This window comes from Acutalibacter sp. 1XD8-36, assembly GCF_009917525.1.
In the GTDB taxonomy this organism is placed as follows: domain Bacteria; phylum Bacillota; class Clostridia; order Oscillospirales; family Acutalibacteraceae; genus Acutalibacter.
Map to the genome: position 1 here is coordinate 173,015 of NZ_QZDU01000005.1, position 54,709 is coordinate 227,723.

Consider the following 54,709-nt stretch of genomic DNA (forward strand, 5'->3'; position numbering starts at 1 on the left):
CCCTGGGCATTGGCGGCGCCCGCGCCGGAGTCCTTGAGACCACCTTCCGCACGGAGACCGAGACCGATTTGTTCGGCGAGCAGGCTGTGCTCTGCGGCGGCGTATGCGCCCTTATGCAGGCTGGCTTCGAGACTTTGGTGGAGGCCGGGTATGACCCCCGCAACGCCTATTTTGAGTGCATCCACGAGATGAAGCTTATTGTTGACCTTATCTATCAGAGCGGCTTTGCAGGCATGCGCTACTCCATCAGCAATACAGCCGAGTACGGCGACTATATCACCGGCCCCAAGCTCATCACCGAGGAGACCAAGAAGACCATGAAGAAGATACTCTCCGACATCCAGGACGGCACCTTTGCCAAGGACTTCCTGCTGGATATGTCCGACGCCGGGTCCCAGGTGCATTTCAATGCCATGAGGAAGCTGGCGAGCGAGCACCCCGCCGAAATAGTGGGCGAGGATATCCGCAAGCTCTATAGCTGGAGCGATGAGGACAAGCTTATAAATAACTAATGACTGAGTTTAACATTTTATGCGGCATACTGTTTAATCACCGGGAATTCGCCCCCGGGAAGCATGAGGGCTTCACCTATGATTTCTCCTGCCCGGAGTATAGGGAGCTTATTGAGAGGTACGGTATTGACGGCATAGCCGGTAACGGTACGGACTTTGAGAGAGCCGTGCGGCTTATGCACTGGATGTCCCCAAGGCTCAGGCATAAACCCGACTACGATAACCATGTGCCCATGAACTCCCTTGAGCTGCTGGGCTATAGCCTGGATAAGCCAGGGCACGGCATAAACTGCCGGAATAAGTCGGTGATACTTACCGAATGCTGTCTGGCCCTGGGAATTTATGCCAGGCGGGTATATATTATGCCATACTCGCCCTACGACGTGGATAACCACGTGGTAACGGAGATATTTGACCGGGAGAGTGCCAAGTGGATAATGCTTGACCCCACCACGGACGGATGGTTTGAGGACCGCGGCTTCCCCCTTTCCCTGCTGGAGCTTAGAGGGCTCTTTGCCGGGAATAAACCCGCCGCTTTCACAGGCAGGGACCAGGATATGAACAGGGATTATTTCTGCAAAAACCTGTTTAGGTTCATTGCCGACGGCGACAACGGCTTCGGCCTTGCGGACAGGCGGCAGCTCTACTTCACCCCCACCGGCTACCGGGTGCAGGAAAACCGGCTGAAGTCCATGGAGTATACCCTTGCCTCTATCCCGCCGGACGCCATGCGTATGCGAAAGCAGTTTACTGCAATGCTGGATAGGGCCAGAAATGACCCGGAGCCAGGGACCTCTGATATAAGCGTTATGGAGATGAAGCCATGAAAAAATTTTTATGCCTAGTTCTGGCCTTATGCCTTGTGCTGGGGCTTTGCGGGTGCCAGTTCATTACAAAGAAGATAGTCGAAACAGAGGCTGTCTCCGCTGGCGGCGCCGCCCTTTATGGGCACAGCATAGAGCTGGCAGAGCTTTTGGAGGAAATGCTGAAAACCCCTGAATATTTTCAGCTTATGACATCCTCGGACAGCGTTAGTGAGATTATCATGCCATATATGCGCTCAGACCTCTCTGAGCCCGAGAGCGCCTATATGCTGGTCCTGCCGGAGGAGGCCCTGCCCGCGCTGATGAATACGGCTGAAATTGATATGAGCGGGTTTTCCGAGCCTCTGAGGGAGTTTATGCTGCGCCGCATGCAGAACTCCGTGCCCACCATGCTCAACTCCCAGGCGGGGGCCGAGACATTGGCGGCCTCCAGCATACTCACCGTGTCAGACTCCTGGCCCGGGGAAACTCTGGAGATGGGCTGCTATGTGCTGCTCATGTACCCCTATTCCTGCCCGGTGATGGTGTCCTTCTACGGCAAGGAGGGGCTTATTGAGGGTACGGCTACAATGCTTCTTAGCGAGCCCATTGACGGCAGCTCCTTGGACGCGGTAAATGAGCTGTTCAGCTATCTGGACATAGAGGGCATGTATATAAAGGAACTTGATATTGACAACGACTGACCTATCAGGGCAAGGCTCCTACAGCCCTGCCCTGTACTTTTTGAAACAAAGTATAAAAAGTATAATTTTTATTTAAGGAGAGAACGCAAATGGTAAGCGACAACATAAAGCTGACCCCTCAGAACGCCCCCCACCGGGCGCTCTACCACGCGCTTGGGCTCACCGAGGAGGAGATAGCCCGCCCGCTGGTGGGCATTGTCAGCTCCTATAATGAAATAGTCCCCGGGCATATGAACATCGACAAGATAGTGGACGCCGTAAAGCTGGGCGTTGCGATGGCTGGCGGCACACCTATTGTGTTCCCGGCTATCGCGGTCTGCGACGGTATCGCCATGGGCCATGTGGGTATGAAGTATTCGCTGGTCACAAGGGACCTGATTGCGGACTCCACCGAGGCCATGGCCCTGGCCCACGGCTTTGACGCCCTTGTGATGGTGCCCAACTGTGACAAGAACGTGCCGGGGCTCTTGATGGCAGCGGCAAGGCTCAACCTGCCCACGGTGTTCGTCAGTGGCGGGCCAATGCTTGCCGGACATGTGGACGGCTGCAAGACCAGCTTCTCGTCTATCAGCGAGGCTGTGGGCGAGTTCAACGCGGGGAAAATTACCGAGGAGAAGCTAAAGGAGTACGAGCTGAAGACCTGCCCCAGCTGCGGGTCCTGCTCGGGGATGTACACCGCCAACTCCATGAACTGCCTTACCGAGGTGCTTGGCATGGGGCTGAGGGGCAACGGCACCATCCCCGCCGTGTACTCCGCCAGGATAGAGCTTGCAAAGCACGCGGGCATGGCTGTGATGGACATGATAAAACGGGATATACGCCCTAGGGACATCATGACCGGGGAGGCCTTTGAGAATGCCCTCACAGTGGACATGGCCCTGGGCTGCTCCACAAACTCCATGCTGCACCTGCCGGCTATCGCCCACGAGTGCGGCATAGAGATAGATTTGGACATTGCCAACTCCATAAGCGAAAAGACCCCCAACCTCTGCCATCTGGCCCCAGCCGGGCGCACCTATGTGGAGGACCTGGACGAGGCCGGGGGCGTGTATGCCATAATGCACGAGCTGAACAGGAAGGGGCTGCTGAATACCGGCTGCATGACCGTCACCGGGAAGACCGTAGGCGAGAATATCGCCAATACGCCGAATCTTGACCCTGAGGTCATAAGGCCCATTGAGAACCCCTACAGCGAAACCGGCGGCATTGCCGTGCTCAAAGGGAACCTGGCCCCGGAGGGCTCTGTGGTGAAGCGCTCTGCGGTGCTGCCGGAAATGCTCCGTCATGAGGGCCCGGCCAGGGTGTTTGAGTGCGAGGAGGACGCCCAGGCAGCTATAAACGCCGGGAAGATTAACCCCGGGGATGTGGTGGTAATCCGCTACGAGGGGCCCAAGGGCGGGCCGGGAATGCGCGAAATGCTAAACCCCACCTCCGCTATCATGGGTATGGGGCTCGGCAGCTCCGTGGCCCTTATTACAGACGGGCGCTTCTCAGGGGCAACAAGGGGCGCCTGCATAGGCCACGTGTCTCCTGAGGCGGCAAGCGGCGGGCCTATAGGAATAGTGCAGGAGGGGGACATTATCTCAATCGATATCCCCGGGAATAAGCTGGAGCTGAAGATAGACGGTGAGGAGTACAATAGGCGCATGAGTGAGTTTGTGCCCAAGGTAAAGCCCCTGTCGGGCTACCTCAAGAGATATGCCGCCCTGGTGTCCAGCGGCGCGAAAGGTGCGGTGCTTAACTGATGGCGAAGAAATTATCAAAGCTGGCCCTAAGGCTGCGGTCCATGACGGTTTTCAGGGATATGCTGGACGACCCGGTGATAGGGGCGCTGGTGCGGTGCCTGGAACGGCTGGGCAGCGCCAGATTTGTCCCGGCCTATTCGGAGTTTGTGTCCAGGCTGTACAGGGCCGGGTATGTGAGCATTTCCGAGTATATAAAGGACAGGGTCTTTGACAGCGACAATGTGTATATCAGGCTGATGGGCGCGGGGACTCTGCCAGATAAAGTGCTCCTAGACAGCACGGCCCTGGACCTGGACGCCCTGAGCTGTGTGGCGGGGCTGGACTCCTCGAAGCTTCTGGAGGAGGCAGGCTGCAGCATGGACCTTGCCAGGTTTGAGGGAAAAAAGCTGAACCTTACAAACGAGTACGCCCAGAGAGCAAGGGACATTGAGAAGTTCGGCTACGGGGTGTATGCAAGGCACAGGATGTTCCACTGGGACCACGGCAAGGTGGTGCCGGTGCGCACGCCGGACCCCATAAAGCTCAGCGAGCTGATAGACTATCAGCGAGAGAAGCAGCTTATCCTTGACAATACCCATGCGCTGCTAAAGGGCAGGCCCGCGGCAAATATCCTGCTCACCGGGGACGCGGGGACCGGTAAATCCTCCACTGTGAAGGCTGTGGTAAACGAGCTCTGGCGAGAGGGACTTCGGGTCCTGGAGATACGCAAGGAGCAGCTTCACGAAATCCCCGGCATACTTGACGAGCTGAATATGAACCCCCTGAAGTTCATACTCTTTATAGACGACCTCAGCTTCCAGAAAAACGACGACAACTTCAGCGCCTTAAAGGCAATGCTTGAGGGCTCTGTCTCGGCCAAGGCCCGCAACGTGGTAATATACGCCACCAGCAACCGCAGGCACCTGGTGAAGGAGACTGCCGCCGACCGGGAGGGCGAGGATATCCACCGCCAGGACGCCATGCAGGAGGCCGCCTCCCTCTCCGAGCGCTTCGGCCTGCGGGTCACCTTCCAGCGCCCCACCAAGGAGACCTACCTGAACATCGTCCGGGAGCTGGCAAAGCGGGACGGCCTCCAGCTTCCCGACGACGAGCTCTGCGCGGGAGCCGAGCGCTTCGCCCTGCAGCGCAGCTCCCGCAGCGCCCGGGCCGCAAGGCAGTATGTAGACAGCCTAATCTCCGCCCAGCCGGAGAAATAACAGAATTTCCAGAAATTGGCGGCGGCTCCAGGCGGGGCCAGCCGCCCTTTTTGCGCCCATAGGCCTTGACTTTTTTCCAGCTACGGAATATAATGGTTTTAATTATTTACTTATGGAAAATGGAGGGTACATATATGAGCAAAAAGTTGATTAGCCTGCTGCTGAGCTTGGTGCTGATAGTCGGGACTGTGGCGGTGCCGGGGAGGGCGGCAGACCCACCTACCACTCTTGTTCTTACACTTGATTCAAATGGTGGAAGGTTCAACACAACGCCTGGAGCGTCTGATTCTAACCAATTTAGATTCATTAATATATCATTCACAGGCCCCAGTGGTAAGTACACAGGTTTACCTGTTGCCAAAGATTTAACCCACGATGACACTACCGTTAAATTTGATGGGTGGTATGAAAATCAAAGCGGCTCAGGTAATAGGATTGTTGAAAATGATGCACTGCGTAAAACCTCAGACCATACCATATATGCAAAATGGGTTAAGAAAACTCAGACGGTGACCCTGACTGCTAATAACGGTACAATAGACGGTGGCAAGACCACTACTACCGTTGACATACCCGTTGGGACAAAATACAGCACTATATTATCGCAGTCCAAATATAGGCCCACCCGAGCCGGCTATATTTTTGCTGGATGGAAAAATGGAACTGCTTCGTTCGATACAGATAAAGCTGTAGAAAATGAAACTCCGCTCACTCTTACTGCTGATTGGAAAGAACAGTTTACTGTCACTTTCGACCCCAACGGCGGAAACGGGTCCCCCACGACAAAAACTTATGCGCAGGGAGATGAATACGGCACCCTGCCTACACCATCTCGGACAATGTATGAGTTTACCGGTTGGTTTGACGCTCAGACTGGTGGCAATAAAATAGCAGAGACCAGCACAGTTTCTGCGAACACTACACTATACGCCCAGTGGAAACCGGCAGAGCGCAAGGTCATATTCGAGCCTGGCGAAGGCACATTGGCCGATGCCGACAAAGAGAAGGTTTTAAGCCAGAAAGAGGAGAACGGAAAAATCATTTACAACTATCCTTCCCCATTACCCACCCCTTCACTAACCTACCATGATTTTAAAGGATGGTTTACTTCTGCGACTGGTTCAACTAAAATCAACGGTGGAGAGGTCGTTACTTCTACCGACCTGAATGTCCAGCTTTATGCGCAATGGACTAGAAGGACAAAGACTTTCAAAGTATTTACGGTTCCTGGTGGCACAAACGGTGAATACACATCAAGCGATAAATTTGAGGAACTTACTGTAGATTGCGGTACAACATATGCTGATATTAAGGAACCCAAAAGAGATGGATATACATTTGGTGGCTGGTGTTCAGACATTGGGTGTGCGGATACAAGCATAATTGATAACAGCCAGATTGTCACCCTGGTAAGTCCTACGCCGGATAATCTTTATGCCAAATGGGAGCCCAAGACTTATACTGTAACCCTCGACCCTAACGGAGGAGAGTTTGCCAAAGATACAGATGATAAAATTGAGGTTACGTATAATGAACAGTATGGCAATTTGCCTGGTAAGGATGAAGTAACCAAAATCGGCTACGAGCTAGAAAATTGGTATAAAACTAAGGAGCCTGTCACTGGTGAAAAGCCTGTTAAGACGGATAGTGTTGTTGATGAGGTTGACACTCACACCCTTTACGCTCGTTGGAAGCCCAGAACGTATACGGTCAACTTGAATTATGCGCTTCCTGATGATATAGAATCCGATTATAATGACACTAACAATCCCAAAAAAGTAATTCCTAACATAGCCATCGACTCCCCCCTAGCTGGCTTGCCATTAAAATCTCAAGTCCTCGGCTATGAATACAACGACACCAAATTCACTTTCTACAACTGGTACACTGAGAGCGGGGCCATGGTAAACAGCCAGACCCCACTTACGCCGGATATGCTTAATGATAAGAAGGATGGCGTTAATCTTAATGCCCGCTGGGAGTATGGTATCAAGTTCTACTATAACACCGGCACCAGCTCATCCGCGAGCAGACCAAATGAAACTGTCAATTTTATTACTGATACTCCGTATGGCAATAAGCTCCCCACTCCTACCAACACCGGAAAGACGCTGCTAGGGTGGTTTACTGCGGCAGACAATACAGGCAAACAGGTAAGTGCCTCTGATACTGCAAAGGGTGATATCACAGAACTTTACGCCCACTGGACCACCAGCGAATATGTAGTTACTCTCGACGATAACGGCGGTAAATTTAGGGATGACCAGAAAATCCGGTCACATCCTTATCAGTACGGCGACACCTATGGGGATTTTGTGACTAATACCGACTACATCCCCGACCCGCCTGCCGGCCACACCTTCATCGGCTGGTATACCGAGAAGGAGGGAGGCACTATGCTCACATCCAGCACCAGGGTCACTGAGAGCTGCACCATCTTCGCACACTGGAAGGCCGACCAGTTTAAGGTCACCCTTGACCTGGGCTATGACTCCAATACTACTGTCCATACTGTGGACTATGATACCGAGCTCTCGAAGGTGCTGCCCAGCCCTGAGCCGGACCGTACCGGGTATGCCTTTGAGGGATGGTTCGAGGATAAGGCGTTCACGAAGCCTGCCGACACGAAGCTGAAAATACAGGCGGATATCACCCTATACGCTAAGTGGAAAGAGGCCAAGCGGGTGAGTCTGGATGTAGGCGGCGGCAAGCTGCCTGAAAACACACCTGCATACATCAATGTTTATGAGGGCGGCACCTACGCGAAGCTGCCCACTCCCACCTGGCCCGGCAGCATATTCAAGGGATGGTGGACTACCCCAAAGACCGGCGGCAAGCAGGTAAAGCCCAGCGATACTGTGCCCGCGCCCAGCTCCATTCCCGAGACCCTCTATGCCCGCTGGGAGTCAAAGAAGATAACCGTATATCTGGACTATAACGGCGCTCCCGGTGAAGCCGGCAGGACCATAACCTGCAGTGTCGGCGATACCTATAAGAGCCTGCCCACGTACCTCTCCTGGGCCGGGCACGAGTTCATGGGCTGGTACACCAAGGAAACCGGCGGCGAGAAGGTTGAGAAGACTACCATCGTATCCGTGCCCTCTGACGATGTAGAGGAGCTGACGCTCTTTGCCCACTGGGGCTATACCGTGGTGTTTGAGCCCGGCGACGGCAGCGGGACTATGGATAAGGTTGCCGCGGAGATGGACCAGCCATACACCCTGCCCGAGTGCACCTTCACCGCGCCTGACGGTATGCGCTTCGGCGGCTGGGCAATAGGCTCCCCTGACGCCCCCACCCAGCCCGCAGGCTCACAGTACACTGTGGTGCGCAATCTGGCGCTGTATGCAACCTGGACCGACAAGCCCATTACCATCACTGTCACCTGCACCTCAGGCGGCTCCTTAGCCACTGACGACGGCAAGACCAACACGGTCACGGCGGAGCGCGGCACAGACGTCACCTTTATCGCCCGGCCCAACGCCGGTTACGAGCTCAAGGACCTGCAGGTTGACGGCGTGAGCTATAACTACACTGTAGAGTACACCTTCAGAAGGATTGAGGAGGACCATAAAATACACGCGGTCTTCGGGCGCATTGATGCCCCCTCATACTCCAGCTGCGACCACGGCACTAACTGTCCCCTTTCCGGCTACAGGGACTTGAACTCCAACGCCTGGTACCATGACGCGGTGCATTTCTGCATGGACAACGTGATAATGGGCGGCAGCAACAATAGCTTTAAGCCCAACGCCAAGGCTACCCGCGCAGAGGTCGCCACCTCCCTGTGGAGCGCGGGGGGCCGGGAGCCGGTGTCCGGCAATGGGCCGCTGTCAAAGACCTATCCTGACGTAGCGGTGTCCGACTGGTATTATCAGCCCATCGAGTGGGCTACCCGTAGGGGTATCTTAGCTGGGTACAGCAACGGAAGGTTTGGGCCCAACGATTCTATTACACGCGAACAGCTGGTATCGGTGCTCTGGCGCCATGCCGGGAGCCCCAAGCCCAGGAGCACGGTGCTGAGATTTAACGACGCGTCTAAGGTCAGCGGGTTTGCCTGGGACGCCATGCTCTGGGCCACTGAGAAGGGTATTATCTCCGGCAGGCCCGGCGGGTATCTGGCCCCTAAGGGGAATGCTACGCGGGCGGATGTTGCTCAGGTTTTGAAGAATTATCTTAACTGAAAGTAAATATAAAATGGGCTTTCCTTTTGGAAAGCCCTCTCTTTTTTTTGGACAGCGCCTCTTGGCCCCAATATCAATTCAGGAATACCGCTGTCATTACCAGGGAGCCGTCGATATATTCCGCAATCAACTCCCCGCCCATGCGCTCAGCCAGGGCCCGGGCTATGGACAGTCCCAGGCCAGTGGACTTGCGGGCGGCCTCTACCGTGTAGAAACGGTCGAATAGCTTCTCCACCTCTACCCCGCTCAGCGCCCGGCAGGTATTGGCAAAGCTCAGCCTTCCTTCAACCGTCAGCTCCACCCGCAGGTCCCCGTCGCTGTATTTGGCGGCGTTGCTCAAAAGGTTTGAGAACACCCTGGAGAGCGCCGCCTTGTCCAGTCTGCGCATTACCCTCTCCTCAGGCATAATTATCTCCGGCGTGATTCCCTTTTCGGTGAATACTGCATAGAAGGACGCAAGGCTTGTCTCCAGCGCCGCCCCCAGGTCCACCGGCTCCACGCTGAGTCCGCCCGGGTCTGAGAGCACCACACAGTATCTAAAAAGCTCCTCTGTAAGCGTTCGCAGCAGCTCCGTCCGGCCCTTTATTATGCCTGTATACTCCTCGGCCTTCTCTGTAAGCTCCTCCCCCTGCAGCAGCTCAAGATAGCCGCAGATAGCCGTCAGGGGCGTCCTCAGGTCGTGGGAGATATTTGTCACCGCCGCCTTCAGCTCCAGGTCTCCCTGCTGGTATCTCAGCCGCTCCCGCCGCAGGCGCCTTAGCTCGGCGTTTATTTCGGAGGCCAGCTCACGCATGGCCTTATCCCGGCTGGAGATATCTATAAGCGTGTTGGTGTCCCCACGAAGCTTCTCCTGAAAGCCCCTGGCTATCTCTCCCGCAGCACGGCGTATAAGGTGGAGCTTTATTGAGAGGCCGGCAACCGCCGTCACCAGCGCCGCCAGGAGCAGCCATAGAAACGGTCCCATTCTCATCCCCTCCTGTTCACTTAATATCCTTCCTCAGAAACCCGGCCAAACCGCATATCACAGCCAAAAACGCCACCCCCAGGGCGCTCACCCACAGCACCCACAGCTCCGGCTGCCTAAAGCCCGTGCCCATGAGCTGTATGGCCTCCCCCGCCGGGGTCACGTCCAGTATTAGCCCATAGAGCCTCCGAATGGGCTCCCTTACATAGGCCGGGGCAGTTTCAGGAATGGCAAGCCCATAGTCAAGGCGGGTACAGAGCCTCAGCAGCAGGAATACCCCCACAAAGCTGCCCACCCTTATCCAGTTCCCGGAAATCAGCAGGCTTATAAGTGTATAGATGGCTGTAAAGGAGAGGAGCACGGCGGTATAACAGCCTAACCTTGCCAGTAGCCCCGCCGCCTGCAAAGCGGTCCCTCCAAGGAGCAGCTGCCCCAGAAGCAGTGCCGGCAGAATGTACAGCCCGGCATATATCAGCCCCGCAAGATACTGCACCAGCAGGTGGCTCATGTACACCGTGCCACGGCTATGGCCCACAGCGAGCTTGTTTTTCAGCCCGCCGCTGCTGTGGTCCTCATGTATAAAGCCCACGGCTATTATGGCCTGAACATATGCCAACATGATGATAAAGTCAAGGGCCAGGCCTTCAAGCCCCTCCTCACCAAAATAGAAGTGGGCCAGGGAGTTACAAATCCCATACACAGCCATGAAGGCCCCTCCCAGCCGGAAGGGCCCCCACTGCCAGAGCCTTGATAAGTCTGCGGATATGAGCCGCCTCATTTCAGGTCCTTTCGCTTGAAGAGCAGCAGCCCCAGAACCGTGAAGCCTGCCGTCACCACAACCGAGTAGAGTGCAAGCTGCCAGACCGGGGTGGCGAGCTCTACTCTCTCCTGCTTCTCCTTGTCCCACTCCACGTGGCCCCCGCGTATTATCTCCCAGAGCTGTCCGCCGGGGGATACGTCGTTATACTTTCGCATTATACTGCGAAGGGGCTCCCTGACATAGCCTGGGTTTGGTACCATAGGCAGGTCGTCGGGGTCGGTATACTTGTTTCCCTCGTGGTCATAGAATTCATACTGCATATTGCCGTCCTCGTCGGTTACCATCAGCACCTGCTCGTAGTCGGCCGTCATATCAGGATTTGCCAGCATATCGTTCATCATCTGTGAACCGAACATCAGCCCGATGGCAAGCAGCGCACAGAGCACCAGTGCATAGCGCCCGGTTACTATGGTGGCAATAAAGGCAGCTACTGCCGCCAGCGCCGCTATGGTGAGCAGCAGAAGCCCGCTGCGGAAAACCACATCCGAGAGATCGTCGAACTTAATGCCAATGCCGCCTACAAGCACTACCACAACATGGACCACAGTGTAAAAAATCTCCACCAGCCAGACTATCAGCAGGTTTGCAATATACACCGAGCCGCGGCTGCGGCCCACGGTTATCTTGTTCCTGATGGTGCCGTCATGGTAGTCGGTGTTGATAAACAGCCCGCATACTATCGGCAGAAGTATAAAGAGCATGGGCGCGAAGGAAAGTATACATTCGTCAAGGGCAGCGTCAGCGAAGCCCTGGCTCATGTACCGCCGCTTTGCATATATCTCTATCCCCGCAAGTCCCGCCATGAACGCGGCCCCCAGCCAAAGGCGCTTGGTGTGCAGCATTGAATAAAAGTTAGCGGATAACAGCTTCATCATCTGCGCTCGCCCCCCTTCCCGGTACCCACAAGGCTCAAAAAGTAGCTCTCAAGGCTCTCGTCATGGTTCTGCACGGAGAAGACCTCACAGCCCTTTTCGCTGAGCGCGGAAATCAGCTTGCTCATATTCACCGCGTCGTAGATGTCCACCTGCTTATTGTCGAGAATCTTATACTCAAGCTGCATTTCGTCCAGCACCAGGGCCGTGGCCTGGGTGTCGGACACGTCGGCCCGTATACATTTGCGGCAGGTGGCCTCCAGCTCCTCGGCACTTATCTCCCGTATCATGCAGCCGCCGTCTATAAATCCATAGTGGGTGGCAAGCTTGTGCATTTCCTCAAGTATATGGCTGGAAATCAGCACGGTGATGTCCCGCTCCCGGTTTAGCTTTAATATGAGCTCGCGAATCTCCACTATCCCCTGAGGGTCCAGGCCGTTTACCGGCTCGTCCAGGACTAAAAAGTCCGGCTCCCCACAGAGGGCCACGGCTATGCCGAGGCGCTGGCGCATACCGAGGGAGAAGTTCTTGGCCTTTTTCCTGCCCGTATCCGAGAGGCCGACCAGCTCCAGGAGCTCCGGCACACAGGAGAAGTCCGGAAGGCCAAGCACCCGGCACTGCTGCCGAAGGTTATCCGTGGCGGTCATGTCCAGGTAGATGGAGGGGGTCTCCACCACCGCGCCCATCCTGCGCCGGGCCTTTACTATGTCCGGGCTGCCGTCGTTTATGCCGTAGAGTGAGTAGGTGCCGTAGGTGGGCATTTGAAGGCCGCAGATGAGCCGTAAGAGCGTGGTCTTGCCCGCGCCGTTTTTGCCTACGATACCGTAGATTGAGCCCTTTGGCACCGAGATGTTGAAATTGTCCAGAGCCTTGAAGCTTCGGTATGTCTTGCCCAGGGCGCTGGTCTGAAGTACATATTCCATAGGTTTACCTCCTTTTGGTGATGGGTATATAGTAAGCGCACTTGAACTGCGTTGACTACAGCATACACCGAAAAGGTTAAGAAAGCGGTTAAGAAAAGGGTTAAGATTTGGTTAAGATTTATTCCTTGCCCGCCAGCTTGAAGCCGATTCCCCAGACGGATTCTATATACTCCCGCCCGGTCACGGTCCTCAGCTTCTTCCTCAGGTTGCTCACATGGGTTTTCAGTGAGCTCTCGGTACAGTCCGGCGTGTCAAGGGAGATACGCTCCAGCAGCTGACTCTTTGTCACCACCTGGCTTGGGTTGCGCATTAACTGCCTGAGTATCGCGTACTCCGTGGGGGTGAGCCTTATCTCCTCCCCATCGTAGAAAGCACAGTGCATATTCGTGTGCAGGCCGAGCTTCCCATAGGCCAGCCGGTCATGCTCCCGCCTTGCCCCGTCCCGCAGCTGCACGGCTATCCGGGCCAGCAGCTCCTTTGTGTCAAAGGGCTTGGTCACATAGTCGGCGGCGCCTCCCAGGAGCATGTCAACCTTGCTGTCCACACCTGCCTTGGCGCTGAGCACTATAACCGGCACCCCATCCAGCCTGGGCAGCAGCTCCTCGCCGGACAGCCCCGGCAGCATCAAATCCAGGAGCACCAAATCCGGCTGTGCTTCCTCAGAGAGCAGCAGCGCCTCTGTGCCCGAGTATGCCCGCACTACCCCATACCCCGCCTGGGTCAGTATCTCCTCCAGAAGGTTGCCGATGTGCAGGTCGTCGTCCACCACAAGTATCCTGTCCATTATGCCAGAGCCTCCAGCAGCTCTCTCCTTGACATGGGGCGTATCACGCTCTCCCCTATCCTTGGGATGAGGATAAAGCGCAGGGTATCGCCGTCGCTCTTCTTGTCAAGGGCCGTGGCCTCCACTATCTCAGCCATGCCGAATCCCGGCTCAGCGGGCATACCATACCTTTCCAGCACGCCTGCAATACGCTCCCCGGTCCCTGGCTCAGTGACCCCCAGCCTCTCGCCCGCCCTGCAGGCCAGCACCATTCCTATGCCCACCGCCTCGCCGTGGGAGAGACCCTTGAAGCCGTTGAGCTTCTCCAGGGCGTGCCCGCAGGTGTGCCCGAAGTTCAGTATCATGCGCCGCCCGGTGTCCTTTGTATCGGCCTCCACAAAGTCCCGCTTAATTGAGACAGAGCGGCCTATGACCTGCTCCAAATCCTTTAGGGCCGCGCCCTGCTCCAGCCTCTCAAAGAGCTCCCTGTCGGCGATGGCGCCGTGCTTTATCACCTCCCCCAGGCCGTCGTTAAAGTAATGGCCCGGGAGGGTGCTGAGGGCGTCGGGGTCGGTTATAACAGCTATGGGCTGGTGGAACGCCCCCACAAGGTTCTTGCCGAAGGGCAGGTCTACTCCGGTCTTTCCGCCCACGCTGGCGTCAGCCTGTGAGACCACTGTAGTTGGCACCTGGGCGAAGTCCATGCCCCTTAGGAATGTTGCCGCCGCAAAGCCGCCCATATCGCCGGTGACCCCGCCCCCAAGGGTTACCACTAAATCCGTGCGGGTAAAGCCTCCCTCGCTGAGAGCCCTATACATATCGCAGACCGTGCTCATCAGCTTATACTCCTCCCCCGCCGGGAATATAAACTCGCTCACCGGGAATCCCGCGCCCTCAAGTGAGGCCCGAAGCTTATGCCCATAGAGCGGCGCAACATTGCTGTCGCTTATGAGCATTACCCGGGTCCCGGGCTTCTTTAGCGGGCGCAGTAGCTCCCCGGCCCTGCTCAACGCCCCCCTCTCCACTGTGACGGTGTAGGGCTTATCTGTCCTTACTTCTATTTTCATTTTGCTATCTCCTCTCTCAGCCTGCCTGCCGCTTGATGTCCCCGGCCTTTCTCAAAAGCTCCCGGAGCTCTGCCTCCTCACCCTTATCCACCGCGTCCCTTATGGCCTTGAGGTTGCCGATAAGCTCGTCCAGCTCTACCGTCAGAGCCTTCTTATTGTCCAGGAACAGCCTGCTCCAGAGCACGTGGTTTATGTTGGCAACCCTGGAGACGTCCCTATAGCTTCCTGCCGAGAACCCCTGATGGTCCTTGCACCTGGGGCTCGTCACATAGGCGCAGGCCAGTGCGTGAGGCACCTGGGAGGTAAAAGCTATAAGCTGGTCGTGGCGCTTTGGGTCCGTGCGGACTATCCTGCCGAAGCCCATAGAGAGTGCCTGCTGCTCCACCAGGTCCACCGCCCACTGTGGGGCCTTTCCCGGCACTATGATGTACGAGGCCCCCACAAAGATACTGGGGTCGCTGGCCGAAAAGCCGCTGCGCTCCTTACCCGCCATGGGGTGGCCCCCCACGAAGACGTACCCGCCCGCCAGCTCCTCCATCCCCGCACAGACCGCAGTTTTAACGCCGCAGGTGTCCGTCAGCACACAGCCCTCCTTTAGCTTCGGGCCGTGCTCCCTGGCAAAGTCCAGGGCCCCGCCGGGGTATACGCAGAGGTATACCATGTCCGCGCTTTTCAGGTCCTCTAAAGAGGCCTTGCCGTCTATAGCCCCGCAGGAGCAGGCGTCTAAAAGGGAGTCCTGGTCCGTATCCATACCCAGCACCTGGTGGGAGGTGTTTTGCTTCAGGGCCTTCGCTATGGAGCCGCCGATAAGCCCCAGGCCGACTATAACTATCTTCATAGGCTGTGCACCGTGCCGAAGACCGTGTTGACCTTCTTTACCAGGCTGTCAAACTGTGCGGGGGTGATGGACTGGGCCCCGTCGCATAGGGCGTGGCTTGGGTCGTTATGCACCTCTATAATGAGGCCGTCCGCGCCCACGGCAGCCGACGCAATGGCTAAAGGCTCTATTAGCCAGCTTATCCCGCTGGCGTGGCTGGGGTCCACTATTACCGGCAGGTGGGATAGCCGCTTGAGCACCGGCACCGCCGAGATGTCCAGGGTGTTGCGGGTCATGGTCTCATAGGTGCGGATACCCCGCTCACAGAGTATCACCTGCTCGTTGCCCTCGGCCATTATATATTCTGCGCTCATTAAAAGCTCCTCAATGGTGTTTGCAAGGCCGCGCTTTAGCAGGATAGGCTTGCTCAGTTTCCCCAGGCGCTTTAGCAGCTCGAAGTTCTGCATATTCCTCGCCCCCACCTGTATGACATCTACATCCTCAAACAGGGGCAGATGGTCAATGCTCATTATCTCCGTTACAATGGGCAGCCCGGTCTTCGCCTTGGCCTTTGACAAAAGCTCCAGGCCCTCGGCCTTCATGCCCTGGAATGCGTATGGCGAGGTGCGGGGCTTAAAGGCGCCTCCCCGTAGGAAAGCCGCCCCCGATTTCTTCACGCTTTCGGCAACCCCGCAAATCTGCTCCTCGCTCTCCACAGAGCAGGGCCCGGCGATTAGGGCCAGTGAGCCGCCGCCTATTTTCTGCCCGCCGGGGAGGGTTATAACGGTGTCCTCAGGGTGGAACTTGCGGTTGGCCTTTTTATAGGGCTCCTGGACCCGGCGCACATTTTCCACAACATCCTGCGCGGCTATATACTCCTCGTCCACAGCGGTGGTGTCGCCGATAAGGCCCAGCACGGTGCTGTGGGCGCCCACCCAGGTGTTTACCTGCACGTCATAGGAGTCGGTTAGCTTCTCTATGAAGCTGTCCACCTTTGCCTGGGGCTGGTCTGCTTTCAGTACGATAATCATGATTTTTACTTCCCTTCATGTAAATTTTGCAAAAGAAAAAGGAGCCGCAGCTCCTCGGTAGGAGTCTGCCCGGCTCCGCAGCCTGCGGGTATTCCCGCGTAAAACCTATCCTCCCCGCCGCTTGCACAGAGCGGCGTTAAGAGGCAGCGCAGCCGTATGTAACTCTCCACGCGGAAAAAGCCCGCGCGGTAAATCGCAGGCTGATAAAATAGTAAAATCGTTTTGCGTAAGATGTAATCATCCGGCTTGCTCCTATATCTTGGTCTTTTGATATTTTAACCCATATCTCTTGGGTTGTCAAGATTTTTTTCTAATTTGGCAACCCGCCTGGCAACGGTCAGCGGAGGCGCGCCGGCGTCGATTATCACGTCCGCCGCCGCCCAATAGAGTGGTATGCGCTTCTCAAAAAGCTCCCTTATCACCCTTCTGCGGTCAGGCACCTGCAGGAGGGGCCTGCGCTTATCGTTTTTTAGGCGCTCCTGCAGCGCTGCCAGGGGAGCGTCCAGAAAGACTATCAGCCCGTTCCTGCTGTGAAAAGCCTGCACATTAGCATCGCTGAGCACCGTCCCCCCGCCGCTGGCGATTATCAGCCCCGGTGTGCCGGCGACCTCCTGGACGGCCTGCCGCTCCCGCTCCCTAAAGCCCTCCTCGCCGTACTCTGCGAAAATCTCGCTGACGGACATACCGGCCTTCTCCTCTATATAGCTGTCAAGGTCACATAGCTCCCGACCCATGAGCTCTGCCGCCCTGCGGCCCACGCTGCTCTTGCCGCAGCCCATGAAGCCGCAGAGGATAATATTCCCCCTCATGCTCCCCCTCCGAATCTCACAGCCAGCTCAGTCTGGGCGTCGGCAATGAGCTGTAGTATATCCTCGTTCCTAAACTCAGTATCGTACCATATCTTGTGGGAGTATGCCGCCTGGCAGACCAGCATACCCATGCCCGGCACAGTCTTCCTGTGAAGCTCACCCGCCAGCTTCAGGAGCCTTGTCTCCCCAGGATTGAACACCGCGTCAAACACCGCCTCACAGCGCTCCACCACCTTGCCGCTCACCGGGCAGGCATCGGGGTTTGGGTACATGCCCACGCTGGTGGTATTCACCAGCAGTCCGTAGTTCTTATCAGGCTCAGCCTCCAGCTCCCGGTAGCTCATGACGGTTATGAGGAACTTCCTGTCCCCCCGAGTCCGGGCGAAGCCTGCAAGCTCCTGGGCCAGGGCACTGGCCCTGTCGTATGAGCCGTCCCGGTGGACTATGGTGATATCAAAGTCACGCTGCTGTATCGCCGCCTGAAAAGCTATCGCCCGGGCCGCGCCGCCGTTGCCAAGGATAAGCACCCTCCTGCGGAAGTCCAGGCCGTGTATGGAAAGGGATACCGCCGCCCCGGGCCCGTCGGTGGTGGAGCCGTAGAGCCTGCCGTCCGTCACCTTCACCGTGTTCACTGAGCCGCAGAGCCTTGCGCTCTCGTCCATATCCTCAAGATATGGTATAATGCCGCTCTTATGGGGAATGGTGATGTTAAAGCAGTCTAGCTTACGGAGCGCGGGCAGGGCCTGCTCTATATCCGGCACGTCTATGACCTGATATTCCATTGGGATATTTGATAATTCAAATAGGCGTTTCTGAATAAACGGGGACATTGTATGGCCGATTGGGTGCCCAATCACCGCCGCTTTTTGGGGTTTCAAGGGATATCTCTCCTTTTTTTATGCTTTCAGTCGAAATTTTTTCAAATTCATAGTTGACAAAGCACGTCTCAATTTATACAATTATAGGGACGAAAGACTGCCGGCCCGAATGTGATTATATCATACCCTTTGCCGGTCTGTCTACCCCGGGAGCGGGGAAAGCCCCTTTATTGGGACGCCAAAGATAAAAATTATAGGAGGCAGTAAAATGGTACTGGAAAAGATTAAGGCCATACTCAGTGAGCAGTTCAGCGTAGAGGAGAAGGAAATCACCGCGGACACCCTGTTGGAGGACGACCTGGGCGCGGACTCCCTGGACGTGGTGGACCTGCTGATGACCATCGAGGACGACTTCGAGGTTGAGATTCCCGACGAAGAGGTCGAGAACATCAAGACCGTCGGCGCCCTGGTAGAGTACATCGAGAGCCACTCTCAGGATTGACCTTACTTTGACGTTACCCAAAAATGCCTGGACGGTCTGTCCGGGCTATTTTATTATGGCGTATGCCGCATGAGATATAAAGGAGCATATAGAATGATAAAGAATTTTCAGTGTGTGAATATCAGCTCCAAGGACCCAAAGGCCCTGGCGGACTTCTACACGGCTATTGGCGCGCCCGTATCCGTAGAGGACGGCTGCTATGACGGATGGAACATCGGTTCCCCGGATAAGGGCGGCTATGTCTGTTGCTGGGACGAAAACAGGTGGGGAAAATCCACAGCCGGGTTCGTCACCATCGTCCTCAACTGCGACGACGTACAGCGGACTTACGAGGAGATAAGGGCAAAGGGCTTTGATATCGACCCGCCCAGGACCGCCGAATGGGGCGGCAAGGAGCTGACCTTCAAGGACCCGGACGGCAATATCGTGATGATACTGTGATGGAGGTAAATTTATGCAGATGAAGCTGGGGCACGTCAAACTGGGGGTCAGCGATATAAAGCGCTCGGTGGAGTGGTACACCCAGGTGCTGGGCTTTGAGGTGGACAGCTTCACCCCGAAGGACGAGCCCACTTACTATGATTTTAAAGGCACCGGGGCCACTTTCTCCATCGGTCAGGCGGAGCACAGCGGGATATACCACGGCGGCCGCACCAACTTCGAGGTGGAGGACGTAGACGGCCTGTGGGAGAGTCTGAAGGGCAATGCCACGGTGGTGGAGTCCATCTGGGACACACCCTGGGGGACCAGGAAGTTCACCATCGCCGACCCCGACGGGAATGAGCTGGGGTTCTCGAAGCAGGTGTGAAATGTACTTGTAACGCTTGACAATCCGGCATATGCGGGGTATAATAATAACAGAAAAGGATACTGCCTGCGCTTTCATGCGACTACCGGCGGTTAGCCTTGTTGACTAAGAGTTTTTTAAACAGTTAGCCGTTTCGGGTGCCATCCGGACGGCTAACACGCTTTTGGGGCTAGGTACATGATTACCGCTAAAGCAATCAGTACACATATTGCAATGCGCAATATTTTCCGTCCCATACACGCGCCACCTCCCTTCGTGTAAACCCCGGGAAATGAATCACCCCCTTTCGGGTGAAGTGGCTAACCGCCTTTATTGCATATTCACGCAGACAGTATCCTTGTGTAAGCCCCGATTACCGGGGCTTCTTCTATTTTACTGTCCCTTTCGCGGCTTGTCAACAAAAATCCCTTGCAAATCCCCCGCCGACCCGCTATAATAGTCCCAAAGCGAAAAAGAGAGGACGGTTAAATAATGGCACAACAAAAGAAGATGGTGGAGGACATCACCTCCATGGAAGTGGACTTTGCCAAGTGGTATACCGACGTGGTGAAAAAGGCGGAGCTGGCGGACTACTCCAGCGTCAAGGGCTGCATCGTCTATGAACCATATGGCTACGCCATATGGGAGAATATACAGCGGGAGATGGATACCCGCTTCAAGAAGCTGGGGGTGCAAAACGTCAGTATGCCCATGCTCATACCCGAGAGCCTGCTCCAGAAGGAAAAGGACCATATCGACGGCTTCGCCCCCGAGTGCGCTGTAGTCACCCAGGGCGGCGGCGAGGCGCTCTCTGAGAAGCTCTATATCCGGCCCACCAGCGAGGTGCTGTTCTGCGAGCACTACCAGAAGAAGATACATTCCTATAGGGATTTGCCTAAGCTCTACAACCAGTGGTGCTCGGTGGTGCGCTGGGAGAAGACCACCCGGCCCTTCCTGCGTGGCATGGAATTTCTGTGGCAGGAGGGCCACACCATGCACGAGACCGCCGAGGAAGCAGAGGAGTTCACGCTGAAGATGCTCCGGGTCTATGAGGAGGTATATAGGGACGCCCTGGCTATTCCCCCTGTAGTTGGCAGGAAGACCGAGAAGGAGAAATTCGCCGGCGCCGAGGCCACCTATACACTGGAGCCCATGATGCACAACGGTGTGGCATTGCAGGGCGGCACCACCCACTACTTCGGGGACGGCTTCTCCAAGGCCTTCGGCATAACCTTCACCGGCAGGGACAACCAGCTCCACGCCCCCTTCCAGACCTCCTGGGGCATGAGCACCCGCTTAGTGGGCGCGGTAATAATGGTCCACGGGGACGATAACGGCCTGGTGCTGCCCCCCAGGATAGCGCCCATACAGGTGGTGATAGTGCCCATCGCCCAGCATAAGCCCGGGGTGCTGGAGAAGGCCCGGGAGCTTTGCGACAGGCTCAGTGAGAAATTCCGGGTTAAGCTGGATGACTCCGACAACTCCCCCGGTTGGAAGTTTGCCCAGTATGAGATGCAGGGGGTGCCCCTGCGCATAGAGATAGGCCCCAGGGACATTGAAAACGGCCAATGCATGTTTGTGCGCCGGGACACCGGGGAGAAGTTTACCCGCAACTTAGATACCCTGGAGGAGAAGGTTGCGGCTTCCCTTGACATCATCCACGACAGTATGCTCTATAAGGCCCAGGAGAATTTTGACTCCAAGACCTTTGTGGCCCATAACCACGAGGAGTTTCTTGATATCGCCAAGAATAAGCCCGGCTTTATCAAGGCCATGTGGTGCGGGGACAGCGCCTGCGAGGATAAGCTCAAGGAGGAGACAGGCGGCGTTAAGAGCCGGTGCATACCCTTTGAGGAGGAGCATATCTCCGACGTGTGCGCCTGCTGCGGGAAGCCCGCAAAGCATATGCTTTATTGGGGCAGGCAATACTAAAATATTGCCCTTTGAGCCAGCTCGACGTTTACCATAACTATAAGTCCGCCCCCCGGACAAAATATTTTTATTAAAACCTACAAATAACTCTTGCCTTTTTTTCCCTTATGTATTAAAATAGGGGTGTAACCAATATGCAGGGCTCAAACCGGTCCGCGCATATAATAATAGGAGGATGATTCCCATGGCTAAATTAAAGATAGGCTTTATCGGCTGCGGCGGTATCGCCAACCAGAAGCACCTGCCCGGCATGTCCCAGCAGACTGAGTATGTTGATTTGTGCGCATTCTGCGACCTTATCCCTGAGCGCGCCGAGAAGGCTGCCAAGGAGTACGGCACCCCCGACGCCAAGGTCTACACCGACTACCACGAGCTGCTGGCTGACCCCACCATCGACGCCGTGCACGTGCTGACCCCCAACATCGCCCACTGCGAGATTACCGTTGCCGCTCTTGAGGCCGGCAAGCATGTCCTCTGCGAGAAGCCCATGGCTGCCACTCCCGAGGATGCCCAGAAGATGCTGGACGCCCGTGACCGTACCGGCAAGATGCTGACCATCGGTTACCAGTACCGCCACTTCCATGAGAACGCTGTGGCCCGCAAGGTCGTAGCTGACGGCTGGCTGGGCGACATCTACTACGCCGAGGCCACCTATCTGCGCCGCCGCGGTGTTCCCACCTGGGGCGTGTTCACCGACAAGTCCAAGCAGGGCGGCGGACCCCTGATTGACATCGGCACCCATGCACTGGACAACACCCTGTTCCTGATGAACAACTATGACGTCGACTACGTTGTCGGTACCTCCTTCGAGAAGCTGGGCCGCCTGCTCACTCCCGATGTACAGGGCCAGAACAACTGGCGCGGCGAGCCCGACCACTGGAACAACGAGACCTATGACGTTGAGGACTCCGCTGTAGGCCAGATTAAGATGAAGAACGGCGCTGTTATCAACCTTCGCGCTTCCTGGGCCATGAATATGGCTGAGAAGGCTGGCTGCGACAATGCTGCTCACACCCTGCTCTGCGGCACCAAGGGCGGTCTTGACACCATGGAGGGCCGTGTACGCCTGAATCATATCGTTGCCAACGAGCAGACCATCTCCTGGGTCGGCGATAAGATTATGGGCTATATCCCCGGCTTCAGCACCGGCCCCGCCCCCATCTCCAAGGAGCATGACATCTGGGTCAAGGCCCTGCGCGGCGAGGGCGAGCTGTTTGTCACCGCTGACCAGGCCTTCATCGTCACCAAGATTCTCGACGCCATCTACCAGTCCTCCAAGACCGGACAGGCCATCAAGTTCTAAGCCGGGCGCGGGGTAAATACTAATGGAAAACATCAATTTACAGCTCTACTCCTTCGGCCATGACTGCAATCTCAGCGCCGTTGAGAAAATCAAGTGCGCCGGTGAGATGGGTTACGCCGGAGTGGAGTTTGCCCAGGACTATAAGGACGTACCCGCCGAGGACATTAAGAAGGCTCTTGCTGAGGCTGGCGTCAAGGCTGTCTCCGCCCATGTGCCCTTCGAGATGATGGGCGAGCACCTGCCCTACCTTGCGGAGCTCGGCGTGAAGTTCGTGGCCTGCCCCATGACCTCTTTCTGCGACGCAGAGGAGGCCAAGGAGGTTGCCCAGGAGCTCAATAAGTGGGGAGCCGAGGCCAAGAAGTACGGCATTACCATCGGCTATCACAACCACACCCAGGAGTTCAATAATGACCAGGACAAGTACCTGATGGACTGGGTCATTGAGAACACCGACCCTGAGACCGTAGCCTTTGAGATAGACTGTGGCTGGGCCTCTGCCGCCGGCATTGACCCGGTAGAATACATCAAGGCCCACGCCGGGCGTATCGCCGCCATCCATATTAAGGAGAACGGCGCGGTTATCGGCCCGGATAAGGCTAACTCCAGGAAGAATCCCCCTGAATGGCCCAAGTTTGAGCTGGACGAGAACGGCAAGCCCATCTTCCCCCCTGAGTTCATCAAGATGATGCAGGAGAGGGACAAGCTCAATGTTCCCACCGGCAGCGGCATTGTTGACTGGAAGGCCATCAAAGCAGCTGCGGACGCTCAGCGCGACGGAGTTATCTACGTTGTGGAGCGCGAGGCCAGCTATGACGGCAAATCCCGCGTGGACTGCCTGAAGGAGGATGTGGCCTGGCTGAAGGCTAACGTCTGATTTCTACTATTCCCATTCCCAATATAGAAGGGCCCTCTGCAATGGTAAATTCGTTTACTATAAGCGGAGGGCCTTTCCTGACAAGGAGGTCGTATATGAACCGCTGCCTTTCCCTGCTGCTGTCCCTTACGCTGGTGCTGGGGACTCTCACCGGCTGCTCCGGCGGCTATAAGGACGGCATGGATTTTGTCTATGCACTGCCCCAGAATGTGGACACCCTGGACCCTCAGACCGCCGCCCGCCAGTCCTCATACCTTGTGATAGGCTCCATCTTCCAGGGGCTATGCGGCATTGACGACCAGGGGGAGGTGGTCCCGGGCGCCGCCAAAAAGTGGGAGGCAAATGCCGACTACACACAGTTCACCTTCCATCTGTATAAGGACGCAAAATGGAGCGACGGCAGGCCGGTCACCGCCGACGACTTCCTCTTTGCCATCCAGAGGGCCCTGCTCCCGGAGACGGCTACCCCGTCGGTGGACGACCTCTTTGTCATCCAGGGGGCCAGGGCTGTGTATAACGGGGACGCGGACCAGAGCTATCTAGGGGTATGGGCCCAGGACGAGCACACCCTGGTGGTCAGCCTTGAGCGCAGCTATGCGGACTTCCCCGCCCTCACTGCCGGCGCGCACTATATGCCCTGCAACCGTGAATATTTCGAGGAGTGCTCCGGGCACTACGGCCTCTCAGCAGAGTATCTTATCACCAACGGCCCCTTCACCTTCCAGAGTATCTACTCCTGGAGCACGGACCCGGGCAAGCGCCAGATAGTGCTGGTCCCCTCGGACAACTACCGGGCACGGGACAAGGTTGCCCCTGCTACGCTCACCTACCTTATCGACTATGAGGACTCTCTCACAGAGGACCCGGTGGGCTCCCTTATAGCGGGGAAGATAGACGTTACGACTCTGCCGGAGAATGACGCAGAGCTTGCCGCCGACAGCGGCTGCGGGGTGCAGGTGATGGACGACGCCGTGACCGGGCTGCTCTTTAATTCCCAGGCTGGCATATTGAAGTACCCCCAGGCCAGGGAGATATTCACAAAGCTTATCGACCGCCAGGACCTTTTGGACCGGCGCATGGATAATAACTCTGAGGAGGCCATGGGGCTCATGCCCAACTGTGTCCACTGGAACGGCGGGAGCTACTACAGCGACGGCGCCCGCATTTATACTCTCCAGGACGACGGAGTTTTAGAGAGCTCCCTGCCCTCGTTTCTGAGCCTTACGGACAATGAGCGTATGCCTAATATTACGGTTATCTGTCCAAACGACGAGGAGTCAGTGAATATCGCAAACGGCCTTTTGGTGTCCTGGAACAAAAAGCTTGGTACTGCCTATAATATCGAGCCCCTGGACGACGGCGAGTTCCAGGCCCGCATTGCCAGCGGGGACTATCAGGCGGCCCTTTACACCCTGCGTGCCGGAGGCACCACGCCCTACCAGGTGCTCAAGGCCTTTGAGAGCAGCTCCACTCCCATGCTCCTGAACAGCACGGACTTTGACAGCCAGCTCCACTCTTTGAGCTTCGGGCTCTCGGCCTACCGGGAGCTGGAGGAGTACCTTCAGGAAAATGGTATCTTCTACCCCCTTTTCACCGACAAGACATACTATGTAACCAGCCCAAACAGCCAGGGTATATCCGCCTCCCCCGACCTGCGCATAGACTTTTCGGCGGCGAAGAAATCCGACTGAGGAGGGATTTTCATGCCCGTAAAGAAAACGCCGCCCGGGTACGGCTCACTGGAAAAAGCCATAGGAAAAAGTATGGACCTGACGGAGTTTGGGCAGGACCCCAATATGCGCATTATTGATGACAAGCTCATGATGGCGGCAATGAAGATCGCCATAGGCCAGGAACTCACCCAGCGCCAGATGGAATGCCTCGCCATGTACTTTGGAGAAAGGCTCACCCTAAAGGAGATAGGCCTGCGCCTTGGTATTGGCAAGTCCACGGTGTATAAGCATATTGAGACAGGCAAGGCAAAAATCCGCCAGGTGCTCATGTACGCCCTGGCCTTTAAGCGGGCCATGGAGGAGGACGGCTGAACATGTATAAAAAGTACCCCCGCTGTAAAAAGCAGGGGTATTTTCTTTAGGTGCGCTTCCATGCCAGGGGCACGAACAACATTATCATCGGGAAAAGTTCCAGCCTTCCGGCAAGCATATCGAAGGTCAGCACCAGCTTGCTGTGCCAGGAGAAGGCGGCGTAGTTGCCCATTGGACCCACCATGTCAAGGCCCGGGCCGATATTGTTAAGGCAGGCTATGACCGCCGTGGCGTTTGTCTCAAGGGAGAACTCGTCCAGGGCAATGAGGAATACGGAGAGGACCATTATGCCCATATACAGCGCCAGATAGCTGTAGGTATTCTGTATGACCTCCTCTGACACCGTCCCGCCGTCCATATGCACCTGGGACACGGACCTGGGCCGGAGCATCCGCTTTACACTGCGCCGCCCGGCCTTCATCAGCAGGAGCACCCGGGCCACCTTCATGCCTCCTCCTGTTGACCCGGCGCAGGCTCCCACGAACATCAGGAGCACCAGCAGGGTCTTGGAGAGGGCAGGCCACTCATTAAAGTCGGCAGTGGCAAAGCCTGTGGTGGTCATCACGGAAGAGACCTGGAAGGCCGCCTGGTGCAGGGCTTCGCCCATATTCACGTACTGGGGTAGGATGTCAAAGGCAATCACCAGAATGCTGCCTATCATAATGCCCAGATATAAAAGCATCTCCTGATTCTTCAGCACCTTCATAAACTGCCTGAGAAGCAGCAGATAGAATATGCTGAAATTCACCCCAAACAGGGCCATAAACACCGTGCAGACCCCCTGCAGGTAATGGCTGTAGCCCATAAGGCTGTCGGCTTTAATACCGAAGCCGCCGGTGCCCGCCGTGCCAAAGGCTGTGGTTACGCTGTCGAAAACCGGCATACCTCCAAGGAGCAGGAGCACTATCTGCAATATTGTCAGGCCGATATATATGGCATAGAGTATCTTGGCGCTGTCCTGGAGCTTTGGCACCAGCTTGTCAACCTGGGGGCCGGGGCTCTCCGCCCGCATTACGTGCAGCAGGGAGTTCTTCCCTTTGCCCATGGGGATTACAGCCAGCAGAAATACCAGCACGCCCATGCCTCCCAGCCAGTGGGTAAAGCTGCGCCAGTACAGCAACCCCATCGGGAGGGCCTCAATATCTGACAGTATACTCGCCCCGGTGGTGGTAAAGCCCGAGACCGTCTCAAACAGGCAGTCTATATAGCTTGGCACCGCGCCGCTGAGACAGAAGGGCAGCGCCCCTATAAGGGACACCACCACCCAGCAGAGGGCCACGCTGAGAAAGCCCTCCCGGGCGCTTATCTGCCTGTCGCTTGGAGGCAGCAGGAACGAGGAAAGGCTGAGCACGGCAGACAGCACTATGGTCGCCGCAACACCTATGACCGAGCCGGTCTCCCCCTGGAAGAAGGATATGCCCAACGAGGGCAGCAGGCAGACCGCCTCCACCCGAAGGATATAGCAGATAAGCCGCAGTATCATCCTATAATTCATTGCCCCGCCCCCTTAGTCCAGGAAGATATCCCGAAGGTCCTTAATGGCCCGGTCGGCGGTGGCGACTATAATCACCGTGTCCCCGGCCTCTATGCAGTCGCTGCCGCTGGGGATGATGGTCCTGCCATGGCGGTTAATACAGGCGATAAGGGTCCCGGGCTTAAGCCGGAGCTTTAGGAGGGTCTCCCCCAGGTGCGGGGTGTTCTTACCCACCTGGAACTCCAAGGCTTCCACCTTGTCCTCCACTATGCGGTGAAGGGTCGCCACAGTGCCGCCGCTCCTGTTGCCCATGGCCCGGACATAGCGCATAATGTCCGTGGTGCATAGATCCTTGGGGCTCACAGCGCAGTCTATGCCCTTGTCCACCAGAACCTCGTTGAACTCGGTGCGGTTTATCTTGGTTATCACCTTATAGGTGCCGAGATAGTTTGCGTACATGGAGATTATCAGGTTCTCCTCGTCGAAATCCGTAAGGGTCACCACCGCGTCGGTCTTGGCAAGCCCTTCTGTATCCAGGATGTTCCTGTCGGAGCCGTCGGCGTTTATTATTGTGGCCTTGGGCAGATTTTCAGACAGCTCCTGGCAGCGGGCCGGGTCCTTCTCTATCAGCTTCACATCTACCCCGGATTTTATAAGCTCGGTGGCAAGATAGAAGCCTATGCGGCTGCCGCCAATTATCATTACATCTTTTATCTTCCGCTGTGAGACTCCCATATTCCTAAGGAGCTTTGCAAGGTTGCTGGAGGAGGCTGTCACGTGGAGCCTGTCCCCCTTCTGGAGCTGGAAGCCGCCGCCGGGGATATAGACCTCGCTGCCCCGCTGGACGGCGCAGACCAGCACCTTTACCTTTACCTTCTTGTCAAAGTCCATAAGCTTGCAGCCGTCAAGGGGGCTGTCCTCTGAGAGCTCCACCTCAACTATCTCCACCCTGCCCTTTGCAAAGGAGTCCCGCCTCAGAAAGGAGGGGAACTGCAGGAGCCTATATATCTCGCTGGCAGCCGCCAGCTCCGGGTTTATCATCATGGAGAGCCCAAGCTCTTCCTTCCAGTCGTAGAGCTGGCTGAAATATTCAGGGTTGCGCACCCTGGCTATGGTGTTGGCACAGCCCAGCTTATGGGCGGTGATACAGCACAGCAGGTTGGTCTCGTCCATAGAGGTGGCGGCAATGAGCAGGTCGCTTGAGCCCACATTCGCCTGGTTCTGGGTCTTGATAGTAGCGCCGTTGCCGTGGACAACATTTATGTCCAGGGACTGCTGGGCCTCCTCCAGCACCAGCTTGTTGTTATCAATGACCACCACATCGTGGCCTTCCTTTGCCAGCTGCACCGTGAGGGCCGAGCCCACCTTGCCATCGCCGGCGATAACTATCTTCATTTATATGACCTTCCCTGATTTCATGATTTGGCCGGCTGAAAAACCGCCGCACCTATATTATCACAAATATCAGAAACCTGCAACACTTATTTTTGGAGCTCCGAGGTGCAGTGGGGACAGCGGGCGGCGTCGATGTGAATCTCGCTTTTGCAGTAGGGGCAGGTCTTCGTGGATACCGGGGCGGGGGCTTCCTCCTTTTTGCGGCGCAGGCTGTTTATGGTCTTTATCAGCAAAAACAGCACCAGGGCTATCAGCAGGAAGTTTATCACCGCCGCGATAAATGCGCCGTAGCGCAGCACGTCCTCCTCCCCCGGGCCTATCTGTACTGAAAGGGCGGCAAAGTTCATCCCGCCGGTGAGCAGGCCCAGCAGGGGCATAAACAGGTCGTTCACCAGCGAATTAACTATCCCGGTAAAGGCCCCGCCGATAATCACGCCGACAGCCATGTCAATAACATTTCCCCGGGAAATAAACTCCCGGAATTCCTTTAAGAGCTTCATTTTTATCCTCCTCTTTGGGCTGTTTTAAGGTATATTATCCCATACTTTCCCCGGAAAAGCAAGCCCGTCTGTAACAGGTTTGTACCGCCGGAATATAGTAGTATTGAAGTATTCCCAAAACCTAGAAATCAGGAGCTGATTTATATATGATACCTATAAAGCCTCCTTCCCTGGAGAGCCTGTCCCCAGGCCAGAGCGCCCGGGTCGCCTCCCTGCCTGAGGGCGGGTCCATGCGCCGCCGGTTTCAGGACCTTGGGCTGATTGAGGGCACCATTGTCCAGTGCCTGTATAAAAGCCCTCTCGGTGACCCCAGCGCATACCTTATAAGGGGGGCTGTAATAGCCCTCAGAAAGTCCGACGCCAGGACCGTTGCCGTGGAGCCCATCCCCGGGATTGAATCCGCGGGCTCGCCTATAATAGAAAAGGCGGTGCGACATGGAGCCGTCTAGCATGGCCCCGGAGGGGCTTGAGATAAGAAAGCACCAGGAGTCCGACCGGGTGATAGCCCTCTGCGGCAACCCGAACGTGGGCAAGAGCACTATCTTCAATGCTCTTACCGGGCTTCGTCAGCATACAGGTTATTTAATATATGGTAAAAACCCGCCTTGCCTAAGCAAAAGCGGGTCGTAGTTCATAAGTTTTTCACTTTACGCATAACGCTCTGATAGGCCCTGCCGTTCACCACCCGCAAGGTCTCCATGAGCTCATCCATCACCGCCCAGGCCTTTGCAGGCTCCTTGCCCCTCACAGCGCGAAGAAAGTCGCTGTCACCATACAAGCCAAGAGGCTCCTCCGGTGCAGTATAAGGCACCGGAAGCCCTGCCGCTTTGGAAGCCGGTTCTTTGCTCCCCACTATCTCATCCCGGCAGGCATAGAGCGCTGCCAGAGCTACACAATGTTCCAGCTTGCTGGCCTCCTGCTCGTACCTGGATATCCAGTATTCAATTTCTCTGATATCCAGCACTGGCAGACCCTCCTATCAGGCGTTTTCCAGCTGGCGCATAAAGCGCTGTATGACCTCGCGGTCCTGCTCATTAGCAGACTCAATAGCCATCTCCAGGTGTTCCATCATCTCGCTGCGGCCTTCGTCCCGGCTGTAACCCCCTGTGCGGCTGTACCTTCCACGGTTGTCCCGGTGCGTATTACTTCTGCCGTTACCGCCGCTGCTATAATGGCCCCTTACCCAGTGCTTTCCGCGGTTAGCATAGCTACTGCCATCATCATAGGCCCCGGTCTGACTATAACCCTCACCCTCTTCAAGCATACATATCTTGTCGATATTCTTGATGGTGTCGGTCAGCTTGTGTATTACTTCCAGGTCGCCTGCCCCCAAGTCCTGCTTGCGGGCATACTCTTCCAGCTCCTCGCAGAGTTTATCCTTTATGTCATATAGTTTTTCCATATTGATTCTCCTTTCAGGCCACGCGGTCAACTATCACATTAACATTCTGGGCCGTAATTGCCTGTGTGCTGGTGTTCTCCAGGGCTATTGTCAGGCAGCACCCTTTTGGCACGTCTATAATTGCCTCCACATGGACGTTAAACAGGTCGCCCACGGCGGCGGGTGTTACTATCGCCGTCGCGCTGTTCAGAGGTTCACCGGTTATCGCCAGAGAGACCGAGATAGCCCCGGCTGTACCTCCAGCGGCAACCGCAATATTTCCGTCGGCGCTTACCCTGTAGCGGGCGCGGCACTGGTTTGTTATACCCCTCAGGGTAATAATGCCGCTGCCGTCTCTGTGGCATACGTATCCCCTATTGCAGGAAATGGGGGTCTCTGTCAAGAGGACATTCTGACCGGCAGGCACCGTCTGTGGCGCGTTAGCGGTATATTCAGGCATAATATCCTTCCTTTCTATCTAAATTAATAGTATAACGGTATAACGGCGAGGGTACACTACCCCCGCCGCTTTTGGTTGCATTATCGGCAGAGCATTTATGCTCTTGGGGCCGAACATCTAAGCCTTACTTAGAAGAAGTTTTGTCTTAACATGCAGAACAAGTATTCCCCCAGCCACCATTAAAGTTACCGCAGCAGTTGGTGGGGAAAGTCACCTGAGCCGGAGGCTGGACAACATAGGCTGGAATTGGGCAATCATTGCCGGTGCGGCGCAGGATATCAGCCTTATTAGCGTCCATAGCGGCCATCAATGCGGCGTTCTGGGCGGCCTGAGAGGCGGACAGCTGGAGCGCCTGAATCTTCGCGGCCTGTTCCGCGATTCGCTCATCCTTGGCTTCCAGCCGCTGAGCGGTCAGAGCATCCAGGATGGCCCGGGCGTTGGCGTTCTGGTTCTCAATCAGGTCGCGGGTATTGGACTGCATCAGATTACGGGTAGCGCAGTCTTCCTGGGCGATGGTAAACTTCACGCCGTCAATGGAGCGCTGAGTGTCGCAGCAACAATCCTTCTGCTGATAGCCCAGGTTACACAGCTGCTGCATCAGCGCAGCCTGCCGCTGAGAATTGGCGTTCTCTGCCTGATAAGAATACTGCATGACGTTCATGCCCAGGCCGTTGATACTGTTCTGCATGGCGTAGAAGCCGTCGCACAGCCCCTGGGTTACACCGCGCACAGCGTTCTCCAGGCCGTTGAAATTGAACTCGCTGCACAGGTCGGCCCTTGTGAGAGCGCCATTAGCCGCGGCAATCATACCGCCGTTACCCCAGCCGCCCATGCCACCCCACATGCCGCCGCCAAAGCCGCCGAACATCATGGGGAACATGAACATCATAATTATGGCAATCAGCCATTCGCCAAGGAATCCCCCGCCAAAGCCGTTACCATTGTTTCTGTCAGTCACTGCAGCAATATCTGCCGCAGACAGACCGTTTTCTGTTCCAAGGGACATAAGTAATTCTCCTTTATAAATGTATTTCTACCGCGTGCGCACGCGTTTGTAGACATAAGCGCTGTCTTGTCTCGCTACCAGCGGAAAAACCCCATCATCTTCTGGGCCACCTGCTCTGCTGCTTTGCGGACTTCCTTATACTGCTCCTGGGACCATTCCCCGGACTGAAGCTTCCCCTGCACTTCCTCGATAGGGTTCCCCTTAAATCCCTGAATGAACTGGAGAAGATTTGGGGCAAGATTTCGCGTACTGCCGGTCTGGGCCTGATTAGCGCCCATAGCTTCCCTAAACGGATTAGGCATTATCTATATCCTCCTTTGTTTTTGGAGCCCTCGCGGGCTTTTTCAGCCGTTCTGCAAGCACCTCATCCAGTTTGTCCCATGTGACAAACTTCGTAAAATCCACCTGCTCCTGAGGCTGAGGCACAGGTGTGTCTGTTCTCTCCACAAGGTCGTAGACTATAGTGCTGGGCTTACCAGTACTGTCAGCTTTACGCAGATATATCACCGGGTTATTTGTGTCCCACAAAGGCACCGCGCTGTTTGCGACAACAAAATAGCTATCGGCCTCCTGTTTGCCTGAAACCCAGATTATTCCATTCGGCGCTCCGCCCACCCCACCCTGAATAGATTGCTGGGCAGGCTGTGCTATTTGTGGCAGCGGCTGTAGGCCCTGAGGCTGCTGCAGGCTTTGCATCTGCTGGCTCTGACGCAGCTGTGCCAGCTGGTCCGGCACATTGGGCGTATAATACCCGCCCTGATATCCCGGATAAAAATTTGGATAGTTCATTGTCAACGCTCCTTCGACCAATAGTAAAGTGGCACCTCCATGCCGCTGTCCCAAGTGTCATACCAATTTCCATTCTTCACACATACCACGTGCCCAGAAAGGGCAAGTATATATGTACCGGCAGGGTGCTCATTGGCAAAATCCAACACTGTATAGCAGTCCGGGCAGTTATCCGGCATAATATGCCGCTTGAAGCCCTGCTCCCTTAAATACGCTCCCCAGACATGATTTGCGCTTGGCATATCGCACATGAGAAACCCCTGCAGGCAAAGGGCCGTGAAGGTCTCCTCCCAACTCTGTTCCAAGGCCGCTGATACCGCCCGGACAGTACAGTCCCCCACATGTTTGCGCTGAGGGTTTGGGTTATGAAACTGATAGCTCATTGTTCCCTTCGCAAAGCCCGCAGTCTGGGCAGCAGGTCTCACGCCCGCAGGGACAGGCTGAAGTGTCCTTCTTGATTTCCTTTCTGGTATCCATAAAAACTTACCTCCCAAATAAAAACAGAGGACAGAAAACCGCCTTTCAGCGCTGATACGGCCTTCGCCGTGTCTGTTTCCCTGTCCTCCTCGTGTGAATATTATCACATAAAAAAGGAGAGGAAACCTATCGATTTCCTCTCCCTTATCTGTCAGAAAAATGTCACATGACCTTATATATTTTCTTTTTTATATTTCGTATGCGCCTGTTTACAGTGGACTCGGACATATGGAGCCTCTGCTGTATCTCCACCAGCGACCGGGCCTGTACCCTTAAATCAAATACCTGCCGCTCCTCGTCGGTAAAATTGCAGACCTCCCGGAATCTCTCGCACTCGGGCCGGGTGAATTCAGTCTTGATATTCACCGCCGCCACCTACTTACGCTTTATCCTGGTCCCCTTGGACTTGCCCTTCTTGCGCCTGCGTACTGTAACCTTCGCCATTAAATATACCTCCCTGGTTGTCCCCCTGCACATAGTTGGCATTGCCGCCTCCCTCGCCGGTGTCCACCACCACGGAGTCAAACTGGCTCCACTGATGGATATGGTAGATACTGAGGCCCGCCATACTTACGATAAGCAAAGCTATCACAATGCACAGGGAAATTATAACTTTTTCTTTAAATATGTTCGCCCTCTTGAGCTCCCTGTACATTTCGGATGCCAGGGTCTCCGGTGTGCCGATATCGATTTTTTCTTGCGCCTTTACTTTCTTTTCGCTCATTTATCTTACACATCCTTCCTTTCCTAAAAGAATACCATTTTTCGGGGGATTAGTCAATCACCCAATCCTTCCCCCAGCCATCAAATAAACCGCCACCCCGCCCGCCACGGCGCTGATAACCGCAGCCACCACCGCCTCCCAGCGGCGGGCAGGCCTTCCTTTAAGCTCGTCCACGTTCTTGCCCAGGCTCTCCAGCTTTTCCATAATAGCGTCAAACCTTGCCTTCTGCACATCACTGGTGCGCTCGAGGGTGTTGAGCCTGCCGTAAATCTCCCTGTGGCTGTCCGCATTCTGGGACTGGTACTCGTCAAGCTGAGCCTCAAGGCGGTTGACCTTCTCGGCTACTGGGCAATTATCCCTGCAGTCACCCATAGTCTAGCCCTCCTTGGGACGCTCATATGTAAGGGCCCGAGCGCTGTCCTTCACCCCGGCAGTTGTGGGGTCGTTGACTATGCCCAGCAGAGCCAGGACAGCGAATACCGCGTTTACAAAGGCCAGCAGCCTGGTCCCCAGCTCCCCAAAGTCAAGGCTATAGCCGAAAACCGCTGCCCCCGCCTGCACCAGCAGCAATACCGCCGGGACCAGCGCCAGCCAAAATGCCTTGTTTCTGATACGGACTTTCCAGTTGATTTTCATGTTTTGACCTCCTTAGTCTATGGTTTTGGTGTACTTCAAGCTAACATACAGCGTTCCAGTCCAATTTTTTGACGAATAATTCTGCTTAAACTTCATTGATGAGCTTTCGATGAATATAGAACCAAGATAGTTGTTTAGCGGGATTTTGCCACTGGTGTATTGAAATGTAGACTCCGTATCTATAAGAGTGTCTACTTCATCAATAGGAATATTGATGGCTGTTACAGTCGACATTCCAGGCATTCTAAAGTCTTCAAATATGTAAAGTTTCCTATAAATCGGCTTTCCGTCAACCCATGTTCCAATTTTTAATTCTTCCGTCGAGTATTCATCCCCACGGTTGTTTGGCTCAAAGGCTTTGATGCAGTAAAGAACAGACGCATTCACAGGGTGAGATGTAAATCTAAGAGCACGTTGTTCCGTATTCCAATAACGAGCACCGTCGTGATAATACAATGGTAAATCTGAAATCTCCAAATACTCATCGATATTGGTGGGATAAACGGCAATCCCTCCCGGAGTTATTCCGTTCCAGTTATTACCATCCCCAATCCCCATATTGGGAAAAGTTGTTCCTTCCTGCTTCTCACCAATCTCTCCTGAAAGCTTTTCCTCGGCTTCGCCATGATACCCTCTCAGGAAAAGGTTTCTAAGGTCAGGGACGGCAAACGTGGTCTCTCCATCCCCACCGAAATATCCAAAGCTGTTGAACTGTTCTTTAATAAAACCCGCCAGCTTCGGATAAGCAGAGATTACATACTCACCGCCATCGCACACAAGATAGCCGTCAGGAGCAGTTTTGCCCATGAAGCTTATAACCGTACCAATAGGGTTACCGTCTGCGCCGGGAGGCCCTGGAGCGCCGTCTTTGCCGTCGGCCCCATCCTTACCGGGAGGACCCTCCGGCCCAGGCGGGCCATCCTTTCCCGGCTCGCCCTGAGGGCCCGGTGGTCCTGGTGGCCCCGGAGTCCCTGCGCCCCCGCTGCCGCCGGTATTTTCCTGTGCGACAGCGTTTCCGTCTTCGTCAAAGCCCACTATCTGCCCGGGCTCGCCGGTGAGCTTGTCCTGCTTTTTAGCAAGCTCCTGCTCCCAAAGGTCCGGGGTAGGCGATCTGGCGGCTTCCCCGGGAGACGCTCCCTCAAGGACCGTGCCGAGCTGCGCCCACACAGTGGGCAGCACAATCTCCCCGCCGTTTGCGCTGCCGTAGACCCCGGCATAAACCGGCACTTCCGAAGCCTTAAGCACCTCCCAGGGAATCACGCACCTTGCAGTATCGTCCAGCCGGAGCTCCCGAGTGAGCTCACCCGCGCGGAAGACTGCGGTTTTTGTAAGGCCCTCCCAGTCCGGGGAGAAGGTGAACTCTGCTTCATTTACATTTACTGAGCCGCTGGTTAGCTGTTCCCGCTGCTTTACAGTCAGCTCATTCTTCTTTGCATACAGTTTAAACATTGGCTCCTCCGTATATCCATGTCCCATAGCGTCTGTCTACATGGGTAATGTTTGGCAGATACTCTCCAAGCATGTCCCGCAGTTCCTTATACTCTTCCGGGATATTCCCGCCGCTGCACAGCAGCCAGCCCGCGCCTGGGCTTTTCAGTCCTGTGCTGAGCTCCCCTATCCCCGGCCCCGCCCCGGACTGCTCGATATATGCACCCAGCTCCGACACCGCTTTGCCGGCCTTTTCTATCACCTGCTCGCCGTATGCCAGTATCCGGTCAACTTCCTTGTCAATGCCGCCGTTTGTGAACTCATAGGCCCGCAGGCCGTCCACGGTCAGCCCTGCAAGGGTTGGCACATACTCCCTCAGGTCTGTCATATCCCCCGGCAGCAGGTTTGTGGCTCCCCGCTTTATCCTTAGCCGGTACAGTGGCACAGTGTACAGTTTCCCCTGCAGCTGACTGTCTCCGGCATTCTCCACTACCACAAGTCTGGCCTGCCGCTCCTCCCTGTCCAGCTGTATAGCGGCTATGTCCTGTCTGTCGCTGTGGGACCATCCGGGAGATATCGAAAGCTCCAAAGGCGCGTCGGCCTCAACCCACCGCCCAGCCGCAAGGCCATACCCGCTGCCCAGCGTCAGCGTCATCCCCTCAACCGAGGCCTCTAACCTGCTCCCCTTCATGCATACGCCGTCCCCGGTAAGCTGCCATATGCTTTCGCACATATCACCCGCGCTGTCCTTAGCCGAGCTGGGCCCTAGGCAAGGGCCATACTTCAACGCCATCAAACCGCCTCACTTTCATCCGGCTCTCTGGCCTTGATATAGGCTGGCACGCCGTCACTGGCTAGGTTAGGAAGCCATGCGCCGTCGTTGGCGTAGTCGTACAGTGTGTTCAATACTATTTTTGCCAGCTTCACTTCATTGGCTGTGTCCTGCCCCAATACGTAAAGCGTACCCTCGTCCTCAGAGTAATCGAGATATCCAAACTGAGTTATGTTCCCCAGAACCGCCGTAGTGTCCAGATACCCGAAGTCCCCAGCTCTAAGGGTCCGGGAGAAGATGATGCCGGTACCCACGAAGAACATAAAAATATTTTTTCCCCACAGATACGCCCCCGCATCCACGAATACCCTAGCCCCAGAGGGGAGTTTTAATGTTGGCAATGTTCCACCTGATTCATTTGCGCTAAAATCTATATAATTGAATGCGTTCGTATCAAACGAATACACCATTATCCTATCACTTGTTACATTTATTGGCCCATAGCTCCTTCTTAAGGCCCCATATGTATTATTGGATTTTCCGCTACCGTTAAATATATTGGTTGGCGCTGAATTAACTACATTAATATACTGACCAACGGCTTCACCTTTACTTTTTCGGCTACAGGCTACTCTTTGGAAATCTGGTTTACTAGACATGGCCCAATCTGAATTAACCGATTGCGCCGAAGCAGCAGGAGTTTCAATATTATTCGTCCATGAAAGTAAGCAAGAGTGCGAATTTCCGTATGTAGACCGCTCAGCTCCCCCATACATAGTGTACATTTCAATCCCACCTGACATATAGGAAGTAACGTAAGGTACCGCCATGGAATTGTTAAAATAATAGTATTCCTTGTGCCCTTGTTGCAGTTGATCATCATTAACTTTTATATCTTTAAACGGTGGCTCCATGTCAAGACTGCTTTCTGTCCCAGTAAACTCCGCACAAAATATCAGGCAATAACGCATCCAGCCGTAGTTGCTTGAATCAGTCGCGCTCCCGCCGCTTTCCACTATCTGCGACAAAAAGAGCTTTGCTCCGTAGCCCTTCAGATGGGGGACTATCGATAAGCACAGCGGTTTTTCCGTAGTCGGAGTAATAAAGGAGCTGAAGTTCACGTTTGTGCTCTCAAGCGTTATCTCCTTCACATCCCAGCCACCATCAAGGTTTATTCCGTAAAGCTTATTATCCGCATACGAATACGTCCACATCCTGCCGTCATATATCGCTCCATTGGTAATTTGCCTGCCCACCTGTCCGCTGGATATCAGTTCAAATTTGTCTCCGCTAGGAATGTGCTTCCCCAGTGCCGCCACCAGTTCCGGGTAATCGTCCTCGCTGATAAACCTGCCGTCACAGCGCAGCCACTCCGGGCCCACATTCTGGCTTGCGGTAAACTTAACAGTGCCCACGGCGGGAGGGGTGAGCTTGTCCACCTGAGCGGAGACCCTGGCTATTTCAGCGTTCAGGCGCTCTTCCTGGGCCTTCAGCTGCTCCTGGGCCTGATTCAGCCGGTCCTCAATCTCGTTGTCAATATAGTTCACAGCGTACTGCACCTTCGCTGAAAGAGCGCCGAGGGCATCTATCTCGCCGCAGACGCTTATATCCCCCCGGGTGTCGGTAACGGTGCCCTCGCCGGGGTTTGCATAGCCCAGCACCAGACAGTTGGGATAGCTGTCGGCCTTCTCGGTGTATGTAAGCTCTATGAGCCTTCGTGCAAGGTCCAGGCGGGCCACCACCGCATACTCGCCGGTGGGCGGCAAGATGACCTGATAGCCCCGGAAGGCCTCAGGGTCCTCCTCAGGCCCCTGGACGTTTGCCAGCCAGTAGCCGTCTATAAATAGGTATCCCCGGGCTATCCAGGCCGTGGAGCCCTCTATACTCACCTTCATGCTGTCGGGATTGTTATAGACGCACACGCCGCTGCCGATGAACGCCCCATAGTACCCGGTAAAGTCTTTGGAGCTATACTCCCTGTCATACTTGCCGGTAGCCTCCAGCACTTGGGCATCAAAGTCGAAAAAGCCGTCGTAAACTGCCATTATTTATCTTCCTTTCTAGCAAGTTTTTCATACACTGTGGGCTGGCTGTAGCCGAGAGTCAGGGAGAGCCCCCGCCCCTCCCGGCTCACGGTATACTCAGCGGCAGTCACCAGCGCCTGCACTGTAACCCCCAGCCTGCGGTCGCTGACCGTTATCCTGTCCCCCAGCTTATAATCCTTCCCAAACTCATAGGCCGCGCCCTCCGTGCGCACCTGTGCTGAAAAGCTCTGCACCAGCTGCTTTTCAGCCAGTTTCTCCCGCCCCCGGGTAGTAAGCGCCTGTGCATACTCCTCCGGGCTCAAAGCCTCCTCTCCCTCGCCGCTCTGGATATCCCTGGCGTCGACCCATAGTTCCCGGCGGGAGAGGCCGGTGGGGGTGGTGTTGGTGTTGGTTGGCATGATGGGCTCCTTTCTTTAGGCATTGTAACTGTACGCCCCTGATTGTTCAGCTAATGCGACAGCTATGTTATCTCCGCAACATAATTTTCTCCAATATATACTGTTTGATAAGTTGCTTTTAATCCAGTTAATACCATCTGAACTAAAGAAAATATTTCCGGAATTTGTCATAAGTATAAATTTACCGCTCCCAAACGAATTACCATTCCAGCTATGCGATCCGGATAATGGTAACGGTACTTCTTCCCAGTCATACAAATTACTACTCCTATATACGCTATTGCCAGAGGCTGGAACAATTATAAATACTCCATTTCCTCCTGCTATACCATTACTTTGATATAGAGGGTTTATACCTTTTTCCCAATCTATACCATTCGTTGAAAAAAATAATGTTTCCCACCCCAGTATAACAAACTTTCCATTTGCGTATGTCGCTCCATAATTAGCTTCTATAGGAACATTTATCTCTATCCAATCTTTTCCATCTTCACTGTACGCGGCAAACATGTCAGGTGCAAATGCCACAAATTTACCATTCCCATAAGTTACTGAAAACCAATTTCTGGCATTCGGCATGTTTCCTGTTTCCCAATTTATTCCATCATCGCTATAAAACATATCTGAATTATTCGAGCTATTTTGTAAAAACACAAACCGTCCATTCCCATAACAAGCACCACCGGTTCCATTGCCACCTAAACTGCCGCGGCTCCATGTTTTCCCATCATTACTCAAAAAAATTTCAGAGTAATAATTTGCAATGAAAACGCCATTGCCATATATCAAATTATTCCACATAGCACTACGCGGAAGAGTATACGGCCACCAATTCCTTCCCATCACATATTGCCATTCAGAAAACTTTGCTTCAAGTTCTCTATCTCTCTGCACCATAAATTCATATTGAATATCAATACTAACAGTGATTCCATCTTCCATCCACTTCTGGAAATTATAGCTTGCACCAGGGTTTGCGCTAACTTGCACCATCATCCCATCACTAGCGACCCCACCCCCGCTAACGGTTCCCATTTCCGGGTCACTGGATGTCACCGTGATAGTCCGCACCCCCTCCGGCAGACTGCTGCTGGGCAGCGCCAGAATCCTCTCCGCAAACTCCCCTGCGGGTATGGGCTCAGTACTCCCCTCCTTCTCCCTTATAGCGTCGGCAATAGCAGCCAGCTTTTCCTCCTGCACACTCATCAGTAGCTCCCCTCCCAACTGTCCAGTATTGCGGCCCTGATAGCCTCGTTCACTTCATCCATGGACACGCCACCCGCCGGACCCTCAGGCCCCCGGGGTCCCTCCGGCCCGGGCGGCCCCTGTTCACCCTGGGGTCCTGCCGGTCCTATGGGGCCCACCGGCCCTGCAGCACCTGTCGGGCCCGCTGGCCCAGTGTCACCCTTTGGGCCTCTCGGACCCTCTGGTCCCTGGGGTCCAGTCTTGCCTATTGGCCCCTGTGGTCCTATAGGGCCTGTATCGCCTTTGGGAATATCTGCAAGACCGTTTTCCAGCCTGTTTATCCTATCGGCGGTTATCAAATCGCCGTCCTTCCATATGGTCGGTGTATAAGGCATTTTCCGTTCTCCTTTCTATGCAATGCGGGCCGCGCCCACCCGGGCAAAGCCCACTCTCGCCAGGTCCCCACCGCTCTCGGGCGTTTCACCGTTTACTGTCACCATAACGCGGTCGTCGCCCTCGCCCTCTCCAGCTACAAGGGTCACGTTGCGGAAGTCGCTGCTGTCATAGGTGTACTCGCTCTGCAGCACGTCGTCAAGCTCAGTGGAAAAGAACACCGGGTCATTTTCGCTCTGGGACATAGTCCTGTCAAGGCCCGGGCGCGTCCAGAAGACCATACCGGGCCCCGCTGGGTCGAAGCGCACGCCAAAGGCTACATTGTAGGCCTCGCCCAGCTCTATGAGGGTTTCAAGGAGGCTGCCGCCGGTCTTCTGCTTGCGGATATTATCTGGCCCCACCGTCACAGGGGGCTCTATGCTGAGGCCCGGTATTACCCTTTCTGGGTCTGCGGGTGTAACCGCGCAGGAGTCCACCAGCCTGCACATAATGCTCTGGGGCGTGCCTGACATATCATAGCGCCCCCATAAGATACGGCGGTCTAAAATACCCGCAAGGAGCCGCCCCTTTGCAGTTATGTACGGCCCGGCCTGGTCCTGCCGCTCGAAGATATACTCAATGATACCCGCTGTCCCATCCTGAAACCATATGATATTTTCCTTTGCAAGAAGGCTCCTCACCTGCTTGGTGATGGGACAAGCCACAGTGAAGCTTCCGGCGGCGAATGCCTGCTCCTGAAACATCAGGGACTGAAAGCTGTCCATTATGCCTATAAGCTCCAGCCCCGGCGTATAGACGCCCATTTTCAGTACTGACATATTATTCCACCTCCAGATACAGCGGCGTAAAGTACACCGCCACAGACATATTTGCACGCTGCTCCAAATCCTTGCAGCCCAGCGCAAGCATATTGCGCCCAGGGGCAAGCTGGAGCCAGTCGGTCCTAAAGTCCCAGTTTTTCAAGATATTCTCGCGGATTCCTTCTGCAGTCGTTAGGCGCATATATTTTGAGCCGTCCTTTGTGCTCAGCTCCAGCACTTCGCCTCTGGTAAACCGCCTGTTCACCCCCAGCACCTCCCCGGTCGTCAGATTCTTTATCTGAGGGTCCTCTACCACTCCGGAGAAGGTAAACTTCGCCGTTATCCAGGTTGCAAATCCACCTGGGTTATTGACCTCCACCGAATAGGTGGTGCTACGGGTTCCGAACACCACCGGGGCCTCCCTGCCGAAGCTGTTGGGAAAGCGGAAAAGCTTGCCGGTGCTGTCAAAGGCTGCGGCGGTGTCTGATTGGTCGGTAAACAGCGGATAGGCGCAAGTGGCCTGCAGAAGAAACCGCCTTACCTTTTCATTATTTTTTATGTACTCCGGGCTGTACCTTATGGAGCTGTCCGGCCTGAATTGTAGTTTTTTTCCTTGGTACTCCAGGGTATAGTCCTCCACCGGGGAGAAAAAGCTGTTAAGAAAATCACATCTAAGCTGCAGGTCTTTTGTGCCGCCATCCACTACCCAGCCAGTGACAGAAAGCGCCCGCTTTTCGACGGTAGTTGAAGCTATACTCTCCCCCACCTGGTCGGGAAAACTGTAGGTCTGGTGTGTACCCTGCACTCCTCCCCAGTCCACCGGGCCTAGCCAGTAGCCTTTATAGTCCCTGTCTCTCATAGTCACCGAGCCCCTCCCGGTGAGGGAAGTTATCGTTATCTCTTTTATCATACCGCCCTCCTAAAAGCCCATTGCAAGCTGCTGTGTAGTCTTCCTCCACTCCCTCGCTGCCTCTATTGGGTCAACGGCCTTGGGGGAGTAAATGTTGACGACGGTGTTGCCGGGGGCTGAAGTGGAGTTGGGATTTGCGGCACTTTCGGATGGGTTGTAAGAGCGGGCATAGGCGGTAAAGTCGATGGGGGCGGGAGTAATCCCCATGTCAAAATCTCCGGTAGTGGTACTTATGGCCTTCAATGCCCCTTCACTGGCCGCTGTCATTGCGTCAGACCACTTATAGGCATTCTCATCCACAGCCAACTCGCCGCCGTCCATAACCATCTCCCACAGCCAGTAGCCCCGCTTTGAGGGCGAGTTAATTTGCAGAGCCGCTTTAGCAGCGTTAAATGCTCCCATTGCCGCGTTTACCATGGTATCGGCAAGCGCGGAGGCCCTGCTTCTGGCAGCGTCCGACATTCCGTCCACAGCAGCCGAGCCGATGGGGGCAAAATCCACACGGCCCGCCGCGGTTTTGGCGTTATTGAGGTTGCCTACTACAGTACCCTCCATTTTGCCGAAGTTGGTGTCAACGGCAGTTAATGCCCGATTAGACATTATATCGGTGATATTCACCATGTTGTTCCAGTTCTCATCTGTGCTCCTGCTGGAATTATTCCAGGCAGTGTCTATGTACCCGGATATATCCGTAGTAACACCCTCGGTCTGAGTTGACATCATATTAAGTGAGCCAGTGACCTGCCCCTCCATGCCTCCCCAGTTGGCTTGCGTACTGTTATACGCCTGAAGCCAGCCAGAATCTATATCGCCGCTCATCCCCGCCATAGCTCCGGAGGTAGTCCCGGACATGGTGTTAAGCGACCCCACGACCTGGTTTTCCATCCCGCCCCAATTCAGCGCGGTACTGCTGTTTGCATTGCCCCAGGCGGTATCTACCGAGCTCTCTATACTGCCTGTCGCCGTGTCCGCAAGATTCACCATAGCGCTCAGGGAGCCGTCAATCTGACCCTCCATATTGCCCCAGGCGCTCTCTGTAGTGGACTCCATATTGTTGAAGGACGTGTCCAGGCTTGTCTCCATATGTTCCAGGCTCTCATCCTGCTTGCCGGTAAGCCGGTCCCAAAGACCGCCGATAGCGTCGCCAATGCCTCCAAAGAAACCGCTGATAGCTTCCCAGGCCCCTTGAACGATGTTGCATAGGCCGTCCCAGAGCCCTATCCAGAACTCTCGGAAGCCTTCGCTGGTGTTCCAGAGATAGATGAAGCCTCCCACCAGAGCCGCTATTGCAGCGATTATCAGCCCGATTGGGCTTGTAAGGAACGTGAACACGCCGCCAAGAGCTGAAATTGCCGTACCAACTGCCGCCGCGCCGCTGATAATGCTGCCCAGCCCGGACAGAAGCGGCCCGACCACAGCTACCACGCCTAAAATAGCAAGTATAGTCTGCTTCGTGCCGTCGTCAAGGCTGTTAAACCAGTTGACAACATTCGTTATCCCCTCTACAGTAGCGGTGAAAGCTGGGATAAGAAATTCACCCAAGGACTCGGAGAGAACGTCAATAGCGGAAAAAAGCCGTGTCACCGCGCCGTTCGCGTTGTCGTTCATCACGTTGTACATATCCTCGGCGGCTCCATTTGAGCCGTACACAGCACCTGTCAGCTTTTCAAAATCCCCAGGTGCAGCCCCCACCACGGCGAGAAGGCCTGCCATGCTTTCCTTACCAGCAAGAGTTGCTGCAATTTCGGCTTTTTGAGCCCCTTCTGCGCCATACATAGCAATAGCAAGTTTTTTTACGCCATCTTCATATTGTGGTAAAGTTATTTGTCCTTCGTCTAACTGAGCCTGAAGGTCATTCATTCCTTCGGTGAATTCATCAGCACTTAAGTGCCCTTCTCCGAAACCCACACGTAATTGCTGCATGACCTCCATCAAGGAGTACATATTTCCTTCATCGTCTTCTAAACTTACACCCAGCGCCTCCATTGCCCACTTCATTGTTTCTGTAGGTTTAGAAAGGTTTGTTATAATATTTCTTAACTGTGCTCCGGCAGAGCCAGCTTTGATACCGGAATTAGCCATCAGCCCCAAGGCTATAGCCACATCTTCTACAGAATAATTCAGAGAGCCCGCCAATGGTGCCACATACTTAAACGACTCGCCCAGCATACCAACATTAGTGTTTGCATTCACAGAAGCCGCAGCGAGCACATCGGCAAACCTGCCGCTCTCTCCAGCCTCCATGCCAAACGCAGTCAATGCGTCGGTAACAATGTCTGATGTAGCTGCCAGGTCTTCGCCGCTAGCTCCAGCTAAGTACATGATACCTGAGAGTCCGTCTACCATCTGCCCGGCATCCCAGCTAGCCATGCCCATATACTTATAGGCCTCGGCTACCTCAGCGGTCGAGAACTTCGTCTTTGCCGCCATATCGAGGCCGGTCTCTTTCAGCTGGACCATCTCCTCCCCTGTAGCACCAGTGATAGCCTGTACCTCACTCATGCCGGCCTGGAAGTTAGCGGCGGTATCAAGGACATGCTTGCCCACCGCTACAATGGGCAGGCTAACATTTTGGGTAAGGGTCGACCCCAGGGAGGACATACTCTGCCCGGCCCTCTGTATGCCGTCAAAGGCGGTAGATGTCCGCTGCCTTGCGCCCTCAAGCCCTCTGTCATATTCACTTGTGTCAAGGCTTATTTTTGCAAACAGGTCAAATACATCCACTGACTTCTCACCTCCCTATGCTTTATGCTTAAATACCGGTACAAGCCCGCCTTTTTCTACCACCTCAGCCACAATTTCCCCGCCGGTCTTCTCCTTCTCAGGCCTGGGCTTTATGGCTTCTGTCCACCGAATGCTTACCGCTTTGCCTTCCTGCCCCTTAGTGCAGTAAGCCGCGGGCACCGCCGTGTTTTCAAGCAGGAGCTTCATGCTGTCGGTCATATATGTCCTGTAAGAGCGCTCTATCAGGGAACGCTCCAAGCGGGCTGAACAATAGCTGATTAACGGTCTTACTTGCTTTGGCCCTTGGTATTCTCCAATGCAGAGCCAGACGAGGGCGGTATCTTGCTCTGAAATCCAAAAAGGGCCATCAGATCCGGGTCAGAGGCCATAGTAAAGACATCTTTTATCAAAGTTCCCGCTGTACAGTGGTAGTTCTTGGGGTCTTCACCATTCAATATGGCCAACATGTCTTTCACATCGGCTGCATTGTTTTTCAATATGGCCTGTGCGAAAGCCACAGCATTTTTGCCCTCGCTTCTGGCCTTTTGATTACTGGGATTCGCGGAAATTTTCGATATCGGCCCCAGCAGTGCCGCCACTACCTCTATTGCCTTTTCATCCTTAAACTCCGAAAGTTTCATGCCGTCTCCTCCCCATCGTTATCAGGTGTAGTTATTTCCTCTGTAGGCTCTGCCTCGCCCTCTCTTATGTAAATCTCAAAGGGAACTCTATCCATATCAGCCATATCATAGAAGGCCTTAAAGCTAAATGGGAATTGTCCATTTTTGTTCTTGTCCAGCGTGCCAGAAAAACCGTCCACTGACAGTGCGTTCATAATGTGTATGGCGCAGAAGCCGCCATTTTTTTCACCGTTAAGCTCAGAGTAATTGAACACCAGCCACGAGTCGTGGAAGTCGGTAACAAGCAGGTCCGCACGGGGCACTATCTTCTTTAGCACGGAGCTTATTTCCTCAATATCCGCGTTAGCCAATAACATTTTCAAGTCTTTCGCTGTTACTGTTACCGCCGTACCGCTAAGGCTTGCCTGCCAGGCCTGGGCTTTTTGCAGCTGCATAGCGTTCTCAGGGCAGTTATTGATTTCAGCTCCCATATCAGTCAAGTCCCGGGTTGCGGAAAAACTGTTGCTTCCAGTGGTCGCCCAGCGTATATCCATCGGGTCAAATTCGCCAGTCTCCGGGGTAAAGGTGCCCAGAATGATACCTGCGTCCCAAGTCATATGCTTAAAGTCACTTGGATTCATCTTGGTAAATTTTGCCATTTCTATCTCCTTTCAGTTCTCAGTAAAATATTGTGCTGTTATGTTTATATATCTCCGTTTAATAGCGTCGTCTGCCTCATCCTTCAGCGATTGGCACCAGGGCGAGCCCCTCATCAAGCGAATATACCCCCCATCGCAACCCACCACACATCCTGCCCTGCCAATCCTCTCGCTCATCTCCTGGGCCTTGGCGTTGGGTACAGCCTCGCTTTCGGTGTGATACCAGAGATTGACAGTTAGCCCAACGTCTCCCTCCTCCCAAGCGCTAGTTATAAGCTCATAGGTGAGATATGGAAATACCGCGTCTTCGGGGACGCTTGTAGTGGTATAGGCCATCAGACCAAAAGAAGAGAAAAACTGATGAATGGCAGCTGCTTTCGTCATCTCGGCAGCTCCCATTCCTCCGCAGTCACCTGGGAAAACTGGAACGTGGCAGACTTCGGAGTCTGTATATCGTCCCCATCGCTGGTAACCCGAAAAACTTTGCCATCCCTTAGCCTCCTGAACACATCGTGATACTCCAGCAGAGCGTTTGGATTACAGGTAACCGTATAAAGACTGGTGACTCCCTGCTTTTCGGCAATGCGGGCCTGCATGGATTGGTTGCAGACCACGGCAGCGCTGAACTCTGCACCGTCTGTCCAGTTGGTAGTAAAACCGCTCTCGCCGTCCGGGACGCGCCTTTTTTCAATCAACCTGCATGGTTCCATATACTCCTGTAAAAGGCTCATCTCATATCTCCCTCAGCTTTCTATATTGATTCAGCCGACTCCGAAACGCCGCCTGCCAACCGCCGGAACTGCCGCTGGCGCCATCTGCCTTGGTATAGCTGTAACCGCCAAAACTCTCCGAGGTATATGGGCTTGCCGCCCGCTCTGCATACTTCTTTTGCCATGCTGCTATCTCCGAAGCCAGCTCCACAATAGCCGTGGGTACAGCCAAAGCCCATACTGAGCCTAAAAAGGTCTCGTCTGCAAGGACCTCCATACCGGGCCCATACTGGTGCAGTCCGTCGTTAAAAACGCTCCCAAGGATTCTGAAATACTGTCCCTCCTGAAGGAACGGCAGCTGCAGTTCTCCGCCGGAAATAGTGTATTCATCGGGATATACCCCAACCTGAAACCAGTTGTGAAGCTCTGTCAATACCTGTTCAAGCATTTTTCTCTCCTTACTTAGATTTTGCGGCTGCCTTTGCTGGTGCGGGCTCCCCATCTTGTGGTGCGGGCTTGTCACCTTGTGGTGTTGGCTCGGCAGTCTGGGACGCCTCCGTGCCAGAGCCTACTGTCACAATGGCAATGCCGTCCAGGTACTCTGCCCACAGCGTCATGCCCATAATGGCGTACATATCTCCAGTAGCGCGGCTGTAGTCTCCCTCAACGTGTACGCCTATCAGGTTTGTCTCCCCCTCTACGGTGTAGTTAAGGCCCAGCCTTGCAAACTCGCTGTCGCCAGGGTCTACATAGTACAGGTCGATGTTCTCAACCGGCAGCGCAATCACTCTGCCGGAGACAATATACTTCTCGGGCAGCAGGAATAAGGTGCGGTAACCCAGGAAATTTTCTATGTAGGTGAGGCCAAAAGCCGTCTGTATTGAGATATCCTTATCGCCCAGATAGTTGTAGGCGTCCAGTATATTGGCAAAGCCAACAACCTCCGTAACATCCTTGTCCATACTCGCGAACTTGTCTAGCACCGCGCCCTTAGCCATGGCAAGGGCCCGCTGCCAGGTACTCTCTGTCCTCTTGAGAGTGCCGGTACTCAGGAATGTATAAAAATCAGCCAGCACCTTGTTTTGTAAAGCTATCAGGAATGCGTCGTCGGTCTTCTCAACCGCTACATCCGCGCCATATTTAGACACGGACTCAATAGTGACGCTCTTTGCATACTTTGCAACCTGGATATCCGCATAGCTTACCGGCGATACCTTCATCTTGGTGAAGGGTATCTCGTCGCCTTCCTCCACAGTAATGCCGCCCTGAAGCGTGCCGTCAACCTCGGCCTTGTAGGATACGAGCTTAGTGCCTGGGGCCTTGCGTATAGGGCGCATAATGCCCATAATGGTGCGCAGCGCATTCCAGTTATCCCCAAAACGAGTTACAAAATCCGTTTCCCGCGCCGCAACTGTAAACTGCCCCTGTATAGTTACATTTTCTTTTACTGCCATAATTTTCATCCTTTCTGTGTTAAGTCTGCTCGCTCATGATTTGCTCCAGCGCCTTTTGTCTTTCGCCGGTGCCCATCACATAGCGCCCCTTGTCGTCCTTTTTGTAGATGTCGTCCCTTGTGAGCTTGCCGCCGTTATTCGCCGGAGGATGGGCGGTGTTTGCCCCATGGGTCTCGGTCTTGCCCACAAGCCCGGAAAATGTGCCGGAGATAAGCGCGTCCAGTGTTTCTGTGCTTTTGAGCTTGCCCTTATCATCCAGCTCGGCTCCAGAGATTTCCTCAGAGCTTCCCCGCATGGCAATATCAAGAGCGCTGCCTGTAATGTTCTTACTCTCAAAATAAGCCCTGACAGCCTGCTCCTTCGCCATCTGTGCCTCCTTTGCGGCAACGCCGCTCTTGTACTCGTCAAACTCCTTTTTGACTTTGTCGTGCTTGTCCTTCCATCCGTCCTGCTGGGCGGCGGCAAGGTCTGTATGGGCCTGCTCCAGCTGCTTTTGAAGCTCCCCCGCTTTTCCGGCATCGGCCTTATAAGCCGACACTTGCTCCTTGAGACTGTCTACAGTCTCGGTATGAGCCTCGATTATCTGGTCTATTTTCTCGTCTTCAACGCCCATTGCCTTGAGCATTTTTCTGCTTAGTGCCATAACTATCTCCTTTGCTTCGGGGCTTTGCTTTGCCCGTGATAGATTTATAAATTCTGCTTTTCTCCGCAGTATTTACCTTATAAAATGCAAAGATGGTCAATCCGAAGGAGTTACCCTCGAATTGACCACGCTCGGTCGTTACACTGACACGTTTGTCAATGCCAAAAATGGATTTTATAAAACTCTAACTTCTTCTCTTCTGGATGTTCCGGCACCAAAAACAAGTATTTTGCCGTGGAGTTTGTTTAAATAATCCTCGCAAGCCTCATAAAATGTTTTTCCGACACCATAGCAGCTTACAAGAAACATTCCTTCTTTAACTTCACTACCCCTATACTCAACAAGGATTTTGCCCGATTCAATCTTGCACACCTCAATATCTTTTCCTTTAAGAGAAAGAAGTGTTTCTAAAGCATTCATTTTTTCACCTCCTCTCTCCTCACTCGTATTATCTTCACGCCATTTTTTACTGGTATAAGTTCAACGCGGTCTCCTTTTGATAAAATGGCTTCAGCGGTCTTTACATCGTTATCTGTCAACACGTATTTCTGCATCGGTGCACTTTTCCCTTTTTCATTCATAGATACTCTATATCAAGTTAAACACCCACTCTATCCCATAGCACATCGGCCAGAGAAAGAACCCGCATAACCCAGCAATGAACAATAACCCGAGTATAGTACATGTAAAAACGCATAACAAGAAATGCTCATCCAAATCTTGAAGTGTCAGTTGCCTCAATATTTTCACTCCAACTCTACCCGAAAATGTCATGGCAAGTAAAGATGCCGTCATCGTTATTACTACGATTTTTACCATTTTAGAGAATTCCTTACCCTTTCATTTCGCCCTCAATTATGCTCCTATATGTCCCCACATGGTCCGCAACCGCAGGCTTTAAATATGGCCGGGCCCTCTGACCGTTGGTGATATGCCAGTTGCCGTTTGCGTCCTGGTATGTCCAGGGCTCCTTGCGGCCTCCGGGATAATATTTGCCGGTGCCAAGCTCCACATAAGCCGCGTATTCAGCTACACTGCCGATATAGGCCGCAAGCTCTTCCTTTTTCACCTGGTGGGTTATGCTGTTGCGAAGGTTGCCGGTATCTACCGGGCACAAAGCCTTTGCAAAGCCCTCGCCTGTAAGCCCACATTTTTCCAGCGCCCGGATAGCTGCCGCCTGCATAGCTTTTATAAATTCTGGGCTGTTGTCAGTAAACTCAACTTTCATATTACGCCGCCTTCCATTCTTCCCATTGCCGATATGTCATATTGGGTATTATTTTTTCCCTTGCACGCCGCACAAGAGCAAGAGGAACACTTACCACAACCGCTATCATAGTGCACCTGCAGTTATATATCTCATGCCCCGGACCGTTGGGGTCTCCCGGGTACATAAGCTCGTATCCGCCCACATTAAATGGCTTGTCTTCATCCACCGTCTGTCCATCCGCGTCAGCATGGTTGTGTCTGGTGCGGTTGTCTAGGGTCGACATCCACTGTTTTTGGAGCTTAATACCCATTTCCACTGCAGTCCTATAGCTCTCCTGCCGTCCCGCATTCTGTGCCCCGGTAACCGCCGTCCGAGCCGCCCGGATAGCGCTGTTCCGATTCCTAATGGGTATATTCTTCTGCAGCCGGTCGGCAAGCTGCTTTATGCTCTCCCCTTGCAGAATACCGCTTGTAATCTGCTCGGATATTTTGCGCTTGCCCCAGGCAAGGTCTATGCCGCGCTTTACGGCCTGCTTTGGCGGGTAATAGGGCATAAGGTCGGGCTGTTCCACTATCAGGCGCTTTACCGTCTGTTCGTCCCAAAGGTCAAAGCCCACGTCTGCCCCCACCTGCTGCTCAATGGTATAGGCGGCATAGTTGCGGTTAATGGTGTAAATTCCCGGCGTCCTGTCGTTTATGTACGCTGCAGCAACCTCGTTAGCCTTAGTCATCCGCTCGGCTATTCGGTCCCGAAGGTCCTCAAACCTCTCCCCTCTCCCCAGCTGGGCCAGCCTCCAAAACTTATACTCCTGCTCGCTCAGTATGCCGTCCCTGACCCGCTGGAGCTGCTTTTTGTCCCGCTCCTCAAGCCTTGCAAAGTATTCGTCAATCTTCTCCTGGAGCTCTCTTGCAGCCTTCCTGTATTCTGTGGCTATGCGCTGGGAGAGAGCAGCAAGCTCCTTATCTGTTAGCCGGTGTGCGTAATCCGGCTTCATTCTTCACCCCTTATAATCGCCAGCGCTTCCTCCCGAGTCACCCCGATGGAAGTTGTCAGAATCCGTACAGCCTGTCCCTCAGAAATATCTCCGCTCTTAAGGCCCTTTATCACTGTAATGAGGCTGGAGGTCTGAGAGCCGTTCAGCGTCTTGCCGACCTCTTCCTCCGCTGCCAGCAAAGCGTCCTCCACGTTCGGGACCTCTTCCTGCGTGGCATCCTGGTTATTGTTTCCATTCTCGTCCTCCTCTCCGTTAAACCTATCTATCTCCTCTGCGTCCAGTTCCTTTAGAATCTGCTCGGCCTGGTCCGTGTCCCCCAGGATAGTCAGCAGTTTCCGGGTTATATACTCCTTGGTAACATATCCTGCCATCATGAGGACAGTTTGCACTTCTTCCTGTTTATTCACTATTTGATTTCGTGTATATACCGGCTCGTCGTCAATCCCTGCAAGCTCAAGTATGCCGTTGATAAAGGCTGTAACCTGCCGCTCAAGCTTATCGCACTTTAAATCAAGGGGCACATAGCTAGCTTTTATGGCCGTAGCCGTCTGGTTGCCTGCAGAAACCGCCGAACTGTCGAAGGCCTGGAAATCCTCATAAAGCTTGCGGTTCAGCATGTCTATTGTGGCGCTGGTGCCCTCAAATGGGGCTTCTATACTATGGGGCTCCGCTGAGGCTCCTTCCTCACCGTCAGCCCGGGCCACATGGAGGGTCTTTACATGCTCAATAAACTTCACCTCGTCCATATCGTCCATCCCGCCGCAGTTTGTGAGCACCCAGTAAATTAGATTGCCCTCGTCCACATTGTTCACCATATTGGAGCAGCAGAGGTCCAGGGCATCTACAGTATTCCTTCTGCCCCTAAGTTCCGACATAGCGCGGCGGTTGTTCCTCAGGGGTACAATCGGGAAGTCCGGATAGTTTTCCCCGGTATAGATAGCCATTTTGCCAATCTCTGATTTATTAGTGTGAACGATATACGGTCTCTTTTCATTGAGTACAGCCATATCCTCAGCGGGCCGCTTTATGTACTCTGTGTAGCCGTCAAGTTCATAAAGGGTACAGCGCATAGGCTTGGTATCATCTATCTGCCAGAAGCGCACCCCAGCTGACAATGCACCGTTCTCCTCATCCTCCAATGGCACAAATTCCGTGAGCTCAAACACGTCAATATGGTCCAGATTCCAAAAGCCGAAGGCCTCTCCACCCACAAGGGCGTACTCCGCCGCAAGGCTGATTTGATTGTCAAAGGTAGCTGTCTTTTTCCCAAGCTTCTTCTTTGTGGCGCTTTTCCCGAAGCTTACGCCGTTGCCAAGGAGATAGTTTACCTCCTGGTCCACCACAAACTGAAAAAACTGACTCTTAATCTTGTGATTTGCCGTAAACATATCTCTATGGGCCCGGCCCTGAAGGTCGTATATTATCTTCTCATACCGTGAAATGGTGGGATTCTCGCCCTCATAGTACAGTTGAGCGTCCCTTGCTAAAAGGTACTTCTTGGAGCTTTTATGCTGTCTTATGGCCTGCAGTATAAAGTCCATTCTTTCCTTTTCATCTTGTCCGCAGGCCAATAAATCCTGATAGGTCTTTATAGCAGGTCACCTCCTTATTTTAGAAAAAGCGGCTGGTATGTCCTTCGGTCCCCTTCTACAAGCTGGCTTATCCATGGCTCAAGGCAGTATTCAAAAGCATCCAAGCTGTCTATATCACTTGTGCCATTGTCCAAACGCACATCTTTCACGCTTTTAGGGTCATATACGGCTTTCTGAAATGCGTCTATCATGTGCTCACACTTACGGGCCACCACCAGCCTTTTCTCTGCCATAAGCAGGTTCGTTAGCTTTATGCGGTCGTTTATTGCCAGCTTTTTGGCGTTCATCACTCTGGTCTGAAGTTTATTTCGAGTTGCGGTGTTGGCAAGCCCCCGGATAAGCACCGATTCTTCATTATCGGCCCGGGTCTGAGAAGCTCCGTAGGTTTCCTGCACTCTCTGTACAAACCGAGAAAACTGCCGGTTTAACTTGTCCGGGTCTAGCTCCATGCTGTCTATATGTTCTTCATCCAGGACCGCCACAATCCAGTCCCTGGTGATGCCGACAGCTTTAAAGGCAGTGTATGACGAAGTGCCACCAAAGTCCACCCCAAGCATTATCTTATAAAAGAGCTTATGGTTTTCCTTGGCCCATCGTATCGGGTCATCTATCAGGAAATCCTCTGTATGCTCAGCAAAGTCCGGATATACCAGACCCTCTGCAACACAGCGCTCCCCCAGAATGTCCCGCTTGTACCATATACTGCTGGGGTTGTATTGGGCCTTTATCTCTTCTCTGCGGTCTTCGGAAATCGACAGGTTGTCATCAATGGTAAAGTGCTCATAGAGATATCCGTCAAGGCCGGTCTCTCTATAGTGGTCGATATAGTCCTGGTATATTCGATGGTGCGGGTTGCATGGGTTCAAATCCCATAGCACCAGCGGGTCTAGCGCAGCGGCCTGACGGCCAAAGGCAACCTTTATGAAGCTCTCCCGGCTGTCATCACTGTCAAAGTGCTCGTTAATTTCCGTAGCAAGCCACAGTCCATAAGAGTTGCCCAGTATGCGCTTGTAGCTGTCAGCCTTTCCGCCTCCGGCAAAGACCACCACCTTCTCACCTGTCTGGGTATAAAGGAACAGCGCCTCATTGTCCCGATACTTGCCCCACTTGCACCTGCCCCGGAACAGAGCCTCCAGGCCAAAGCCGTTGCAGACACCGACATTTAGCTTAGCATTGCCGATTGTGGAGCCGCTGGCAAGATGTATCTTATCCTGGCACCGTTCAAGGTGGGCGGCGGCAATAATGCAGTGGTCTATGGTCTTGCCGGAGCGTATCGCGCCCTCTGCCACGCAGATACGGCTTTCCAGGGCTCTGCAGATGTACCGCCTATGCTTGGCTGAGAAATCAGCCCAAGGAATTTTTTGAGTTTTGCACAGTGCCATTTCTCACTCCTTCAGCTTTTCCGCCAGCAGGGTCAAATCCTCCACCTCTGTCAGCTGCTTGTCCTGCCGCTCAAACGTCTCAGTCCACTTGTCTATGAGTGTACCGAGTGCTGTGGTAATCTGTGCTGGAGATGCCTCTTTCAGCTTTTCTTCATCGTTGAGCACATCCAGCCCCTTGCCCAATATCTCGCACACGACATTGCGCTTGCTTTCCATGTAGGCGAGAATATCTTCAGTATTCTGCTCTTTTTTCTGTTCACACTTTTTCACAAAGTCCGAACTTTTGAGCACGACATTCTTCACGGTAGTAGCTGAAACACCGTGGATTTTTGAAACAGCGTTATAGCTGCCAAGCTGCACGTAATCAGCAATTATTTTCTTTTTCTGCTTATCCGTCAGCCTTGCAGCCATCTATCGCCACCTCTCATACACTTAATTGGAGCCAATAAAAAACGCCCCCACCAGCAAAGCCAGTGG

General features: G+C 54.2%; 63 protein-coding genes and 1 pseudogene (1 of these 64 only partly in view). 16 read left to right on the forward strand and 48 right to left on the reverse strand.

Features of this window, described 5'->3' with window-relative positions; translation table 11 throughout:
* From ilvC to D5270_RS10035, 6 genes are all read left to right on the forward strand, one after another.
* A protein-coding gene (ilvC, locus tag D5270_RS10010) for a ketol-acid reductoisomerase (protein ID WP_166543973.1) crosses the window boundary here: on the forward strand, positions 1–512 show its 3' portion. 505 nt of this gene lie to the left of the window's left edge; 512 of the gene's 1,017 nt are visible here — the last part of the coding sequence; its start codon lies off the left edge, out of view; its stop codon occupies positions 510–512.
* A complete protein-coding gene (locus D5270_RS10015) occupies positions 512–1,339 on the forward strand; it encodes a transglutaminase-like domain-containing protein (RefSeq protein WP_166543974.1) in 828 nt (275 codons plus the stop codon). The genes ilvC and D5270_RS10015 overlap by 1 nt, the downstream gene beginning before the upstream one ends.
* On the forward strand, positions 1,336–2,019 hold the full coding sequence (locus D5270_RS10020) for a hypothetical protein (protein ID WP_166543975.1): 684 nt from the start codon (positions 1,336–1,338) through the stop codon (positions 2,017–2,019). Before D5270_RS10015 ends, D5270_RS10020 begins: the two co-directional genes overlap by 4 nt.
* An 89-nt stretch (positions 2,020–2,108) precedes the next feature.
* A complete protein-coding gene (gene ilvD, locus D5270_RS10025) occupies positions 2,109–3,764 on the forward strand; it encodes a dihydroxy-acid dehydratase (protein WP_166543976.1) in 1,656 nt (551 codons plus the stop codon).
* Complete coding sequence (locus D5270_RS10030; protein ID WP_166543977.1) at positions 3,764–4,960, forward strand: ATP-binding protein; 1,197 nt, start codon at positions 3,764–3,766, stop codon at positions 4,958–4,960. Before ilvD ends, D5270_RS10030 begins: the two co-directional genes overlap by 1 nt.
* Positions 4,961–5,094: 134 nt before the next feature.
* On the forward strand, positions 5,095–9,144 hold the full coding sequence (locus D5270_RS10035; RefSeq protein WP_166543978.1) for an InlB B-repeat-containing protein: 4,050 nt from the start codon (positions 5,095–5,097) through the stop codon (positions 9,142–9,144).
* 73 nt (positions 9,145–9,217) lie between these two features.
* On the opposite strand, the gene D5270_RS10040 is transcribed toward D5270_RS10035, so the two are convergent.
* From D5270_RS10040 to D5270_RS10085, 10 genes are all read right to left on the reverse strand, one after another.
* The gene (locus tag D5270_RS10040; protein ID WP_166543979.1) at positions 9,218–10,108 is read right to left on the reverse strand and encodes a sensor histidine kinase; all 891 of its coding nucleotides are present in this window, start codon (positions 10,106–10,108) and stop codon (positions 9,218–9,220) included.
* 16 nt (positions 10,109–10,124) lie between these two features.
* Complete coding sequence (locus D5270_RS10045; RefSeq protein ID WP_166543980.1) at positions 10,125–10,886, reverse strand: ABC transporter permease subunit; 762 nt, start codon at positions 10,884–10,886, stop codon at positions 10,125–10,127.
* Positions 10,883–11,803 (reverse strand): ABC transporter permease subunit, encoded by a 921-nt coding sequence (locus tag D5270_RS10050; protein WP_166543981.1) that lies wholly within the window; start codon positions 11,801–11,803, stop codon positions 10,883–10,885. Before D5270_RS10050 ends, D5270_RS10045 begins: the two co-directional genes overlap by 4 nt.
* Positions 11,800–12,723, reverse strand: a complete 924-nt coding sequence (locus tag D5270_RS10055) for an ATP-binding cassette domain-containing protein (RefSeq protein WP_161474115.1) — start codon at positions 12,721–12,723, stop codon at positions 11,800–11,802. The genes D5270_RS10050 and D5270_RS10055 overlap by 4 nt, the downstream gene beginning before the upstream one ends.
* Before the next feature lie 118 nt (positions 12,724–12,841).
* Complete coding sequence (locus D5270_RS10060; protein ID WP_166543982.1) at positions 12,842–13,507, reverse strand: response regulator transcription factor; 666 nt, start codon at positions 13,505–13,507, stop codon at positions 12,842–12,844.
* On the reverse strand, positions 13,507–14,553 hold the full coding sequence (aroB, locus tag D5270_RS10065) for a 3-dehydroquinate synthase (protein ID WP_166543983.1): 1,047 nt from the start codon (positions 14,551–14,553) through the stop codon (positions 13,507–13,509). Before aroB ends, D5270_RS10060 begins: the two co-directional genes overlap by 1 nt.
* A 16-nt stretch (positions 14,554–14,569) precedes the next feature.
* Positions 14,570–15,391 (reverse strand): prephenate dehydrogenase, encoded by an 822-nt coding sequence (locus D5270_RS10070; protein WP_166543984.1) that lies wholly within the window; start codon positions 15,389–15,391, stop codon positions 14,570–14,572.
* Positions 15,388–16,401: a 3-deoxy-7-phosphoheptulonate synthase gene (gene aroF, locus D5270_RS10075; RefSeq protein ID WP_166543985.1), complete on the reverse strand. Its 1,014-nt coding sequence runs from the start codon at positions 16,399–16,401 to the stop codon at positions 15,388–15,390. Before aroF ends, D5270_RS10070 begins: the two co-directional genes overlap by 4 nt.
* Before the next feature lie 275 nt (positions 16,402–16,676).
* The gene (locus D5270_RS10080) at positions 16,677–17,210 is read right to left on the reverse strand and encodes a shikimate kinase (protein WP_166543986.1); all 534 of its coding nucleotides are present in this window, start codon (positions 17,208–17,210) and stop codon (positions 16,677–16,679) included.
* On the reverse strand, positions 17,207–18,088 hold the full coding sequence (locus tag D5270_RS10085; RefSeq protein WP_166543987.1) for a shikimate dehydrogenase family protein: 882 nt from the start codon (positions 18,086–18,088) through the stop codon (positions 17,207–17,209). Before D5270_RS10085 ends, D5270_RS10080 begins: the two co-directional genes overlap by 4 nt.
* 208 nt (positions 18,089–18,296) lie before the next feature.
* Here D5270_RS10085 and acpP point away from each other — a divergent pair, with 208 nt between their 5' ends.
* The 8 genes from acpP (at position 18,297) to D5270_RS10125 (ending at position 25,471) form a co-directional block, all read left to right on the forward strand.
* Positions 18,297–18,530, forward strand: a complete 234-nt coding sequence (acpP, locus tag D5270_RS10090; protein WP_161474107.1) for an acyl carrier protein — start codon at positions 18,297–18,299, stop codon at positions 18,528–18,530.
* A 93-nt stretch (positions 18,531–18,623) separates the two neighbouring features.
* Positions 18,624–18,971, forward strand: a complete 348-nt coding sequence (locus D5270_RS10095) for a VOC family protein (RefSeq protein ID WP_166543988.1) — start codon at positions 18,624–18,626, stop codon at positions 18,969–18,971.
* Between the two features lie 13 nt (positions 18,972–18,984).
* Positions 18,985–19,338, forward strand: coding sequence for a VOC family protein (locus D5270_RS10100; protein ID WP_166543989.1), 354 nt, complete (start codon positions 18,985–18,987; stop codon positions 19,336–19,338).
* 471 nt (positions 19,339–19,809) lie between these two features.
* A complete protein-coding gene (proS, locus tag D5270_RS10105) occupies positions 19,810–21,249 on the forward strand; it encodes a proline--tRNA ligase (RefSeq protein ID WP_166543990.1) in 1,440 nt (479 codons plus the stop codon).
* 184 nt (positions 21,250–21,433) lie between these two features.
* Positions 21,434–22,552, forward strand: a complete 1,119-nt coding sequence (locus D5270_RS10110) for a Gfo/Idh/MocA family protein (protein ID WP_166543991.1) — start codon at positions 21,434–21,436, stop codon at positions 22,550–22,552.
* Between the two features lie 22 nt (positions 22,553–22,574).
* Positions 22,575–23,426, forward strand: coding sequence for a sugar phosphate isomerase/epimerase family protein (locus D5270_RS10115; RefSeq protein WP_166543992.1), 852 nt, complete (start codon positions 22,575–22,577; stop codon positions 23,424–23,426).
* 95 nt (positions 23,427–23,521) lie between these two features.
* Positions 23,522–25,117: a peptide ABC transporter substrate-binding protein gene (locus tag D5270_RS10120; RefSeq protein ID WP_166543993.1), complete on the forward strand. Its 1,596-nt coding sequence runs from the start codon at positions 23,522–23,524 to the stop codon at positions 25,115–25,117.
* 12 nt (positions 25,118–25,129) lie between these two features.
* Positions 25,130–25,471, forward strand: a complete 342-nt coding sequence (locus D5270_RS10125; RefSeq protein ID WP_166543994.1) for a sigma factor-like helix-turn-helix DNA-binding protein — start codon at positions 25,130–25,132, stop codon at positions 25,469–25,471.
* Between the two features lie 46 nt (positions 25,472–25,517).
* Here D5270_RS10125 and D5270_RS10130 read toward each other — a convergent pair whose 3' ends face one another.
* The 3 genes from D5270_RS10130 to mscL all read right to left on the reverse strand — a co-directional run bounded on the left by D5270_RS10130 (position 25,518) and on the right by mscL (position 28,840).
* Positions 25,518–26,966, reverse strand: coding sequence for a TrkH family potassium uptake protein (locus D5270_RS10130; RefSeq protein WP_166543995.1), 1,449 nt, complete (start codon positions 26,964–26,966; stop codon positions 25,518–25,520).
* A gap of 12 nt (positions 26,967–26,978) precedes the next feature.
* Positions 26,979–28,340: a Trk system potassium transporter TrkA gene (gene trkA, locus D5270_RS10135; RefSeq protein WP_166543996.1), complete on the reverse strand. Its 1,362-nt coding sequence runs from the start codon at positions 28,338–28,340 to the stop codon at positions 26,979–26,981.
* Between the two features lie 86 nt (positions 28,341–28,426).
* Positions 28,427–28,840: a large-conductance mechanosensitive channel protein MscL gene (gene mscL / locus D5270_RS10140; RefSeq protein WP_166543997.1), complete on the reverse strand. Its 414-nt coding sequence runs from the start codon at positions 28,838–28,840 to the stop codon at positions 28,427–28,429.
* A 146-nt stretch (positions 28,841–28,986) separates the two neighbouring features.
* Here mscL and D5270_RS10145 point away from each other — a divergent pair, with 146 nt between their 5' ends.
* Positions 28,987–29,289, forward strand: a complete 303-nt coding sequence (locus D5270_RS10145) for a FeoA family protein (protein ID WP_166543998.1) — start codon at positions 28,987–28,989, stop codon at positions 29,287–29,289.
* Positions 29,276–29,419, forward strand: a pseudogene (locus D5270_RS10150) (FeoB small GTPase domain-containing protein); the annotation flags it as partial. The gene D5270_RS10145 and the pseudogene D5270_RS10150, both read left to right, overlap by 14 nt.
* Before the next feature lie 52 nt (positions 29,420–29,471).
* Here D5270_RS10150 and D5270_RS10155 read toward each other — a convergent pair.
* The 35 genes from D5270_RS10155 to D5270_RS10325 form a co-directional block, all read right to left on the reverse strand.
* Positions 29,472–29,804: a hypothetical protein gene (locus D5270_RS10155; RefSeq protein WP_166544000.1), complete on the reverse strand. Its 333-nt coding sequence runs from the start codon at positions 29,802–29,804 to the stop codon at positions 29,472–29,474.
* A gap of 15 nt (positions 29,805–29,819) precedes the next feature.
* The gene (locus D5270_RS10160; RefSeq protein WP_166544001.1) at positions 29,820–30,242 is read right to left on the reverse strand and encodes a hypothetical protein; all 423 of its coding nucleotides are present in this window, start codon (positions 30,240–30,242) and stop codon (positions 29,820–29,822) included.
* Positions 30,243–30,255: 13 nt separating this feature from the next.
* On the reverse strand, positions 30,256–30,681 hold the full coding sequence (locus D5270_RS10165; protein WP_166544002.1) for a hypothetical protein: 426 nt from the start codon (positions 30,679–30,681) through the stop codon (positions 30,256–30,258).
* A gap of 145 nt (positions 30,682–30,826) precedes the next feature.
* The gene (locus D5270_RS10170) at positions 30,827–31,687 is read right to left on the reverse strand and encodes a hypothetical protein (RefSeq protein ID WP_166544003.1); all 861 of its coding nucleotides are present in this window, start codon (positions 31,685–31,687) and stop codon (positions 30,827–30,829) included.
* Positions 31,688–31,761: 74 nt separating this feature from the next.
* The gene (locus tag D5270_RS10175; RefSeq protein WP_166544004.1) at positions 31,762–31,989 is read right to left on the reverse strand and encodes a hypothetical protein; all 228 of its coding nucleotides are present in this window, start codon (positions 31,987–31,989) and stop codon (positions 31,762–31,764) included.
* On the reverse strand, positions 31,982–32,476 hold the full coding sequence (locus tag D5270_RS10180; RefSeq protein ID WP_166544005.1) for a hypothetical protein: 495 nt from the start codon (positions 32,474–32,476) through the stop codon (positions 31,982–31,984). The genes D5270_RS10175 and D5270_RS10180 overlap by 8 nt, the downstream gene beginning before the upstream one ends.
* Before the next feature lie 2 nt (positions 32,477–32,478).
* A complete protein-coding gene (locus D5270_RS10185; protein WP_166544006.1) occupies positions 32,479–32,859 on the reverse strand; it encodes a hypothetical protein in 381 nt (126 codons plus the stop codon).
* A gap of 256 nt (positions 32,860–33,115) precedes the next feature.
* Positions 33,116–33,319: a sigma factor-like helix-turn-helix DNA-binding protein gene (locus tag D5270_RS17125; protein WP_166544007.1), complete on the reverse strand. Its 204-nt coding sequence runs from the start codon at positions 33,317–33,319 to the stop codon at positions 33,116–33,118.
* A 13-nt stretch (positions 33,320–33,332) separates the two neighbouring features.
* The gene (locus tag D5270_RS10195) at positions 33,333–33,677 is read right to left on the reverse strand and encodes a hypothetical protein (protein ID WP_166544008.1); all 345 of its coding nucleotides are present in this window, start codon (positions 33,675–33,677) and stop codon (positions 33,333–33,335) included.
* Positions 33,678–33,734: 57 nt separating this feature from the next.
* Complete coding sequence (locus tag D5270_RS10200; RefSeq protein ID WP_166544009.1) at positions 33,735–34,049, reverse strand: hypothetical protein; 315 nt, start codon at positions 34,047–34,049, stop codon at positions 33,735–33,737.
* Positions 34,050–34,052: 3 nt separating this feature from the next.
* On the reverse strand, positions 34,053–34,313 hold the full coding sequence (locus tag D5270_RS10205) for a phage holin (protein WP_166544010.1): 261 nt from the start codon (positions 34,311–34,313) through the stop codon (positions 34,053–34,055).
* A 12-nt stretch (positions 34,314–34,325) separates the two neighbouring features.
* On the reverse strand, positions 34,326–35,762 hold the full coding sequence (locus tag D5270_RS10210; protein ID WP_166544011.1) for a phage tail protein: 1,437 nt from the start codon (positions 35,760–35,762) through the stop codon (positions 34,326–34,328).
* The gene (locus D5270_RS10215; RefSeq protein WP_166544012.1) at positions 35,755–36,534 is read right to left on the reverse strand and encodes a hypothetical protein; all 780 of its coding nucleotides are present in this window, start codon (positions 36,532–36,534) and stop codon (positions 35,755–35,757) included. Before D5270_RS10215 ends, D5270_RS10210 begins: the two co-directional genes overlap by 8 nt.
* Positions 36,534–38,558, reverse strand: coding sequence for a hypothetical protein (locus D5270_RS10220; protein WP_166544013.1), 2,025 nt, complete (start codon positions 38,556–38,558; stop codon positions 36,534–36,536). Before D5270_RS10220 ends, D5270_RS10215 begins: the two co-directional genes overlap by 1 nt.
* Positions 38,558–38,956, reverse strand: a complete 399-nt coding sequence (locus D5270_RS10225; protein ID WP_166544014.1) for a Gp37-like protein — start codon at positions 38,954–38,956, stop codon at positions 38,558–38,560. The genes D5270_RS10220 and D5270_RS10225 overlap by 1 nt, the downstream gene beginning before the upstream one ends.
* 15 nt (positions 38,957–38,971) lie before the next feature.
* Positions 38,972–40,162, reverse strand: a complete 1,191-nt coding sequence (locus D5270_RS10230) for an InlB B-repeat-containing protein (protein WP_166544015.1) — start codon at positions 40,160–40,162, stop codon at positions 38,972–38,974.
* Complete coding sequence (locus D5270_RS17045) at positions 40,162–40,536, reverse strand: collagen-like protein (RefSeq protein WP_166544016.1); 375 nt, start codon at positions 40,534–40,536, stop codon at positions 40,162–40,164. The genes D5270_RS10230 and D5270_RS17045 overlap by 1 nt, the downstream gene beginning before the upstream one ends.
* A 15-nt stretch (positions 40,537–40,551) precedes the next feature.
* Positions 40,552–41,352, reverse strand: a complete 801-nt coding sequence (locus D5270_RS10240; RefSeq protein ID WP_166544017.1) for a siphovirus ReqiPepy6 Gp37-like family protein — start codon at positions 41,350–41,352, stop codon at positions 40,552–40,554.
* Position 41,353: 1 nt separating this feature from the next.
* Complete coding sequence (locus D5270_RS10245) at positions 41,354–42,244, reverse strand: phage distal tail protein (RefSeq protein ID WP_166544018.1); 891 nt, start codon at positions 42,242–42,244, stop codon at positions 41,354–41,356.
* A gap of 9 nt (positions 42,245–42,253) precedes the next feature.
* Positions 42,254–44,968 carry a phage tail tape measure protein gene (locus D5270_RS10250; protein WP_166544019.1) on the reverse strand — a complete coding sequence of 905 codons (2,715 nt, stop codon included), beginning with the start codon at positions 44,966–44,968 and terminating at the stop codon, positions 42,254–42,256.
* A gap of 15 nt (positions 44,969–44,983) precedes the next feature.
* Entirely contained in the window at positions 44,984–45,226 is a 243-nt protein-coding gene (locus tag D5270_RS10255) for a hypothetical protein (protein ID WP_166544020.1), read from the reverse strand.
* 29 nt (positions 45,227–45,255) lie between these two features.
* The gene (locus D5270_RS10260; RefSeq protein WP_166544021.1) at positions 45,256–45,609 is read right to left on the reverse strand and encodes a hypothetical protein; all 354 of its coding nucleotides are present in this window, start codon (positions 45,607–45,609) and stop codon (positions 45,256–45,258) included.
* On the reverse strand, positions 45,606–46,247 hold the full coding sequence (locus D5270_RS10265; protein WP_166544022.1) for a hypothetical protein: 642 nt from the start codon (positions 46,245–46,247) through the stop codon (positions 45,606–45,608). The genes D5270_RS10260 and D5270_RS10265 overlap by 4 nt, the downstream gene beginning before the upstream one ends.
* 12 nt (positions 46,248–46,259) lie before the next feature.
* On the reverse strand, positions 46,260–46,631 hold the full coding sequence (locus D5270_RS10270; protein WP_166544023.1) for a hypothetical protein: 372 nt from the start codon (positions 46,629–46,631) through the stop codon (positions 46,260–46,262).
* Positions 46,628–46,978: a head-tail adaptor protein gene (locus D5270_RS10275; RefSeq protein ID WP_166544024.1), complete on the reverse strand. Its 351-nt coding sequence runs from the start codon at positions 46,976–46,978 to the stop codon at positions 46,628–46,630. The genes D5270_RS10270 and D5270_RS10275 overlap by 4 nt, the downstream gene beginning before the upstream one ends.
* A 1-nt stretch (position 46,979) precedes the next feature.
* Positions 46,980–47,405 (reverse strand): hypothetical protein, encoded by a 426-nt coding sequence (locus tag D5270_RS10280; protein ID WP_166544025.1) that lies wholly within the window; start codon positions 47,403–47,405, stop codon positions 46,980–46,982.
* A 10-nt stretch (positions 47,406–47,415) separates the two neighbouring features.
* The gene (locus D5270_RS10285) at positions 47,416–48,411 is read right to left on the reverse strand and encodes a hypothetical protein (protein ID WP_207709352.1); all 996 of its coding nucleotides are present in this window, start codon (positions 48,409–48,411) and stop codon (positions 47,416–47,418) included.
* Positions 48,412–48,430: 19 nt separating this feature from the next.
* Positions 48,431–49,054: a phage scaffolding protein gene (locus tag D5270_RS10290; RefSeq protein ID WP_166544026.1), complete on the reverse strand. Its 624-nt coding sequence runs from the start codon at positions 49,052–49,054 to the stop codon at positions 48,431–48,433.
* Between the two features lie 174 nt (positions 49,055–49,228).
* The gene (locus tag D5270_RS10295) at positions 49,229–49,474 is read right to left on the reverse strand and encodes a hypothetical protein (RefSeq protein ID WP_166544027.1); all 246 of its coding nucleotides are present in this window, start codon (positions 49,472–49,474) and stop codon (positions 49,229–49,231) included.
* Positions 49,471–49,635, reverse strand: a complete 165-nt coding sequence (locus D5270_RS10300; RefSeq protein WP_166544028.1) for a hypothetical protein — start codon at positions 49,633–49,635, stop codon at positions 49,471–49,473. Before D5270_RS10300 ends, D5270_RS10295 begins: the two co-directional genes overlap by 4 nt.
* 251 nt (positions 49,636–49,886) lie before the next feature.
* Positions 49,887–50,282 (reverse strand): HK97 gp10 family phage protein, encoded by a 396-nt coding sequence (locus D5270_RS10305; protein ID WP_166544029.1) that lies wholly within the window; start codon positions 50,280–50,282, stop codon positions 49,887–49,889.
* A 1-nt stretch (position 50,283) separates the two neighbouring features.
* Complete coding sequence (locus tag D5270_RS10310; protein ID WP_166544030.1) at positions 50,284–51,258, reverse strand: phage head morphogenesis protein; 975 nt, start codon at positions 51,256–51,258, stop codon at positions 50,284–50,286.
* Positions 51,255–52,799 carry a phage portal protein gene (locus D5270_RS10315; protein ID WP_166544031.1) on the reverse strand — a complete coding sequence of 515 codons (1,545 nt, stop codon included), beginning with the start codon at positions 52,797–52,799 and terminating at the stop codon, positions 51,255–51,257. Before D5270_RS10315 ends, D5270_RS10310 begins: the two co-directional genes overlap by 4 nt.
* A 65-nt stretch (positions 52,800–52,864) precedes the next feature.
* Complete coding sequence (locus tag D5270_RS10320) at positions 52,865–54,232, reverse strand: PBSX family phage terminase large subunit (RefSeq protein ID WP_166544032.1); 1,368 nt, start codon at positions 54,230–54,232, stop codon at positions 52,865–52,867.
* A gap of 3 nt (positions 54,233–54,235) precedes the next feature.
* Entirely contained in the window at positions 54,236–54,643 is a 408-nt protein-coding gene (locus tag D5270_RS10325) for a helix-turn-helix domain-containing protein (protein WP_166544033.1), read from the reverse strand.
* Between the last annotated feature and the right edge of the window lie 66 nt (positions 54,644–54,709).

What these genes read in the sequence shown, in the direction of transcription:
- D5270_RS10215 (WP_166544012.1), bottom strand. Translation starts at nt 36,534, where the DNA reads ATGGCGTTGAAGTATGGCCCTTGCCTAGGGCCCAGCTCGGCTAAGGAC.
- D5270_RS10290 (WP_166544026.1), bottom strand. Translation starts at nt 49,054, where the DNA reads ATGGCACTAAGCAGAAAAATGCTCAAGGCAATGGGCGTTGAAGACGAG.
- mscL (WP_166543997.1), bottom strand. Translation starts at nt 28,840, where the DNA reads ATGAAGCTCTTAAAGGAATTCCGGGAGTTTATTTCCCGGGGAAATGTT.
- D5270_RS10230 (WP_166544015.1), bottom strand. Translation starts at nt 40,162, where the DNA reads ATGAGTGTGCAGGAGGAAAAGCTGGCTGCTATTGCCGACGCTATAAGG.
- D5270_RS10220 (WP_166544013.1), bottom strand. Translation starts at nt 38,558, where the DNA reads ATGGCAGTTTACGACGGCTTTTTCGACTTTGATGCCCAAGTGCTGGAG.
- D5270_RS10175 (WP_166544004.1), bottom strand. Translation starts at nt 31,989, where the DNA reads ATGCCTAATCCGTTTAGGGAAGCTATGGGCGCTAATCAGGCCCAGACC.
- D5270_RS10305 (WP_166544029.1), bottom strand. Translation starts at nt 50,282, where the DNA reads ATGAAAGTTGAGTTTACTGACAACAGCCCAGAATTTATAAAAGCTATG.
- D5270_RS10055 (WP_161474115.1), bottom strand. Translation starts at nt 12,723, where the DNA reads ATGGAATATGTACTTCAGACCAGCGCCCTGGGCAAGACATACCGAAGC.
- D5270_RS10275 (WP_166544024.1), bottom strand. Translation starts at nt 46,978, where the DNA reads ATGAGCCTTTTACAGGAGTATATGGAACCATGCAGGTTGATTGAAAAA.
- proS (WP_166543990.1), top strand. Translation starts at nt 19,810, where the DNA reads ATGGCACAACAAAAGAAGATGGTGGAGGACATCACCTCCATGGAAGTG.
- D5270_RS10165 (WP_166544002.1), bottom strand. Translation starts at nt 30,681, where the DNA reads ATGCCTGAATATACCGCTAACGCGCCACAGACGGTGCCTGCCGGTCAG.
- D5270_RS10050 (WP_166543981.1), bottom strand. Translation starts at nt 11,803, where the DNA reads ATGATGAAGCTGTTATCCGCTAACTTTTATTCAATGCTGCACACCAAG.
- D5270_RS10020 (WP_166543975.1), top strand. Translation starts at nt 1,336, where the DNA reads ATGAAAAAATTTTTATGCCTAGTTCTGGCCTTATGCCTTGTGCTGGGG.
- D5270_RS10095 (WP_166543988.1), top strand. Translation starts at nt 18,624, where the DNA reads ATGATAAAGAATTTTCAGTGTGTGAATATCAGCTCCAAGGACCCAAAG.
- D5270_RS10045 (WP_166543980.1), bottom strand. Translation starts at nt 10,886, where the DNA reads ATGAGGCGGCTCATATCCGCAGACTTATCAAGGCTCTGGCAGTGGGGG.
- D5270_RS10285 (WP_207709352.1), bottom strand. Translation starts at nt 48,411, where the DNA reads ATGGCAGTAAAAGAAAATGTAACTATACAGGGGCAGTTTACAGTTGCG.
- D5270_RS10145 (WP_166543998.1), top strand. Translation starts at nt 28,987, where the DNA reads ATGATACCTATAAAGCCTCCTTCCCTGGAGAGCCTGTCCCCAGGCCAG.
- D5270_RS10070 (WP_166543984.1), bottom strand. Translation starts at nt 15,391, where the DNA reads ATGAAGATAGTTATAGTCGGCCTGGGGCTTATCGGCGGCTCCATAGCG.
- aroF (WP_166543985.1), bottom strand. Translation starts at nt 16,401, where the DNA reads ATGATTATCGTACTGAAAGCAGACCAGCCCCAGGCAAAGGTGGACAGC.
- D5270_RS10310 (WP_166544030.1), bottom strand. Translation starts at nt 51,258, where the DNA reads ATGAAGCCGGATTACGCACACCGGCTAACAGATAAGGAGCTTGCTGCT.
- D5270_RS10120 (WP_166543993.1), top strand. Translation starts at nt 23,522, where the DNA reads ATGAACCGCTGCCTTTCCCTGCTGCTGTCCCTTACGCTGGTGCTGGGG.
- D5270_RS10160 (WP_166544001.1), bottom strand. Translation starts at nt 30,242, where the DNA reads ATGGAAAAACTATATGACATAAAGGATAAACTCTGCGAGGAGCTGGAA.
- D5270_RS10280 (WP_166544025.1), bottom strand. Translation starts at nt 47,405, where the DNA reads ATGCTTGAACAGGTATTGACAGAGCTTCACAACTGGTTTCAGGTTGGG.
- D5270_RS10195 (WP_166544008.1), bottom strand. Translation starts at nt 33,677, where the DNA reads ATGAGCGAAAAGAAAGTAAAGGCGCAAGAAAAAATCGATATCGGCACA.
- aroB (WP_166543983.1), bottom strand. Translation starts at nt 14,553, where the DNA reads ATGAAAATAGAAGTAAGGACAGATAAGCCCTACACCGTCACAGTGGAG.
- D5270_RS10130 (WP_166543995.1), bottom strand. Translation starts at nt 26,966, where the DNA reads ATGAATTATAGGATGATACTGCGGCTTATCTGCTATATCCTTCGGGTG.
- D5270_RS17045 (WP_166544016.1), bottom strand. Translation starts at nt 40,536, where the DNA reads ATGCCTTATACACCGACCATATGGAAGGACGGCGATTTGATAACCGCC.
- D5270_RS10300 (WP_166544028.1), bottom strand. Translation starts at nt 49,635, where the DNA reads ATGAATGAAAAAGGGAAAAGTGCACCGATGCAGAAATACGTGTTGACA.
- D5270_RS10315 (WP_166544031.1), bottom strand. Translation starts at nt 52,799, where the DNA reads ATGGACTTTATACTGCAGGCCATAAGACAGCATAAAAGCTCCAAGAAG.
- D5270_RS10185 (WP_166544006.1), bottom strand. Translation starts at nt 32,859, where the DNA reads ATGAGCTATCAGTTTCATAACCCAAACCCTCAGCGCAAACATGTGGGG.
- D5270_RS10035 (WP_166543978.1), top strand. Translation starts at nt 5,095, where the DNA reads ATGAGCAAAAAGTTGATTAGCCTGCTGCTGAGCTTGGTGCTGATAGTC.
- D5270_RS10210 (WP_166544011.1), bottom strand. Translation starts at nt 35,762, where the DNA reads ATGTTTAAACTGTATGCAAAGAAGAATGAGCTGACTGTAAAGCAGCGG.
- D5270_RS10080 (WP_166543986.1), bottom strand. Translation starts at nt 17,210, where the DNA reads ATGAGGGGGAATATTATCCTCTGCGGCTTCATGGGCTGCGGCAAGAGC.
- D5270_RS10180 (WP_166544005.1), bottom strand. Translation starts at nt 32,476, where the DNA reads ATGAACTATCCAAATTTTTATCCGGGATATCAGGGCGGGTATTATACG.
- D5270_RS10060 (WP_166543982.1), bottom strand. Translation starts at nt 13,507, where the DNA reads ATGGACAGGATACTTGTGGTGGACGACGACCTGCACATCGGCAACCTT.
- D5270_RS10295 (WP_166544027.1), bottom strand. Translation starts at nt 49,474, where the DNA reads ATGAATGCTTTAGAAACACTTCTTTCTCTTAAAGGAAAAGATATTGAG.
- acpP (WP_161474107.1), top strand. Translation starts at nt 18,297, where the DNA reads ATGGTACTGGAAAAGATTAAGGCCATACTCAGTGAGCAGTTCAGCGTA.
- D5270_RS10115 (WP_166543992.1), top strand. Translation starts at nt 22,575, where the DNA reads ATGGAAAACATCAATTTACAGCTCTACTCCTTCGGCCATGACTGCAAT.
- D5270_RS10200 (WP_166544009.1), bottom strand. Translation starts at nt 34,049, where the DNA reads ATGGGTGACTGCAGGGATAATTGCCCAGTAGCCGAGAAGGTCAACCGC.
- D5270_RS10245 (WP_166544018.1), bottom strand. Translation starts at nt 42,244, where the DNA reads ATGATAAAAGAGATAACGATAACTTCCCTCACCGGGAGGGGCTCGGTG.
- D5270_RS10040 (WP_166543979.1), bottom strand. Translation starts at nt 10,108, where the DNA reads ATGGGACCGTTTCTATGGCTGCTCCTGGCGGCGCTGGTGACGGCGGTT.
- D5270_RS10100 (WP_166543989.1), top strand. Translation starts at nt 18,985, where the DNA reads ATGCAGATGAAGCTGGGGCACGTCAAACTGGGGGTCAGCGATATAAAG.
- D5270_RS10260 (WP_166544021.1), bottom strand. Translation starts at nt 45,609, where the DNA reads ATGAAACTTTCGGAGTTTAAGGATGAAAAGGCAATAGAGGTAGTGGCG.
- D5270_RS10320 (WP_166544032.1), bottom strand. Translation starts at nt 54,232, where the DNA reads ATGGCACTGTGCAAAACTCAAAAAATTCCTTGGGCTGATTTCTCAGCC.
- D5270_RS10225 (WP_166544014.1), bottom strand. Translation starts at nt 38,956, where the DNA reads ATGCCAACCAACACCAACACCACCCCCACCGGCCTCTCCCGCCGGGAA.
- D5270_RS10240 (WP_166544017.1), bottom strand. Translation starts at nt 41,352, where the DNA reads ATGTCAGTACTGAAAATGGGCGTCTATACGCCGGGGCTGGAGCTTATA.
- D5270_RS10110 (WP_166543991.1), top strand. Translation starts at nt 21,434, where the DNA reads ATGGCTAAATTAAAGATAGGCTTTATCGGCTGCGGCGGTATCGCCAAC.
- D5270_RS10170 (WP_166544003.1), bottom strand. Translation starts at nt 31,687, where the DNA reads ATGTCCCTTGGAACAGAAAACGGTCTGTCTGCGGCAGATATTGCTGCA.
- D5270_RS10030 (WP_166543977.1), top strand. Translation starts at nt 3,764, where the DNA reads ATGGCGAAGAAATTATCAAAGCTGGCCCTAAGGCTGCGGTCCATGACG.
- D5270_RS10205 (WP_166544010.1), bottom strand. Translation starts at nt 34,313, where the DNA reads ATGAAAATCAACTGGAAAGTCCGTATCAGAAACAAGGCATTTTGGCTG.
- D5270_RS10270 (WP_166544023.1), bottom strand. Translation starts at nt 46,631, where the DNA reads ATGACGAAAGCAGCTGCCATTCATCAGTTTTTCTCTTCTTTTGGTCTG.
- trkA (WP_166543996.1), bottom strand. Translation starts at nt 28,340, where the DNA reads ATGAAGATAGTTATCGCCGGCGATGGCAAGGTGGGCTCGGCCCTCACG.
- ilvD (WP_166543976.1), top strand. Translation starts at nt 2,109, where the DNA reads ATGGTAAGCGACAACATAAAGCTGACCCCTCAGAACGCCCCCCACCGG.
- D5270_RS10325 (WP_166544033.1), bottom strand. Translation starts at nt 54,643, where the DNA reads ATGGCTGCAAGGCTGACGGATAAGCAGAAAAAGAAAATAATTGCTGAT.
- D5270_RS10265 (WP_166544022.1), bottom strand. Translation starts at nt 46,247, where the DNA reads ATGGCAAAATTTACCAAGATGAATCCAAGTGACTTTAAGCATATGACT.
- D5270_RS10015 (WP_166543974.1), top strand. Translation starts at nt 512, where the DNA reads ATGACTGAGTTTAACATTTTATGCGGCATACTGTTTAATCACCGGGAA.
- D5270_RS10125 (WP_166543994.1), top strand. Translation starts at nt 25,130, where the DNA reads ATGCCCGTAAAGAAAACGCCGCCCGGGTACGGCTCACTGGAAAAAGCC.